This window comes from Bacillus cereus group sp. TH152-1LC (assembly GCF_027710505.1).
GTDB classification, from domain to species: Bacteria; Bacillota; Bacilli; order Bacillales; family Bacillaceae_G; genus Bacillus_A; species Bacillus_A mobilis.
Genome location: NZ_JAQFNK010000002.1, coordinates 459,698 through 517,368 on the forward strand (window position 1 = coordinate 459,698; position 57,671 = coordinate 517,368).

Below are 57,671 nucleotides of genomic sequence, written 5' to 3' on the forward strand. Positions count from 1 at the left end.
TATACGAGCAGTTAAAAGAAATCGCGCCAACAGTATATGCTGAAACGTTGCGCGGTGATTGGAAAGAAAACTTTACGCTGTATACAAAAGCTGTAAATAAAGAAAAAGAAGGGCAAAATGCTCTTAATGATTATAAAAAGCGTATTACAGCAATAAAAGAACAATTAGGTGATAAAATTAACTCTAAAGTTTCCATTATTCGCTTCGTCCCAGGTGATGTCCGTATTTATCAAAAAAATTCATTCTCAGGCGTTGTATTAAATGATATTGGATTTAAACGACCACCACTACAAGATAAAGATGAATTTGCGATAAAAGGAATTACAAAAGAGCAAATTCCAAATATGGACGGGGACTATATATTCTATTTCACATCTGATAAAGATGCGGATAAGAATAATGAAGGAAACACGTTAGCGAAAGAATGGACAGAAGATCCACTTTTTAAGCAGTTACAGGCTTCTAAAGATAATAAAGTATTCCAAGTAGATGAAGTGATTTGGAATACAGCAGGTGGTATTGTAGCTGCCAATCTTATGTTAGATGATATTGAAAAATATTTTCTGAAGTAAATGAACGGTCGAGTACATCACTTTAAATGAGTGATGTACTTTTTCATTTATAAAAATACAGAAAATTCCTTCTTTTGGATGCGGATAAGTTGTACAATTAAACCAATCATGGAATAAAGGAGTGGAAATAAATGAAAGCTACTCATAAAGATTGGATTTTGTTTAACGGAAGAATGGTAAATACGAAGGAAGAACAGCCGATGATTCCATTAGAGGAGAGAGGATTTCAATTTGGCGATGGTATATATGAGGTTTTCAGACTATATGATGGGAAGCCACATTTATTAGATTTACATTTAGAACGATTCTTTAATTCTATGGAAGAAATAAAAATAATTCCACCGTTTACTAAGGAAGAGTTGGTGGAAGAATTATATCAAATGATTGAAAAAAATCACTTTCAAGAAGATGGGAATGTATATTTGCAAATATCAAGAGGTGCTCAAGCACGTAATCATGTGTATGAATCAAATATGGAACCAACATATTTTGCAAATATAGTTTCATTTCCAAGGCCAATTGCAGCTATGGAACGAGGAATAAAAGTTACTGTAGAAGAGGATATACGTTGGAAGTTCTGTCATATAAAATCTTTAAATCTGCTACCTAATATTATGATTAAAAATAAAATAAACGAACAAGGTTATCAAGAAGCAATATTAGTACGAGATGGAATTGTAACGGAAGGGTGTCATTCAAATTTCTTTATGGTGAAAAATAATAAATTAATTACACATCCGGCTGACAATTTCATTCTCCACGGCATTACACGCCACTTCGTTATTACGTTAGCGAAAGAGTTACATATTGAAGTAGAAGAACGAGAATTTTCATTACAAGAAGTATATGAAGCTGATGAGTGTTTCTTCACAGCGACACCACTTGAAATATTCCCAGTCGTTCAAATAGGTGATGAACAGTTTGGAACCGGGGAAAGAGGACCAATTACAAAGAAACTCCAAGTTACATATGAAGAAAGTATTCGTTTGTTTAAAGTTACGAACTAATATTGAAGAAAAAAGCTGGTATTCCTCCAGCTTTTTTTCATGATATAATTCAAGCATAGGACAAGATTTGAAAACGCTGTAAAAAGGGGATTTAATGTATGAATTATGAAGATTTTAAAGAATTAATTCACGGTAGACGAAGTGTTAGGAAGTTCACAGAACAAGAAGTATCCACTAGTGATATAAAAGAAATTATTGATTGTGCTCGTTATGCGCCGAGTGATACGAACTCACAAACTTGGGAGTTCTTGGTCATTATGAACCGAGAGAAAATTAAAGAAATTGAACAAATGACATGGGATGCATTACATAAACTTGCGGCAAAAGCGGCAGAAAACGGAGAAGAGAAAGCAGGGAAATTACTTACACGTTCTTTCGGGCCATATGCGACAGCTTTCTCGGAGGCGCCAGTATTAATCGTATGTTTGGCCACACCATATGAATCAAAGTTTCGTGAAAAGATTTTTGATCCAATTGCTTTTGTTCCAGATTCAGTTTGGGAAGAAGAAGGAATTAAGAGCAGCTGTTTAGCGGCACAAAATTTAATGCTAGCTGCACATGCGAAGGGACTTGGTACTTGTCCGATGACAGGACCAGTATTGTTAGCTCAAGATGAACTACGACAATACTTACAAATTGAGCCTGAAAAACAAATAAATATGGTTATTTCACTCGGTTTTCCGAAAGATAAGCCGAAGAAACTTCCAAGAAAAGAAGTAGATGAGATTACAACATTTGTTTTTTAAAGCCCAAAATAAAAAGACATTGAATGAACAATGTCTTTTTATTTTGGGTAGGTATGTAATTCAATTGTTAGGCTAAAATGATAGATAAGAGGGAATTACTATTTATTTCATAAAAAAAATTAATGTTCTATTAAGGAAAGTATGATACATTAATCGTGAGCAATATTCTATTTGTTCATGAAAGTGTTGAAAGTAGTCTTAAAATTTAAAAGTTATTTTTGTATAATAAATTATAATGAAATGACAGGGGGGATGAATTTTGAAAAAATTCATAATCACTGGATTGTCTGTATTGTTACTAGCTGGTTGCGGTACTCCACAGGAAAAAGAGGGTACACAATCAAAGCAGGAAGAAAAAGTTGTAAACGCAAGTAATGAGAATGTAGTTGTATTTCCTGAAGGAGCAGTGTCAGTCGGAGAAGGAAAAGTGAAAGTTATTACTCCAGATGGCACCTCTGAAAATGGCAATATACCGGCTGTGTTCATCAAAAAGGATACTTTAATTCAGCAAGTTGAATTAGAGCTTTCTAATTTTCAAAACGATAAAGAAACATTTATATTTGTAGATCAAGTATATACAGATAAACATCAAGTCACTAGTACAACACAGACAACCGTACAATTAAAAGAAAAAACGCTTGAGACAGGTAATCATACGGTTACTGCAGTTCAGTATGAAAACAATGACCCGAAAGGAAAGGTTATTAGTTTTAATCAAGCAACATTTGAGACAAAGCCTGCGTCTTAATAAGAATAAAAAGTACATTACTCAAAAAGTAGTGTACTTTTTTGTTTGGACTAGCGGATGTGATAGTGAATAACTTGTTTCGTTTTCTAATACGATTAAATAGGAAGAAATCACTTGTTATTACTATGGCAGAGAAAGAGATTGAAGGTGTGAATCGATGTATTCGTATCGTATTGATTAGTATAATGATGTCAGTAATTTGGCTTACGATACAAGAAGCCATTCAAATTACATTCAATTATCAAATTCATGATTTGTTAATAGTAGCTATTTGTTTTATCACTATTTATCTTTTTTGTGATAAACTCGGATTAAGGTAAGTTTTGAGAGAAAAATATAGGTATTTCATTTGAAATGTCGAAAAGTACATACGATGTCGTAATAACAAATTTTCTATTGTTTACTGTGAAACAGAAGAAGGGGAGATAGTAGTTATGAAACGAGCGCTTATTAATATTGATTATACATATGATTTTGTAGCCGAAAAAGGTGCTTTAACATGCGGGAAACCAGGACAAGAAATTGAGAAAGAAATTGTACATATAACGAAGCAATATATTGAAAATGGAGATTACGTTGTCTTTGCGATCGATAAACATGAAGAAAACGATGTATATCATCCAGAATCAAAGTTATTCCCGCCTCACAACATAGCTAGTACAAAGGGAAGAGATTTGTTCGGTGAATTGCAAGATGTATATGAAACATATAAAAGTGCTGAGAATGTATATTACATGGATAAAACACGATATAGTGCATTTGCAGGAACAAACTTAGAGATGAAGTTAAGAGAAAGAGGAATAGAAGAAGTTCATCTTGTAGGTGTTTGTACTGATATTTGTGTTCTCCACACAGCAGTAGACGCTTATAATAAAGGATTTAAAATTGTAGTTTATGAAAAAGCGGTTGCATCTTTTAATGCGCAAGGACATGAATTTGCACTTGGACATTTTAAGTCATGCTTACATGCAGAAGTAAAGTAAAAAAAGAGGCCTTTAAAAAGGTCTCTTTTTACGTTATAGCTCATTGTTAGTAACCTCCGCGAGTCAAAATATTTTTAAATGAACAATTCGGCGTTGTGTTAATATTTCACTTTTTGTTTAGGAAAGTATTGAGGTCTTAAAATAAATTCATTTAATAAAATTTCAATTGTCAGCTCCCTTTAGGTGATGAAAAAGGGTATATTTATAGAAGAAAGTGTAACAAGTTTTAAAGAAATCAAAAGTTATGACAATAAATTAGTTTTTCGTGAAATTTTCATTAGTTAAGGGTGTGGTTGGATGAGTTTATTAACGTATACTGAAGAATTTTTTAATTATGTAAGAGAGTTTTTACTTTTAAGATTTTTACTATTTGCTTTAGTTCTAATCATTATCTCATTTGTAATTAACCGTATTATTGATTGGTTTTTTAGGAAATCAAGCTTTTTTGATGAAGAGGTAGAGCAAACGATTCAAAGTGTGATCCGATCTATTTTTAGATATATCATTATCATCAGTCTAATCATATATTTAATTAGCCAATTTGTAGATATAAAAAGTATAATTGCAGGCGCAGGGATAGCGGGGGTTGTTATCGGTTTTGCTGCACAACAGATGCTAAAAGATGTTATATTAGGCTTTGCGCGATTAGCGGACAAAGAGTTTCGTGTTGGCGATTTTGTTACTTTTAACGGAACAAATTCAGGAACAATTGAGGAAATTAGTATTCGTTTTATGCAAATTCGTGAATGGTCAGGAAAACTCCTAACTATACCACATGGAGAGATTAGGACGATACAAAATTTTAATAAAGGATGGATGCGCGTAATTGAACGGATTACGGTAAGTTATCAGGAAGATCCTACAAGAGTTAAGGAATTGTTGGAAGAAGTTTGTGTGAATTGTAATGAAAAATTGGCTCCAAGTCTTTATAAAGTAGAGGATGAAGCTGTTGAGCCATTTAAATATGTTGGTGTTACAGATTTAAATCCGAATCTTAAATATGTTGGATATGAATTTTGTATTACAGGTTTAATAAAGCCAGAAGATTATTTTGAAACTTCTAGACAAGTAAGATTTGAATTGATGTCTATGTTCCATAAGAATCAAGTGCAGATGCCAGCAGCCAATATGGTCGTTACTGCTGAAAGCTTACAGCATGCCCGTGCTGGACAATCTTTACCCCACTTTAATGGGCAGTAAGATCCCCACCTCAAAATTCAGCGAAAGCAAAGAAGTTAGGTGGGGGGGCAACTGCCCATAAAAGTCCGATTGGTTCAACTAATAATCAGTGGGGATGAAGAAAAACCCCACTGATTAAAGTTTCACTTTATCGGACAGTTAAAGTAGAACAGTTTGTTAACAAAAATTCTGCATCCAACATTGGATAGAAAAATAATAATAAAATGATTGAGATAAAGAAAGAGCCAAAGGAAATTGGCTTTTTTTAATTTGTAGAATTTAGAAATTTCTTAATGTTATAATGGTAGTTGGTGATGAAAATGAACTTTGAAGAAAAAGAGATGTATCGTTTAGAAGCATTAAAAGCAATTGCTGAATTATTAAATGAAGCAACAGACTTACAGGACATGTTAGAAAAAGTGTTACATACATTGTTACAAGTTATGAATTTACAAACAGGGTGGATATTCTTTATCGATGAAAGTGGAAAGCACCGTATGCTTGTAGATCAAAACTTACCTCCAGCTCTTACGTGGCAAGAAAAGAGGCCAATGTGTGAAGGAGACTGTTGGTGTGTAGAGCGTTTTGTAAATGGGAGATTAGAAAAAGCAACAAATATTATTGAATGTAAGCGGATAGAGGATGCGATTGAATGTAATTGGGGAGAGACAGAAGATGTTACGCATCATGCGACAATTCCTCTTAGGTCTGGGTCGGAGAAGTTTGGTCTATTAAATGTGGCCTGTGGCCTCGCCTCAAAAAACACATTTTTCAGAGGAAGAATTAGCATTATTAGAATCAATTGCATTTCAAATAGGAACGACAATACAACGTATTCAGTTAGTGGAAAAAGAACGTAAATACGTAGTGGTAGCTGAAAGAAATCGACTTGCACGTGATTTACATGATTCAGTAAAACAATTGTTATTTTCTATTATGCTAACAGCAAAAGGTACTCTAAATATGACGCAAGATAGAGACTTGCAAGAGATGTTAAGTTATATTGGAGAATTATCACAGGAAGCATTACAAGAAATGACACTTTTAATTTGGCAATTAAGACCGGAAGGATTAGAGAAAGGTCTAGCAGAAGCAATTAAAAATTACGGGAAGTTGTTAGGGATTCATGTGGAAGTTCGAATTGATGGAATGGTTTCAATTGGGGATGAAATAGAAGAAGTTTTATGGCGTATTAGTCAAGAAGCAATACATAATTGTAAAAAACATGCATCATGTGAAAAGGTAAATGTTCTTTTAAAAATAGAAAATAACCAGCTATATTTTTACATAGAGGATAACGGAATAGGATTTATACAAGATAACGTAAGAGAGACAGCGCTCGGCTTAAAAAGTATGAAGGAACGTATTCAGTTAATGAAGGGATCGTTTCAAATAAAAACGGAGCTGAAAAAGGGTACGAAAATTGAAATTCAATTGCCGGTTTGAAGGGGAGAAGAAGGTTGAAAATTAAATTACTTTTAGTTGAGGATCATCATATCGTTCGAAGAGGACTTGTATTCTTTTTGAAAACGAGAGAAGAATTTGAAATTGTTGGGGAAGCAGAAAATGGTGAAGAGGCATTAATATTCGTCCAAACAAAAAGACCAGATGTAGTATTAATGGATCTATCAATGCCGAAGATGGATGGTATTGAAGCAACAAAACGGATAAAACAATATGATGAGACAATAAAGATACTTATATTAAGCAGTTTTTCAGAGCAAGATTATGTTTTACCAGCACTAGAAGCTGGAGCAGATGGTTATCAATTAAAAGAAGTACAACCTGAGCAACTTGTTGCTTCTATCATTGCAGTACAGGAAGGTAATGCGAATTTTCACCCGAAAGTAACACCAGCACTCTTAGGACGATCAGCAGTCAAAAAAGAAAAAGAAAACCCTTTTTCCATGCTAACGAAAAGAGAGCAAGAAGTACTTCGTGAAATTGCGAAAGGGAGAAGCAATAAGGAAATTGCAGTAGAGCTTCATATTACAGAACAAACTGTAAAAACGCATGTTTCAAATGTTTTAGCTAAGCTGGAAGTAGATGATCGTACGCAAGCTGCATTATATGCGGTGAAGCATAGAGGGAATAATAAATTTGAATAATTATGTACTATGTTGCGACAGAATACATAGGAGCCTTTAAAATTTATCTCGCTATTTTCGGGATAATAATCATTGGGAGATGTACAATAAGCTCGCTAATTAAAACTTCAATTTATAGTAGTGCCAAATAAAGGTTTTTCTTCTTTCGATAATTAGGTACAATAAAGCTACGATGGAAGGGGAAGATATGCTATGCCAGGTACAAGAAATGGGCTTGGAAAGATTCAGGCTTCGTTAAACGGTTTATCACCGAAATTGCGAAGTATTGCTGAACATATATTGAAACATCCACAAGATGTTGTACATAAATCTATTACAGAATTAGCTGAAGTTACGAATAGCTCCGAAGCTACGATATTCCGCTTATGTAAGCACCTTGGTTTTCAAGGGTTTCAAGATTTAAAGATTACATTAGCTCGTGAAATTGTACATACTCCAATGCAAAATATTCATGAAGAAGTATCGGCGGAAGATAGCATGGTAACTGTTGCTAAAAAAGTTTTTCATTCGCATATTACAGGACTGCAAGATACATTACATTTGCTAAACGATACAGCACTAGAGCAAGCGGTAAAAGTATTGCAAGATACAAGCCGTATTGAGTTTTATGGAAATGGTGGTTCCGGTATTATTGCGATGGATGCATATCATAAATTTATGAGAACAGGTATTTCTTGTATTGCTCATACAGATTCACATTTTCAAATTTTGGGTGCGGGTTTACTAACTAAAGAAGCAGTGGTCATTGCAATTTCTCATTCTGGTAGCAATAAAGGGTTACTGGAAGCGTTAGAAGTAGCAAAAGCAAGGGGAGCTCGCATTATTGCAATTACGAGCTATCAGAAATCAGCATTAAGTCAACTTGCTAATATTACTTTATATACTTCAACACGTGAGACGGAATTCCGCACAGAAGCCAGTTCATCAAGATTAGCACAGTTAAGTTTATTAGATACTTTATACGTTGGGTTATCGTTACAACGCCAAGAAGAAACGTTGCAAAATTTACAAAGTATACGTGAAACAATTTCGATGAAACGAATATAAAAGGTCCTTCAGTTGAAGGGCTTTTTATATTGGTCAATAGTCGTTTGTGAAAATCTGCTGATTATAATTTTCTGTTTTAAGAATCTTTTTTAATTGAGTCTTATACTCCGCACCTAGAATTTTAATTAACGATACATGAATGAAAATTCAGTTTTCCTTTAAATATAGTAAGAAAATATTTGGTTAATAATTCAAATATTGTTCAATATTTAACAATAAGCTTTTAAAATTACATGTTATGATGAACCTGTAATGATGATTGAACATTTAAATTTGGCATAATGATTAGCCAAATCAGTGAAGACAGAAGTTTTGAGATGTACTCATTAAAATTCTAAAACACTAAAGGGGAGATCACATATGAAAGCAGTAGTAGTTAATAAAAATAGTAAAGCAAACATTGAAGTTATCGAAAAGGAATTACGTCCGTTACACTCAGGTGAAGCGTTAGTAGATGTAGAGTATTGTGGGGTTTGTCATACTGATTTACACGTTGCAAATCATGATTTTGGAAACACAGATGGTCGTATTCTTGGTCATGAGGGTGTAGGTATTGTTACGAAACTTGCTGATGATGTTACTTCACTAAAGATAGGTGATCGTGTAAGTATTGCATGGATGTTCCAATCTTGTGGACGTTGTGAATATTGTGTAACTGGTAGAGAAACATTTTGCCGTGAAGTTAAGAATGCTGGTTATTCAGTAGATGGTGGTATGGCGGAGCAATGTATTGTTACAGCTGACTATGCGGTGAAAGTACCAGAAGGATTAGATCCTGCTCAAGCATCATCAATTACATGTGCGGGCGTAACTACATATAAAGCAATAAAAGTATCAGATATTAAACCTGGTCAACCTATCGTTATCTATGGTTGTGGTGGATTAGGTAACCTAGCTATCCAATATGCTAAAAACGTATTTGGTGCAAAGGTAATTGCAGTAGATATTAATGATGATAAATTAGCCTTAGCAAAAGAGGTTGGAGCTGATATGACTATCAATCCAATTTCTCAAGGTCCTGCTGATAAGATTGTGCAAGATGAGTTTGGTGGTGCTTATGCTGCTGTAGTAACAGCTGTTTCTAAAGTAGCATTCAACTCAGCAGTTGATGCAGTACGTGCTTGTGGTAAAGTCGTTGCAGTCGGTTTACCAGTAGAAACTATGGATTTAAACATTCCGCGACTTGTATTAGATGGAATTGAAGTAGTTGGTTCTCTAGTCGGTACACGTAAGGACTTAGAGGAGGCATTCATGTTCGGTGCAGAAGGCAAGGTAGTGCCGGTTGTTCAAACGTGTTCTCTAGATAAAGTACAAAATGTATTCGAAGAAATGGAACAAGGTAGAATTCAAGGACGTATGGTAATCGATTTTAAACAGCATAATTGTGATTGTAAATAATTCACTTTAAATATAAAGAATATGAGTCTAGCAAAGGATATTAAAAAAGTTAGACGGCATAAAGAAGCTGATCCCTGCATTCAACAAGGATCAGCTTTTTTAATATCAATGCTGATTAATGAGAAATGATTAAAGGTTCACTTTATCTGCAAACGAAAAAGAATCTTTACTTTTAACAAATTTTTTATGATCTGGAACGGTTTGAATTGCTACTGCTTGTAAATCTCTTGCTTTCAGTGCATCTTGAATCCCGATTGTCATAAGTTTAATAAAAAGAATCGTAATAAAGAATGAAACGAGAGTATAAAAAATAATCCACCATGAAAGATTCATTTCATAACGATTTAATCCAATAAGTCCTGCCCAATCATTAGATAGAGAAACAGGTTTGAGCACTCCGTCATAGAGTTCCCGCATTTGTATCCCGCCAATTACAATGTCAAGCAACGCTAAATGGATAACGAGTATGAGTGCTTGGACGATATGTTCCATGAATAACACAAATAAGCGATCAACTAATAAGACTCGTAAGTGTTTTTTGATAATATGAAAACGGCTAGCCCCTAGCAATTGGGAACTTAAAATGTAATCTTTTTTCATAAATTCATCAACCTCTGAGGATATATATAAAGAAAGTGTGGGCAGAGCGACGAAAATAAGTACGAGTACTTGATAAAACGCAAATGAAATATTTGGATCTAATCTATCAGCATTTGATACGATTACAATATTAACGGGCGTGATGAGTATAAATGCGATAAATAAAGTAGGAATGTAATAAAAAACTTCTGAGCATGACTGGAAAAATCTCTTGAATTTTGGAGCATATAAACTTAAGAGGATTCCTATACATGTTCCGAATAAAATTCGAAAGAAGCTAATTGCCACGGCTAATAAAATGGTAAATTTTGCTCCTTCTATAATTTGTAAGAAAACAGATTCTCCAAAACGATCAGATCCAAAAGGCGGTATTAACGATGGTGGAAAGGGGGCCTTTCCAAGTAATTCGTTATTGTCATTGTAAAGTAACTGAGGAGTTTTTGGAATGGTATCTTTAAAGAACCAGCTATAAATAAAACTCGCTGAAACAAGTATGAATAAATAAGTAAAGCCGATTAAAAATCGTTTTGATTTCCAAATAGATTTCATAGAGCTGCTCCTTTCAATTGCTTTTGCCATTTATTCATGATGAGAGAGATTATTTGGAAAATGGCGTAAAACGGTAAAATAATCATGACAAGTATGATAAATGCAGCTGGAGGTGAAATAAACGCCTTTTTAAATAAAAATTGAATAATGCCTTGCATATTAAAAACGAATTCTAAAATGAATAAGTTAGAAAGTAAGAAAACAAAAATCGTTTTTAAATGGTGGAAGAAGTGGATAGATATATTTTTGAATAAATGAATACAAAGTATATAACTTGATGAAAGGCCTTTGCCATATGCAACCTCTACGTAATGTTTTCCATGTTCTTCTTTTATGTATAACACCATCATTCGAAACATTTGTAATGTAGGTAAAACAGATAAAGATAAAATAGGGAGTAAATAAGCTCGATTTTCATTATAGGAAATAATGGTGAAAGGAGCTTCTCCGAATTTCTGAAGTACCCATATGAAAAAGATTTGCAAACAAATCATCATCATCATATCAGGGACAGCTTCTAATATGAACACAATTCGGTTTATCCATTTTTTTATATAATCTTTTGCTAAAAAATAAAAAAATGCCATGCTAGATGAGATAAAGAGTGCAAGCAAAAAGGCTACAAATAATACAGTAAATGAATATAGATAAGGTTCTAAAACAGTTGGAAATAATGGTGTTGTTTTTAAATGACCATACTTTGGGTCTGATCCTATAACCAACAATGATTCAGGGGAGAAAACCTGTTTTAACAGAGTAACGATCTGGTCAAAAAAATAAATGGGTTGAAAGGTAAATCCTTGTTGAGTGATAAATAAATAAGGTAAATTTAATAATAGTAACAGTGATAAAAGAATGGATGAAAGCTTAATTGTGAATTGAGATATTTTATGTAACATTAAATCCCTCCGACATCTTTTTACAACATTATACAATAAAGTTTAAAATGTTGTTTTATTTTTCTGAAAAATATAAATACTATTAGATTTTATAGTATGGAACATATATTTACAAGTTAATAAAGTGATAGTAGGATCCGCGTTCTAAGATTATTAGGATAAAAGCACGAGTGTACCTAATGCAATAAAAACAAACAAGGGTAAAAATTGCCATTGCGGAGGTAGTTGCTGTACAACTCCTTTTTCATACAAATGTGTAGAATGTATGGAAGGACCATGTATGTGGTGTTAATCAGAGGGAAGGAATGTTTTGCGAAACGAATATGATGCAACTTTAGCCCACGGATAAGCTAAAGTTAGTATGTAAGTGAAATGGAATGAGGGGATTTATTTTTTGTGATGAAAAAAATTTTCTTTTTAAAACTTGATTAAAGAAAAAATATTTTATATACTAATTCATGTAAACGGTTTACTAAATCGTATTTTGCTAGAAACGAAGGGAAGATTCGCATGGAAACAAGGGGGAGAGTTATCGGGATTGATATCGGTACCACAAGTACAAAAACGGTTGTGTTCACAGAAAAAGGAAAAGTCGTTGCATCACATGCAGTTGATTATCCAATTATTCAACCGAACGTCGGATGGGCTGAGCAAGATCCTGATGTAATATGTGCTGCTGTATATAAAACTGTAAGCGTTGCCATCAAAAAAGGTAACGTGTTACCAGAAGATATTTCTTCAATCGGTATTAGTTCAGCGATGCACGCATTAATTGCAGTAGATGAAAATGGTGCGCCATTAACGCGTTCTATCATTTGGGCAGATAATCGAAGTACGAAGCAATCAGAAAAATTATTACAACATATGAATGGGCATGACATTTATAGACGAACGGGTACACCAATTCATCCGATGTCGCCGCTTTCTAAATTATTGTGGATGAAAGAGGAAGAGCCAGAATTATATGCGAGTGCTTATAAATTTATTTCCATTAAAGAGTATGTTTTGTATCAATTATTCTCACGTTACGTAGTGGATTATTCGATAGCATCTGCAACTGGGTTATTTAATTTAGAAACATTAAACTGGGATGAAGATGTTTTAACGATGTTACATATGTCACCAGAACAATTATCCACACCTGTGCCAACTACATATATTTTATCGGGTATGAAGCCTGAATTAGCACAAAAGATGGGCATTCGTGAAGATACCCCAGTTGTTATTGGTGCAAGTGATGGTGTCCTTGCGAATGTAGGCGTTGGGGCAATATCTCCTGGATCGGCTGCAATTACGATTGGAACAAGTGGTGCGGTTCGAACAATTTCATCAAGTGTTAATACAGATGAAAAAGGAAGAACGTTTTGTTATGCATTAACAGACGAGCACTGGGTGATAGGCGGACCAACGAATAACGGCGGAATATTATTGAGATGGTTACGTGATGAATTTGGTAGCCCAGAACAAGAAGTAGCAAGGAAACTTGGCATTGATCCTTATGATTTATTAATTAAATATGCGGAAAGTGTACCAGCTGGAGCAGGTGGATTGCTATTTTTACCGTTTCTTTCTGGAGAACGTGCACCTTACTGGAATGCAAATGCGCGTGGTACATTCTTTGGAATTAACCTTCAGCATAAACGAGAACATTTTATACGAGCAGTTATGGAAGGTGTTTGTATGAGCGTATATTCTGTTGCACTTGCAATTAGGGATTGTACAGGGCCACTTACTGAAATACGCGTTTCAGGAGGATTTGCGAAATCTGCATTTTGGAGACAAATGCTATCCGATATGATGGGAAAAGAATTGCTTGTTCCTGAAAGTCATGAAGCATCTGCGCTTGGGGCAGCGGCAGTTGCTTTATATGCTGTAGGAAAAATTGATTCTCTTGAAGAGGTAAAGGATTGGATTGATATTGTTCATCACCATGTACCGAATAAAGAAAATACGGCTATATATTTAGAAATGTTTTATATGTATGAACGACTTTACAATCGCTTGAAAGAAGAATTTGATTGTATAGCTGCTTTCCAACGTAAACAATAGGGGGATTGGGAGAAATGGTAGTTGGGATCGTACTAGCGGCAGTTGTCATACTACTTTTACTTATTACGGTAGTAAAGTGGCATCCATTTGTCGCGTTAATTTTAACAGCAATTGGTGTAGGGCTAGCAATGGGAATGCCATTGATTGGAACTTCACCAAAAGATCCAGGGATTATCGACTCTATTAAACTAGGGCTTGGTAATACGTTAGGGTTTTTAGCGATAGTTTTAGCATTAGGAACGATGCTTGGAAAAATGATGGCCGAATCTGGCGGTGCTGAACGAATTGCTACCACATTAATTGATCGTTTTGGGAAGAAACGTGTTCACTGGGCAATGATGTTCGTTGCATTTTTAGTAGGAATTCCAGTATTTTTCCAAGTTGGATTTGTACTATTAATTCCATTAGTATTTACAATTGCGTTAGAAACTGGGGTATCACTTATTACAATCGGTATTCCACTAGTAGCAGGACTATCTGTTGTACACGGACTCGTTCCACCGCATCCAGCAGCGATGGCAGCGGTAGGTATTTTTAAAGCAGATGTAGGGAAAACAATTTTATATGCATTAATTGTCGGACTTCCAACTGCAATCATTTCAGGTCCGCTTTACGGGAAATGGATTGGTGCTCGTATACATAAAGAAGTGCCATTAGATATAGCAGAGCAATTTATTGAAAGAGATAAGAAGAAGGAACTTCCTAGTTTCGGAAATACATTGTTTACTATTTTACTTCCAGTATTTCTAATGCTTGGTGCATCGATTGCGGAAGTCGCGCTAAGCAAAACAAGTCAACTTGCTCAAGTATTGCACTTTATTGGAGATCCAATCGTCGCACTATTAATTGCAACGATATATTCTTTCTTTAGTCTTGGTTATGCAAAAGGGTTCTCAAAAGATAAAGTATTACAATTTACAAATGATTGTTTAGGACCAATTGCGAACATACTGTTAGTTATTGGTGCAGGCGGTGCGTTTAATAAAGTACTATTAGATTCTGGAATTGGAACGACAATCGCAGAAATGGCGAAAGAATCTCATATTTCACCGATATTATTAGGCTGGGGAATTGCGGCTCTGATCCGAATTGCGACGGGATCTGCTACAGTTTCTATGATGACAGCAGCTGGAATTGTAGCACCGATTGCAGCAAGTACACCAGGAGTAAACGTTGAACTGTTAGCACTTGCAACAGGTGCAGGATCATTAATTTTATCACATGTAAATGATTCTGGATTTTGGATGATTAAAGAGTATTTTGGAATGACTGTGAAAGAAACATTATTAACATGGACTGCAATGGAGACCATATTATCTGTTGTAGCACTTGGACTAATTTCGTTATTAAATATATTTGTATAGAATGGGAGATTGATTAATATGAAACTAGGTTTAATTGGATTAGGAAAAATGGGATTCCCATTAGCAGAACATTTATATGAAGACAAGCATGAAGTAGTTGTATACGATGTAAATAAAGAGCTTGTTGAAAAGGCTGGGGCTTTAGGGATTACTGCTCGTTATACATTAAAAGAAATGATTGCTGAACTAGAGGCTCCGCGTACAATTTGGGTAATGGTACCTGCGGGAGAAGTTGTTGAATCTGTATTAAAAGATGTGTATCCATTATTAGAGGAAGGCGATATCGTTATTGAAGGTGGAAATTCATTCTATAAAGATACGCTACGCCGTGCGGAAGAAGCGAAAAGCTTTGGTTTACATTACGTAGATATTGGAACATCAGGCGGTGTAGAAGGAGCTAGAGAAGGTGCTTGCTTAATGGTTGGTGGAGAAAAAGAAATTTATGATCAATTAGAACCTTTATTTAAAGATTTAGCAGTAGAGAATGGCTATTCTTATGCTGGCCGCGTTGGAAGTGGTCATTTCTTAAAAATGGTTCATAACGGTATTGAATACGGTATGATGCAAGCAATCGCTGAAGGATTTGAAGTGTTAGATAAAAGTGATTTTGATTTCAATTATGAAGATGTTGCAAAAGTATGGGCAAATGGATCAGTTATCCGCGGTTGGTTAATGGACTTAACTGAAAAGGCATTTGCAGATGATCCAAAACTAGATGGTATTAAAGGTGTAATGAACTCTTCAGGAGAAGGGAAATGGACTGTGGAAACGGCACTTGAACTTCAAGCGGCAGCACCGGTAATCGCAATGTCATTATTTATGCGTTACCGTTCTCAAGAAGATGATACATTCCACGGAAAAGTAGTTTCAGCTCTTCGTAATCAGTTCGGTGGACATGAAGTTGTGAAAAAATAGGAAATGATTTTTGAAAAGAAACTTGTGCAAAGGCGCAAGTTTCTTTTTTTATAGTGAAAGAAATTTCTCATTTGAAAATACCAATCAATCATTGTTTATTTGTACTGATTGTATCAAATATAAAGGGAAGTATGAAAGATGTCCCAACATAAAAATAAGAATAAATAAAATGAAGTTTTCATAAATAGTAAAAGGATGGTTATGTCATCAATGTAGCTATGAAATAGTGTTACATACGAGAAGAGCGTGTTAATAAAATATGAGGTGGTTAAATGGGAAATGAGCAAGTAAAGAATACAGGAAAAGAAAAAAAGTTATGTCTTTGTATGATTGTTAAGAACGAGTCTAGAATTATGGAAAGATGTTTAAATGCCACAAAATCAATTGTGGACTTTGTTTCTATTTGTGATACGGGATCAACTGATAGTACACCTGAAATTATTGAAAATTGGTGTAAAGAAAATGAAATCCCTGGAACAGTTCATCATGAACCATTTAAAAACTTTGGTTATAACAGAAGTTTAGCAGTTTCATTGGCACAAAAAACATATCCAGAAGCAGATTATTTATTAATATTAGATGCGGATATGATATTAGAAGTTGATTCTGATTTTGATAAGACTAGTTTAACGGAAGACCATTATCTTACATTGCAATATGATATTCATATTAAGTATTGGCTTACACGCCTTCTTAAAGCTTCTTTACCATGGAAATCTGTTGGTGTTACTCATGAGTATTGGGATATAGATCGTTCCAAAGTTGGGGCGGATTACAATACGAGGGTAGCTAGGTTAGAGACGCTTGTCGTTAATGATCCTGGGGATGGTGGTAGTAAAGCTGATAAATTTGAGAGAGACGAGAGGTTGTTGTTACAAGGATTAAATGATCCAGAAACAACGCCAGATTTGCATATAAGATATTTATTTTATTTAGCCCAAACTTATTTTCATTTAAGTCAATTTGAAGATTCGATTGAATGGTATAAAAAACGAGTGGAAGCAGGGGGATGGGTTGAAGAGGTGTTCTATTCGTTATTGCGAATAGGATTTTGTTATGAACAATTAGCAAACCGTTCGGCAAATAAGCAACATGAAGTAACAGAAGCGGATGAAAAAGAAACTATGAAGAAGCAAGAAGAACAATATACAGCATTAGCAATTCTTTATTTTCAAAAAGCGTGGGAATATAGACCAACTCGGGCTGAACCATTATACCAGCTTGCAAGAATGTATCGATTAAAATCTCAAAATAATATTGCTTTGATGTATGCGTTGCAAGGGAAGGAAGTTCCTTTCCCGAAAGATGATCTTCTATTTGTAGATTATCATGTGTATGATTACTTATTTGACTATGAGATTTCTATAAGTGCTTTTTATATACCGCATAAAAAACATTTGGGTGCAGTATCACAACAATATTTGGAATCGAAAAAAGAAGAGCTACCGTTTCATATAGCAAATATGGTAGAAAGTAATGCGAAATTTTATTAAATACAATTTCGGTTAAAGGAGTAGTGGAGTAATAATGGAATTAATACGATGGGCGCTAGAACTAGGGGAATCTGTGCATGGAAATACGTATGAAGAATTGATGCCACTACTAGATTATTATTATGATCGTGATCATTTACAAGCGTATTGTATCGCAAATCTTCTTTTGGACATGGACGTAGCAGATGAGCATCGGCAAAGAATTGAATTAAGAAGGTGTATTGCTGCTTATTATGCTGGATTATATAAAGTAGCAAAAAAACATGCAAATGAACTTTTACTTAAATATCCGGATGTGGATTTATATAAAAATAATTTAAGGTTAATGGAAGCTTATTTGAATAAAGAATATGATTATTGTCTTTTTATATGCCCAAAGACGTATGGTAGTTTTATAGATGTCGCGCGAGCTTTGAAATGGCGATTGGAGCAGGAGGGAAATACAGCAATTATTTCAGAAACAATACTAGAAAATGTGAAAAATACAATTGTTTTTGGAGCACATACATATGCACATAACCCGAATCTACTTCCAAAAAATGCGATTATTTATAATTTAGAACAGCTATATGAAGGAAGCCCTTATGCGCACCCACTTTATTTAATGTTATTAAAAGATAGGGAAATTTGGGATTATAGTAAACAAAATATAGCATGGTTAAAACAAAAAGGAGTAGGAAAAGAAATAAAACATGTGGAAATGTACTATGCCCCAACTTTAGAAATAAAAAAAGATGCATTTGAAGATGAGATAGCTGAAGACATTGATATTCTATTTATAGGTGCTCTTAATTCAAGGCGGCAAGCTATTTTAGATCAATTAAAAGCAGTTGCCCCGCATTTAAATATCGTTTTTAAAAATAATGCGTGGGGAATTGTTAGAAATGAGTTGATTGCTAGGTCTAAAATTATATTAAATATTCATTTTTACTTGTCAGGCATTCTTGAAACACCTCGGGTATCTTATGCAGTGGCAAATAAAAAGTTTATTATTTCGGAAAATAGTAATCCAGAGGACGAGATAGAGTGGCCAGGAATTGTGTTTACTTCGTACGAAAAAATAATAGAAAATATTTTGAAATATATATCTTTACCAGAAGAACGTATTAAATTAGCAGAAAAAGCGTATACCCATTTTGAAGCGAATGGAAGCAGAGGTATACTGAGTCAAAATGGTGGAGAATCGTAATTGTAAAGAACTCATACTTTCGTATGAGTTCTTTTTTTTGCCTATCATACTATTTTATCAAGCTAGTTCCCTCTTTATATTGTGTTTTGTATAGAAATTTCTGATAATATATAAGTATAACTGGAAAACAAAGGGGAGAAATAATTATGAAACTAGTCGTTATTAACGGTACACCAAGAAAATTCGGTAGAACGCGTGTGGTGGCAAAATATATTGCTGATCAATTTGAAGGGGAGTTATACGATTTATCAGTAGAGGAACTGCCTTTATATAACGGGGAAGAATCACAACGTGAACTAGAAGCGGTAAAAAAATTAAAGGCGTTAGTGAAAACTGCAGACGGTGTAGTACTATGTACACCTGAATATCATAATGCAATGAGTGGTGCGTTGAAAAATTCGTTAGATTACTTAAGTAGTAGTGAATTTGTTCATAAACCTGTCGCATTACTTGCAGTTGCAGGAGGCGGTAAAGGTGGAATTAACGCATTAAACAATATGCGCACTGTTGCTAGAGGGGTATACGCAAATGCCATCCCAAAACAAGTTGTACTTGATGGACTTCATGTACAAGACGGTGAACTGGGAGAAGATGCAAAACCATTAATTCATGATTTAGTTAAAGAATTAAAAGCATATATGAGCGTATATAAAGAGGTGAAAAAACAACTAGGAGTTGAGTGATATGCCATCTCTGTATAAAGATTCACGCTTGTATTTCATTCTAGGGGCCAATAGTTTATCAGCTATTGGTTCTGGGATTGTTATGATAACGATTCCGTGGTTGTTAATTAAAGAAAGTGGTGGAGATACAACGTTTGGTTATGTTTCCATCATCGCAACTCTGATTATGTTTTTATTAACACCGTTTATTGGGCAAAGTATTGATCATTTTTCAAGAAAATCATTATTATTATGTAATGAAGGTATCGGGATAGTCGTTATAGGAATGATGGCTATATGGGGATTTACTGGGCAACCTTATCATTCAATTCACTATATTCTTATATATATAGCAGGGTCATTTTACTATTTATTATTTTATCCTACAATATTTGCGTTCAACCAAGAGATATTTCAAGCAGAACATTATAAAAATTTAAGTGGAACAATGGAAATACAAGGACAGTTAACACAAGTTATATCCGGAGCGGCTGCTAGCTTCCTTATTGAAATTATCTCTTTAAAATGGATTTTGTTAGTAGATATGTTAACTTTTGCAGGTGCTTTCATCCTTTTCTTATGTATACCGTACGTAAAGAAAAAGGAAGTAAAAAAGAAAGTAACATTTAAGAAGCAATTGTTCGAAGGGATTCACTTCATGCAAAAGCGTCCGAAGTTCTTTTGGTTTTTACTTGCGACTTATATGCCTTTTATTGGTGTGATGATGACAAATTATTTAATCCCGGTATACATTTCAGATATATTAAAATCCAGTGCCTCAGTATACGCAATAGAAGGTATGATGTACGGTGTCGGAGCGGTTCTTGCTGGAATAGGTATTCCAATTATGATGAAATATATAAAGATAGAAGTTTCAATTGTCATGACGATGCTCATATATGTAATTTCAATTACCGCAATGATTATTGAACCTTCCGTAATGCTATTATATGGACTAGCGATTTTTCATGCGATTGGAAACGCTGGAACAAGAGTGGCGAGAAATGTATTGATGATGGAGGAAATCCCAAACGAAGTAATGGGACGTGTGGACAGCTTATTTCGCTTAATTGGTACAGGAATACGAATAGTATTATTAATGCTGTTTACAGCTGGTGTATCTAAAGCTGGGGTAATGCTCCCGTTTTACGTACTTAGCTGTATATTGATTCTATCATTAGGAATTGCTCTTTATTATGTGATATCACAACGTAAATTCGGAGCGGATGTTCCGAATAAATCACTCGTTTAAAAAATACTTCTGCCTTCCTATCTTTTTCTATATAATAAAAAGAAAGGGAGTGCAAACTAATTTATGAACAAATGGATCTTGCTTATAATCTTATTATTACCACCACTATACATTCTTTATATGACGTTTCGAATGAAAAATGTTGCCCGTGAAAAATTGAGTAATCACTCTCCGTACGTTCTTATATTAGGCGCAAAGTTATTTGGAGATAGACCGTCTTTATCTCTTCAAAACCGTTTGGATGTAGCGTTGGAATATTTATATTCCCATCCTGAAGCGAAAGTAATTGTTTCAGGTGGTCAAGGGGAAGATGAAGATATACCGGAAGCTCATAGTATGAGAAACTATTTAATGGTACATGGTATAGAGGATGGTCGTATTTTAATAGAAGATCAATCTACAAATACGTATGAGAATGTAAAGTTTAGTATGGATTTATATGATGTGAAACATGCGGTAGTTGTAAGTAATACGTATCATTTATATAGAACGAAAATAATTGCAAAGCGTTTAGGCATGAAGATGGAGGCACTAGCTGCTGAAACACCAATGCGTTCTAAGAGGAAAATGTATGTACGTGAATATGCTGCAATAATGAAAACAATATTGTTCGACCGTTAGAGCTCAAATAGGGGGCTCTTTTTTTGTAGAATAATGCGTATCATTTGAAATGAATTCCATCTTCCATCAAAATAAAGGAAACAACGATAAAGGAGTTGTATTTGTGATTCAATTTAATCATGTGTCAAAAGCGTATGAAGATGGCACGAAAGCAGTGGATTCATTGCATTTAGAAATTAAAAAGGGAGAGTTTTTTGTCCTTATTGGTCCGAGTGGCTGCGGGAAAACAACGACAATGAAAATGATTAATCGTTTAATTGAAACGACTGAAGGATCGATTTTAATCGATGGAAAAGATATTCAACAATATAATATAAACGAATTACGTTGGAATATAGGATACGTGTTGCAGCAAATCGCTTTGTTCCCGCATATGACAATTGCAGAAAATATTGCAGTTGTTCCTGAAATGAGAAAATGGAGCAAAGAAAAAACAAAAGCCCGTGTCGATGAATTGCTACAGATGGTCGGGCTAGATCCAGACGTATATCGCGATCGTATGCCTGATGAATTGTCAGGAGGGCAAAAGCAGCGCGTTGGTGTTGTACGGGCATTAGCCGCAAATCCAAAAATCGTTCTTATGGACGAACCATTTAGTGCGTTAGATCCACTAAGTAGGGAGCAGATTCAGAAGGATATCGTACAATTGCAAAAAAAGATTCAAAAAACAATTGTATTTGTAACGCATGATATGCAAGAAGCGTTATCGCTTGGCGATCGTATTTGCATTATGAAAGAAGGAAAAGTTGTTCAATTAGATACACCAGAAGGAATTGTACATAATCCGAAAAATGAATTTGTAGAGGAGTTCATTGGAAATCGTGGACGACCTTGGTATGAGGGCATGAATATAGGAGATGTAATGCCGCTAGACGATCGCACACGAGTTGAAGGGATTGCTTTATCTTTGCATTCTCCTTTACAAGAAGCACTTATTCGCTTACAAGCTGAAGAATCAGTGCCAGTTGAAGAAAATGGTCAATATGTTGGAACTTTAACAAGTCGTCATATTGTCAATTACATAGTTGAACAAATGAAGGAAAGAGGCTAAACAGTGACTGATTTTATACAAACGTTCCAAGAACGAAAAATAGAATTACTTACTGCATTAAGTGAGCATTTACAAATATCGCTTATTTCATTATTTTTTGCAGTAATTATTGCAGTGCCGCTTGGCATTTTATTAACGAGAAAAGAACGAATGGCGGAGTTTATTATAGGAACTTCTGCAGTTATGCAGACGGTCCCATCACTGGCATTACTCGGACTTTTAATTCCGTTAGTAGGAATTGGGAAACTTCCAGCTATTATTGCATTAGTTGTGTATGCACTATTACCTATTTTACGAAATACATATACAGGAATAAGGGAGTTAGATGAATCTTTAATCGAAGCAGCGAGAGCTATGGGAATGAATAGCTGGAGAAGACTGTGGAAGGTAGAGCTTCCTCTTGCATTACCAATTATTATGGCCGGTATTCGTACGGCGATGGTATTAATTGTTGGAACGGCTACATTAGCAGCTCTTATAGGTGCTGGTGGGCTCGGTAAACTCATATTGCTAGGTATCGATCGAAATGATCATGCACTTATCATTTTAGGGGCCGTACCAGCCGCGTTACTCGCTTTATTCTTTGATGTAGTACTTCGAGTACTTGAGAGTCCAAAACGCTCTTCTAAGCGTGTTATATTGACGATATGTATTGTTTGTATCATGATTGCTTCTCCATTTCTTTGGAATACAGAAAAGAAAGATATTGTTATTGCTGGCAAACTTGGATCAGAACCTGAAATTTTAATTCAAATGTATAAGCAACTTATCGAACAAGATACCGATTTACATGTAGAATTAAAACCAGGTCTTGGAAAAACAGCATTTGTATTTGAAGCATTGAAATCAGGTGAAGTAGATATATACCCTGAATTTTCGGGAACAGCTTTATCTACTTTCGTGAAAGAAGAGCCAAAAAGCACAAATCGGGATGAAGTATATGAGCAGGCACGTACTGGTATGGAAAAGAAATATGATATGGTGATGTTGAAGCCGATGGAGTATAACAATACGTATGCACTAGCTATGCCAAAAAAAATAGCAGATCAAAATAATATAAATACAATTTCTGATTTAGGAAAAATGGCACAGGATGCGAAAGTAGGATTCACATTAGAATTTGCTGATCGTGAAGACGGTTATAAAGGAATGCAAAAATTATATAACTATAAGTTTGCAAATGTGAAAACGATGGAACCGAAACTACGTTATAGTGCAATTCAATCAGGGGATGTTAATGTAATCGATGCATATTCAACTGATAGTGAACTTGAGCAATACGGACTGAAAGTGCTAAAAGATGATAAAGGATTATTCCCACCATACCAAGGTGCACCATTATTAAGAAAAGAGACGTTACAGAAATATCCTGAACTTGAAAAAGTATTAAATAAATTATCTGGGAAGATTACAGATGAAGAAATGCGAAAAATGAATTATGAAGTAAATGTGAATGGAAAAAGTAGTGAAGAAGTAGCAAAACAATTTTTACAAAAAGAGAATTTACTTCGTTAATTTTACAAGAAATATACAAATTTATATGTATGAAATGACCGTTCATTACAAAATGAACGGTTTTTTTGTGCATACTTATACATTTTTTCAAAAAAGTATTCCATTTTTCTTCATTTTCTTTTAGAATAAGTAATGTTTTCCTGAAAAAATATAAGAGAAACGTCTATTAGAGAAAAAGGTGACTTTAATAGTTGAACGAACATAACACCTAGAATGACAGATGGGGTGGTACAAATAGAAAAGAAGTTAGGATTTTTTCCATTAATTGCATTAGTAGTCGGAACAATGGTTGGTGGCGGTGTTTTTAGTTTACCGCATGATTTAGCAGTAGGAGCAAATAGCGGCTCTATAATAATTGGCTGGTGTATTACAGCGATGGGAATGATTCCACTCGCGCTCGTATATCAAACGTTAGCAAGACAAAAACCAGAGCTTGAGGGCGGAATTTATAGTTATGCACGTGCTGGTTTCGGTGAATATATTGGATTTAACAGTGCTTGGGGATACTGGTTAGCAGGAATTTTAGGAAACGTTGCAACAATCATGTTACTGTTTAGTACATTAGGTTATTTCTTCCCCATTTTTAAAGGTGGAAATAATGTTGCGTCTATCGTAGGAGCATCACTTTTATTATGGACACTTCATTTTCTAATTTTATTTGGAATTCGTGAAGCATCTATTATGAATGTTATTGCAACGATAGGGAAATTAGTTCCAATCGTATTATTTATTGTTGTAATGGTAACAGCGTTTCGCTGGGCTACATTTACACATGATTTTTGGGGAGAAGGAACGATCTCAGTTTCCTCTATACTAGGCCAAGTGAAAAATACAATGCTTGTAACTCTTTGGGTTTTCATTGGGGTTGAAGGAGCGGTTGTATTATCTGGTAGAGCGAAAAATAGCCGAGATGTTGGTAAAGCGACAGTACTTGGACTTATTTTAGTAATGTCTATTTATATTTTAATTTCTGTCTTGTCAATGGGAGCGATGTCAAGAGGAGAGCTTTCCGTGTTAGAAACTCCGTCAATGGGACATGTATTAGAGCATGTTGTTGGGACATGGGGCGCAGTTGCGATTAACATCGGATTAGTTGCTTCACTTGTAGGTACATTAATAGGCTGGTTTTTACTTGTTTCTGAAATTTCCCACGTAGCAGGAAAAGATGGCGTGTTTCCAAAAGTCTTTACGAAAACAAATAAAAAACAAACGCCACATATGGCATTATGGATCTCAAATGGCGTTGCCCAAATTATATTTATAATCGTTCTGTTTTCAGAATCGACTTATCAAATTATGTATTTCATAGCGTCAACATCAATTTTAGTACCATATTTATTATCAGCGTTATTCCAATTCAAATTAGTTATTACAAACGAACTAAAAGATGCAAAAGTAAAAAACGGCTCGTTAGCTTTAATTGCTTCTATTTATTCTGTATGGCTTCTATATGCAGCAGGTTTGAAAAATTTATTACTTGTTTCAATCGTATATGGAATCGGGATTATTGTTTACGTGTATGCAAGAAAAGAAAAAGGAAATCGTTGTTTTAGAGGTATTGAGAGATATGTAATGTGGGCAATTGTTATTGCAGCTATCACATCAATCTATATGTTATTGACTGGAAATATAAAAATGTAAAAGTCCTTTTAAATAAAGGGCTTTTTTCTTTGTCTAGAGAATATTTAATACATAAGATATTCAGGAGGGATGAAAATGGAAGAAAAAGAACAGTTAACCAGAATTGTTGATTTAGCGAGTGAAGTAAGGAAAGTATTAGTGCAAGAATCCTTTTTTAATCATCATCCTGAACTACGAGGAGTGATTGAAAATTTAGCAAGTGCTGTAGAAAATTTGGCGGAATTACAGCAAAATACAGATGAAAACGCTGAAGATCGATTACGATATGTACTTGCTAAAATGAAAATTGCACATAATGCCATTTTACAAGAGAAAAAAGCATTTCCATCTCATTAATATACGTTTTCATTTTGAACCTGGCGGATAACGTCAGGTTTTTTGTTTCTAGTTTTTCGTTTCTCTCATACACTAAGAATAGTATGAAAAAAAGAAGGTGACGAAGGTGAAATTACATAAAGCTCTTCAGCCAAGTTTTATAAAAAGAATGTACTATATGAGGTTTATCGGAAAGTTTACAAAAGCAGAGAGAGAGAAGAATGGAGAGAACTTCTTTGTACAATGCCTATCGCCAATACCATTCACGTTACAAGAGCAATTAAAAAATGAACCATACGTATTTGAAGGTTTATGTAGCAATAAAAAGAATGAAAAAGTCTTTTCGGAATTAAAGAAAAGAAAATTAGAAAAGCAACTGGTTATGTTTCGTCTCTATTACGAGAGAGGACATATATATGTGGAGTTAATTTGTGCAGAAGAACCGCGAGAAATGGCTAATGGCTATAAAATGATTCCAGTACCTAAAGTTTCCGAATACAAAAAAGGAGAGTCTTTAGAAAGAAAACTTGGAAATGGCTATTTGTCATTTTTAATGCCCAAATATCCGAAAGACTTTGAGCCTCCTGAATTATTGTGGCACGATGGAAGGTTATATGGAAATATATCTTTAAAGTCCTCATCAATTAGTTCAATTGCCTATTTTGAACAGCAGAGGGAATGTAAGTATATAGACTTTAATGACTGGGGTAAGCATGTAGAAATATCGGTAGAAGATCAATTGTATTTTGTAAGTAATCACATGTATGAGCAATTAAAAAAACGAATGACTGAAGAAGGTAAGCGTGTAGAAGTAGAGGAAATAAAAGTGCACAAGGATGAATGGGAATGGGATGAGCGTGAATCCGTCTTTTTACAGTATGTAAAAAATTTCGTGCGTAATAAAGGGCTCTATTTGGATGAAACGGACATATATAACTTTCATATAAGTGCGAAAACAAATATGTTGACGATTCTAGGTGGTATACCAGGCGCCGGAAAATCCCGTTTTGTGCAAGCTTATGCAGAAGCACTTGGATTACAGCATGGGGAAGAATTGGTGTGGATTCCGATTTCACCATCGTATCAAGAACCACATGATGTACTTGGTTACCTTCATCCAAATGGTACTTTTATTGAAAGTGAAACAAAATTAGTTAGGGCGTTAATGAAGGCGAAAGAAAATCAAAATCAGCTATATATAATCGTTTTTGATGAAATGAATATGTCACATATTGAGCATTGGTTTACTCCATTTCTATCTGTTCTTCAACTTGAAAAGCAAAACCGTATTTTAAATTTGTATGAAGGTGTACAAGAAAAAGAAAATCCAATTCCACCAACAATTGAAATTGGTGAAAATATTATATTTGTAGGCACAGTAAATTTTGATGAAACAACGAAAGAACTCTCAGATCGATTATTAGATCGGACGAATTTAATAACGTTACAAAAGATTCCGTTTTGTGAGATGTATATGGAACAAGAGAAAATTGTGTTACAACCACCTCTGAAAGTAACTGCAGGAGAATTTCGTATAAGTTGGGTCAGGAATAAAGCGATGATCGAGGTGTTTTCTGAAGAAGAGTTAGAGCTATTAGATAAGTTACATGTTGTATTGTCATCACACGATACGTCAAAGGGAATTTCATTTCGATGTGCAAACGCAATCGCAACTTATTTGCAAAATATACCGTTTCAAAATAATCATTCCTATATGATCAGTAGAGAAGAAGGATTTGATCTACAAATCAAGCAGCGTGTACTGACGAAAATAAGAGGAACTGAAATGATGGTTGGGTCTTTGCTTTCTGAAGAAGCAAAAAGGGGGGCGACATTAGTACCTCTTTTACAATCGCAACTTGCAAACAGGGTATCTACATTTGAACACTCTTTAGCATATATAAGAGAAAAGCGGAGAGAACTGGAGTTGTATGGCTATGCAAAATGAAGGGCGATATGAAACAGAAATCGTTGATACGAAAGAAACGCTCCCTTTTGTATTAAAGTTAATCATTGGATCTGAGGCAAAAGGGGAATATATTTTATTAAATCGTCTTTGTACATCTACTACAGCATTAGTTCAATGTATTTATAAGGTGCAAGAATTAAAGCCAATTAGATTGCATTACCATTATGAAAGTCCGATGAATATTACTTTTATATGGAATAAAGTATATGAGGGACAGAAAAATATAAAAGAGTCAAAATATGAAATAAATGAAAAAAAACAAAAGGTATTAATATATGAACATGGAAAAACGGAATTCTTTTATCCATGGCGTTGTGGCTTATATCATTTTGAAGTGAATATAGAAGATAAAACGTATTATGGCGCTTTTCAAGTCGTTCCAAAAAATTTTTTTGATGATCAATTTGAAATGATTCAAAACTATGTAAAGTCAATTTTAAATGAGTTGATTTTAGATAGAGGTTATTATAAAAAGACTTTCTCTGCACTCAGTGATATTGAAGATTCTTCTTATTTAGTTTTACTTAGAAAGTTGCCGCAAAAAATGAAAAAGATAAAGCAAATTTTTAAGAAAATAGAATTGAGTTCAAGTTTTATACATGAATATAAATGGGAAGAAAAGGAGCGGAAAACAACGAGAAAAGGAGTCATAGTGGCGGAAAGAAAACCGTATGCAAAAAAATATAATCGTAAGTTTATAGAACAAAAAAATAGTAAGGAAAATGCTTTTCTTAAATTTAAAGCGATGCAATTTAATCTCTATTTACTTGAGGCTGAAAGTTTTTTACGTCAAACAATTGAAATATTAGAAAGAGCAAAAAAGAAGAAATCAGAAGAATTTCAAGCTGTAAAAACGATTATACAAACAATTGAGCGTAATGGATCAGTAACCGATAGAGAGAAACAAAAATATAAAAATTTACATTTACTAAAAGAGGCGGATTTGCGAAAAAGTTCTATGAAGATACAAGAATATAAAATATTAGCACATTTTGTACATGAAAGTGTACAATACTTTCAAACTTTAATGCATTCTCCATTTTGGAGGGAAGTTTCCGAAACGGGTAACATGAACTCACATAATTTACCGATACCACATCAACAACTACTACAATATTTAGATTTACTTCCACAATATACAGATCAATCTCCATCTTTATTATTTGTTTATAAACCAACATTTTTAGTGTATGAATATTACGCTTTTTTTATCGTTATTTCCATGTTAGAGCAAATTGGTTTTGAGGCTAGGAATTCCATCCGTGAACAAATACAAGAACATTTTTATGTAGATGGATTACAGGATGGAACGACAGTAGTTTTACACCGAGATGATATGAGAGTACATGTCGCATTCAATGATTTAATTGAAACACATCCTCTTATTGCATTAAGTAAAGGGAGTAATTTTTATAATGGAGAAGACACGAAGAAGCCAGATATTCGCTTAGACTGTTATGTAAAGGAAGAAGAGAAATATGTATATCAATCTTCTATTATTATTGAAGTGAAGTATAGCCCAATGTACAATATTTTTCAGCATGTTGGAAATACGAAAGCAACTGAGCAAATGTATAAGTATTGGTCTATCAAATATGTAGAAGAACAGGATGGAAAGAGAGTATATTATCGAAGGGCCATTTATGAAGTTATTTGTGTATATCCAGGAAGCCATATGCATAGTAAAAAAATTGAGTCCGGATGTGGTGTGTTTTTGCAATTATATCCATATAAAACGAAACAAGGGGAAGAGAAATTAGCCGGAAAACATGGGATGGTACAAATTTTTGAGAAGTGGTTAAAAAGCATGAAGGAGTAAAAGAAATCCTTTTTTATAAAGGATTTTTTTAGATTAAGAAGAATTATATGCAGTATGGAAGACAGCTTTATACGATTTGAATTTGTAAGTAATATAAATATGTTGTTAGAAGAAAGGTACATGAGGGATAAAAGACGATTAAGATGGAATTTAATTCATTTTGCAGAATATAATAAGTCATAAATATTTTTAGTTGCATACGAAGATTTGTTCTTATATGATAGATAGTGAAAGCGTTATCAAAAACAGAGCGGCGATGGGAAAGGCGGGTAAATATGTTCCAGCGTGTTCAAACAAAGGAAGAACATTTTTGGTTCGAGCAACTATGGGGAGATTTTTGTGAAGAAAGAAACTTAATGTTTGTAGAACGTAATTTAAATCCATCACGATTTTTATTAATAGAAGATGAACATCATATCGGTACAGTAGAATGTATTAAGTATACGGTACCAGAGCAATCAAATTCTGAGTTTTTCTATCCGTTTTCTAAAAATGATTTAGTAAAAGATTTGAAAAATGTATATGAAATAGGCAAGTTAAGTATTGCGAAAACGTCTCGTGGGAGAGGACACTTCAAAAGACTAACAGCTATTTTATTTATGCATGCATTAGAAACGAAAGCAGAATGGTATATTGCAGCAGTTACAAAAAGAATGTATATGTATTTAGTAACACTTGGTTTCCCAATTGAACCGATTGATAAGCCATTTCAGTTTCATGATACTTTACAAGGTGTACCAGTGCGAATTCATGCCCGAAAAGGGGCTACGCATTTATATTCTTTAAAAGAATTTCGAGATGTAATTCAAGGGAATGCTCATGCACAGGCATTAATCGCAGAATACAGTAAGAATATTATGTTAACCAAATAAAGCGAAATGAATATGTATAATAAAGAGAATGCTATTTTAATATGAAATCATTCTTCATGAAAAAAGACCCTTATTATTGTAATAAGGGTCTAAAATTTATAATCCAAATATACTAAAAATCATTTTGCGGCGCTTCGGTTTCTGTTCACGTTCATATGTTGGTTTCGTATCGGGAGTTATATATATTGGTTCTTCTTTCTTGAGGGCAGCTTCAAGCTTTTGAATTCGCTCTAACATTTCCTCCATTTCACGGCGATGTTGTAAAAGTTGGTATGTAACAACATCATTTGCCTTATCTTGCATCTGTTCTTCCATTCGATCTAGCCTTCTTGTGATTGTGTTTAATTGAGCTGCTAATTGCTCAAAATCATGCGATGATATGTTTTGAACAATTGTATTTACTTGCGTTTTTAATTCTACAACATCGTTTGATGATGTTTTTGGAGACTGCTCTATTTGTGAAAGATGGTATTCTAACATTTGATCTAAATCATCTTGTGTGAAAATAAAATGACCATTTTTATTTTTTTCTATCGTAAGGTTTAATTGTTGTGCAATCCGAGCAACCGCCTTAGGGCTAACACCTAATTTCTTTGCGATAAATGGTGTTTTATATTCCAAAATAATCCCTCCTATATATATCCTGTTGAATGATTTCGATCTATGAAGTAAGTTCCCTTCTAGTGTGACAAAAGAAGTGTGGAATCGGCAAAGAAAGTGTTTTTTCACGAAATGAAGCTGTGAAGAATATATCGTGTATATAAAAATATTTTATCGTAAGATTTAGAATCATTTGACTAAGAGAAATGAATTAGATTATCATAATGATAAATATCTTTTTTATGTATGCATATAATATATAAAAAGGTGGTTGCTAATGTAGAATTTTGTTAGAGTATTAGAATGCTTACTTCACTTGAATAAAATTAAGTAGGAGGTGGCTTCCTTGCTTACAATGTAAGTAAGGAGAAGTATTTGGACATATATAGTATAAGTATAGTGATTGTTTTAATTGCGTTAACGGCATTTTTCGTTGCAGCAGAATTTGCAATTGTTAAAGTGCGAAGTTCACGAATTGACTATTTAATTGCAGAAGGAAATAATCGCGCAACACCTGTCAAAACAGTCATTACAAACTTAGACGAATATTTATCTGCTTGTCAGCTAGGAATTACAGTTACAGCTCTGGGGATTGGGTGGTTTGGTAAACCTGCGTTAAAGCAAATGTTTGACACGCTTTTTGTGAATTTGAACATTTCTACTCAACTGGCAGACATTTTTGCTGTAATTTTAGTGTTTTTGTTTATTACATTTTTACATGTTGTAATAGGGGAATTGGCCCCAAAAACATTTGCGATTCAAAAAGCTGAACAAGTGAGTTTATTTGTTGCTAAACCGTTAATTTTCTTTTATCGTATGGCGTTTCCGTTTATTTGGATCCTAAATGGATCAGCTCGAATTATTACGAAATTGTTAGGGCTGAAACCACCGAAAGGGCACGATGAGGTTCATTCAGAAGAAGAATTACGGTTGTTAGTTTCAGAAAGTTACAAAAATGGAGAAATTAATCAATCTGAATATAAATATGTAAATAAAATCTTTGAATTTGATGATCGTATCGCAAAAGAAATAATGGTACCCCGAACTGAGATGCATATTATTAGTAAAGAAATGCCTGCTGAAGAAGCTTTGCAAAAAATGTCTCGGGAAAAATATACAAGATATCCAGTTGTTGATGGCGACAAAGATCACGTAATAGGCTTTGTAAATTTTAAAGATATTTTCACAGATTTTGTGCAGCATAATGCAGTAAGTAATAAGAAAGTAGAGCAATATATTAGGCCGATCATTTTAGTTATCGACTCTATCCCAATACACGACTTATTTTTAAAAATGCAAAAAGAAAGAACACATATTGCTATATTGATAGATGAATATGGTGGTACATCTGGACTTGTTACAGTTGAAGACATTTTAGAAGAAATAGTTGGAGATATTCAAGATGAGTTTGATACAGATGAACAGCCAGAAATTCAACAAGTTAGTGAAACGAAAACAATTCTAGAAGGGAAAGTGCTTGTTAGTGAAGTGAATACGTTATTAGGTTTAACGATTGATGATAATGGTGTTGATACAATAGGTGGCTGGATTTTAACGAAAAATATAGAAATTGCTGAAGAGGATTTCATCGAAATTGAAAATTATAAGTTTTGTGTGAAAGAATTAGATGGACACTATATAAAGAGACTAGAAGTTACAAAAACTGTAGAATCAATTGTTATCTTAGAAGATGAAAAACAAATTCCATTTCAAGAACAAATTAGTTCGTAGACTCTGCTATATGGCAGAGTTTTTTTGAGCATAATGTTTTTGGCAGAATAAGGGCTATGATACAATGGCATAAGTCAGACCTTTCACTAGGTGAAGTATTGTTTTATACATATATTTGGAAGGAGAAGAATTATGAAAAAGCATTTATATATAAATGGAGATTGGAAGTCTGTAAACACGTATAAACCATTATACGAACCATACTCTGAAGAAACGTTAGCGGAAATTGCACAAGGAACGGAAGAAGATGTACAAGAGGCTGTTACTGCTGCAAAAAATGCAATGAAAAAAATGAATACATTATCAGCATATGATCGTGCGACTATTTTAGAGAAGGTTGCACAAAAAATGGATGAAAGAAGAGAAGAATTTGCAGAGATTATTGCAAAAGAGGCTGCAAAACCAATTCGTGCTGCAAGGGGAGAAGTAGATCGTACCGTTCAGACATACAAATTTGCGGCGGAAGAAGCGAAGCGTATATACGGCGAGACACTGCCACTTGATGCAGCACCTGGTGCAGATGGACGTATTGCATACACAATACGAAAACCGATTGGGGTTATAGGAGCTATTACACCCTTTAATTTCCCATTAAATTTAGTGGCACATAAAGTCGGCCCTGCAATTGCTGCTGGAAATACAGTTGTGTTAAAACCAGCCGATCAAACGCCATTATCGTCTTACGCATTAGTTGAACTGTTTGAAGAGGCAGGATTGCCAAAAGGAGCATTAAATATTATTTCTGGTCCTGGTTCAACTGTAGGTGAGGCGCTAGTTACAAATGATGATGTCGCTTCTATTACTTTTACGGGAAGTCCGAAAGTTGGAATTGGAATTAAGGCGAAGGCGGGGTTAAAGCGAGTTACGTTAGAACTAGGATCAAACGCTGCTGTTATTATTGATGAAGATGTAGAATTAACAGATGAATTAATTGAACGTGTAAAATGGGGAGCATTTGTTAATAATGGACAAGTTTGTATTTCAGTACAACGTGTCTTTGTACATGAAAAGAGAACAGATGAATTTCTTTCAAAGCTAAAGAAAGCAATGGAAATAGTTGTTGTTGGGGATCCATTGCATGAAGAAACGGATGTATCGGCTTTAATTTCGAAAAAAGATGTAGAGCGAATTGAAATGTGGGTGCAAGAAGCTATTAAGGAAGGGGCAGCTGTTTTATATGGTGGTAAGAAACATGATGCAAGGATTTTTGAACCAACTGTATTAACAAATGTTCCAGAGTATGTATCGGTACAGTGCCAAGAAGTATTTGGTCCACTTATGACAGTAAATACATTTAAAGAATTTGATGAAGCGATAGAGAAAGTAAATCATTCACGTTACGGTCTACAAGCAGGTGTATTTACAAATAATTTGTTTAAAGCAATGCGTGCAATTGATGAGTTAGAAGTTGGTGGTGTCATGATTAATGACATTCCAACGTTTAGGGTAGATCATATGCCATACGGTGGTGTGAAAGAAAGCGGCACGGGGCGTGAAGGAATTAAATATGCAATAGAGGAAATGACAGAAATGAAATTAGTATGTATTAAAAAATAAAGTAGATCGAGTTTAAACATCACAATAAAAAACGAGCGGGAAATGTTTACGATTCCATACTCGTTTTTTATTGTTTGTTTTACGTTTTTCAGAACGATTTCATTTAATCAAGTGTACCTTTTACTTCATTTCTTGTTTGAAAATAGCATCCTCTACATAAATTTGATCTTTATCAACAGCAGTGCTATGAGATAATACTAAACCGATTGGTGTTTCTATACCTTTATTTTGAACAATTGTAAAAGGAATATTTTTTTCATTTGCTAATTTAATGTATTTTGATAAATGTGGGTAAGCAATGCCACCATTTAGGAATATTTGTAATGATTGAGAAGAGCGCATGCTACTAGCTACTTCAGAATATACATTACTTTGCATTACTTGACCGATAGTTAAAGCGATTTCTACACGCTCACGTAATGTAGTTAAATACATATTACGTTCTTCTGGTTTGTTCTGCTTTTGGCCGTAAATGCCTTCTTGGAGATAATCTTCCACATTTTTATTTACCATATTTTTCACACCTTTCATTTTCTATTGTACGAAAGAATGAAGCAGGATGCAAAAAAAGTCTCATCAAATGTAAAAAACTTTGAATGAAAGGAAGGAGAATGGAATGAATCAATCTAAACAATTAATAAGGAAATTAAAAATTTTATCAACACATATTAACAAAATGTGACAATAATCTATTAACGAATCGCATTTTTTGTGTTAATATTCAAAATATAAAGGGTGTTCGTCGTATGGAAATGGAGGGAATGGGGGTTTTTCCAATCGATAAGGATATTAAAGAAGTATTTTGTTCGCACTTGAAAAACAACAGGCACCAATTCGTTGAGAACTGGAAAAACAAAATGATAATTTCCGATAAAGATCCATTTAAACTAGAAGCAGTTCAAAATGGAGAGGATTTATTAGAGTTAATTATCGAACTTACTATGGAAGAAAAAGATATAGATTATCTTCAGCCATTATGCGAGAAAATAGCTATTGAACGTGCAGGAGCAGATGCGAATATTGGAGATTTTGTTTATAATGCAAATGTGGGAAGAAATGAGCTTTTTGAAGCGATGTGTGAATTAGATGTTAGCGCACGTGAATTGAAACCAATTATGGCTCAAATACATACTTGTTTTGATAAATTAATTTATTATACTGTTTTAAAATACTCGGAAATTATATCAAGAAATTTAGAGGAAAAACAGCAATATATTAACGAGACACATAAAGAAAGGCTGACGATTTTAGGCCAAATGTCAGCTAGTTTTGTACATGAATTCCGTAATCCACTTACTTCCATTATGGGATTTGTCAAATTATTAAAGGCGGATCATCCTAGTTTATCGTATTTAGATATTATTTCGCATGAATTAGACCAATTAAATTTTCGTATTTCACAATTTTTACTCGTATCGAAAAAAGAAATGTGGACTGAATCAGAAGAATTTTGGCTTAATGATCTGTTTCAAGATATTATACAGTTCTTATATCCGAGTTTGGTCAATGCAAATGTTTCAATTGAAAAGAATTTGCCGTATCCAATTCCGCTTGTTGGTTATCGGAGTGAAGTGAGACAAGTATTTTTAAATATATTAATGAACTCAATTGACGCTCTTGAATCGATAAAAGAAGAACGAAAAATTATCGTTGATGTATTTGAAGAAGATCAAGCAATTCGAATTGTAATAAAAAATAATGGACCAATAATTCCAGCTGAAAATGTAGAAACGATTTTCGAACCATTTGTAACTACTAAAAAATTAGGAACTGGTATTGGGTTATTTGTATGTAAACAAATTGTAGAAAAACATAATGGGTCTATCATGTGTCGTTCAGATAACGATTGGACAGAATTTCAAATTGTGTTTCAAAAATAAACAGTCTACACCAAATGAATGGTGTAGACTGTTTTAATTTGTAAGGATAACGGCTTCTAATTTAGGATCTTTCGTTGAATAACCTAAAATTGAAATGGTATAAATGATGTTCGGTTCGACTTTGAAATTCGGTATAGTTAGCAAGACGCTTGCATTATCTGCGAGTGAAACTTCAATATCTGCTGTACCAGGGCTAACTTCTAAAAAATCTGTAATTTGTTTAAAGAGTACATTTTCAAATAAATGATCTCCACCTTTTAAAGTTACATTTACAACAGGGGTATCCGGAGAAAAATGTACAAAGCGTATTTTTGCTTGACCGGCTGGTAAATGTGTATTATCAAGCATAGGTTGTAATTGTAGATGATTGTCACTATTTATTGCAGCAAAAGTATAAGAGTGATTTCCCATTATTGGTACTAAAGCTGAAAAGATGGGAGTTTCATTGCCGACAGGAACAATATCTATACGGTATTTACCTTGTACTAATGTTAAATAGGGACTAAATTGTTTAAAGGAAATATTTTTAATTACCTTTTGCCCGTTTACTAAAATGTCAACCGCAGGTGTATTGGAAGCTGAGTGAAAAAACCTTATGTGTGACGGTAAAGCAGCTTCTTGTGAATCTCTTTTTTCATATGCCTGTACAAGTTTCGTAAGCGCATCATAATATTTCATATATAGCTCTACATATTTTTTAGGGTTATGAAATTGATAGTAACGAGCGAGCTGTTCGTAACGTGCAGCTTCTTGTCCATATTTTTCGATTTCAGATTGGGACATGAACATTCCTCCTTTGTCATCATTAAAACTATATGCGAAGTAAGAAAGAGGTTATGCGGAAAAATTATTTTTTAAAGGAGAAAAATTGAAAACTTATAATAAGAATTTTTTATGGATCAGTGTAGTTTAGGTGAAAGAGAGTAATAAATTTCCAGAGGGTATATTATCACCCCTATTGGATGATGCAATGTGTATTTCGAAATAAAAACCTTAATAGCGTATCAATTGACATATCGAAAACATGTCTTAAAAACCTTAGAAAACTAGGGATTTTTTTAATTATGGGCGAATACACATACAAAGTGATAATTGTCCTACATAAATTATAAAGGAAAGGTAGTTTGAAATTGAGGAAAGGAATGAAATCTTGGAATGGGGATATCCCGTAAGAAATTGTGAGTGGAGTTATGGACGATTTTGTGCTTTAGGCTGTAGGATGAATTTTGAATTTGTAATGCTATTGTTACTATTTACGTTAGCAAGTGAAGGTATTAACTGATAAAAGAGCGTCGTGCCGAACTGATTAATGTGGTTAATCGGTTCTTTTTTTATTGTATAAAACGGATGGGGATGTATGTGAAATCTTGGTTTCTTTAAAATAATTGCTATGCATTTAGTGGGAATAATTGTCGAGATTTGTTTGAAAATATGCAATATAAAGTAGGAGAATAGGAAGGAGTTTAAAGGGAGTTTCGTCGAAGTTTACACAATGTCGGCATTTGAGGGAAGCTGGCATTATGTTAGGAAAGTATTTAGTGAAGCGTTAATCTTATATAAGAGAGGGGTAGTTGAGCGTATAGATAAGGGTTAGTCTTCGAATTAAGTTCTGAATTTTCTGTTTTCTGAATTAATATTAAGCACTCATTTGTATATTTTATAATAGTTTTTTGATAAAATCACTGCTTTCGCAGAGGGTTCTTTTTTATGAAAGAAACGTCAATTTTCTTCATATATATATACAAATTGGAGAAATGGGGGAGCGCTATGCGCGATTACTTAATTAAACCACTTGTTGGTCAGCCGTATCCAATGATTTCACATGGAAAAGGTGTGTATTTGTATGATCAAAACGGAAATAAATATTTTGATGGTTCTTCAGGGGCAATTACGGCAGGTATTGGGCATGGCGTAAAGGAGATTGCGGATGTTATCAAAAAGCAAGCAGAGGAGATTGCTTTCGTTTATAGATCACAGTTTACGAGTGAACCAGCTGAAAAATTAGCGAAGAAATTAAGCGATTTAAGTGTAGGAGATTTGAACTGGAGCTTTTTTGTGAATAGTGGTACGGAAGCAAATGAAACAGCTATGAAAATTGCAATCCAGCATTTTCAGGAGCGAGGTATTCAAGGGAAACATAAAATTTTGTCACGATGGATGAGTTATCACGGTATTACGATGGGAGCCTTATCAATGTCTGGGCATCCACTGCGCAGACAACGTTTCGTGTCAATTCTAGAAGATTATCCAACTATTCCAGCTCCATATTGTTTTAGATGTCCGGTGCAAAAAGTATATCCAACTTGTCAGCTTGCTTGTGCGACTGAACTAGAAAGATCAATTGAAAGAATTGGTGCAGAACATATCGCAGCTTTTATCGCTGAACCGATTATCGGAGCTGCTGGAGGTGCAGTCGTTCCGCCGAAAGAATATTATAAAGTTATTAAAGATATTTGTAGTCATTACGATATTTTATTTATTGCCGATGAAGTAATGACTGGCCTTGGTCGCACTGGTGCATGGTTTGCAATGGAGCATTGGGGTGTAGAACCGGATATTATGACTCTTGGTAAAGGTTTAGGAGCTGGATATACACCGATGGCAGCGACCATTGTAAGTGACCGTGTTATGGAGCCAATATTACGAGGATCACGTTCAGTTATGAGTGGGCATACGTTAAGTGCAAATCCATTATCAGCAGCAACAGCTCTAGCTGTTATTGAATATATGGAAAAACATAACCTACCTGAAAAAACAGCAGAAAAGGGAGAGTATTTAATAAAAGGACTACAAAAAGTTCAGCAACAATCGACAATCATTGCTGATGTGCGCGGAAAAGGTTTGCTGATTGGAGTAGAATTGCAACCGTTTACAAAGGCTTCGGAACTTATTTCGGTTGCAGCTAAAAATGGTCTTCTTTTATACCAAGCTGTTTCAGGGCAAGCAGGAAAGGAAGATAGTGCACTGCTTGTAGCACCGCCGATGACAACTACATATTCCGAGTTAGATGAATTACTTTCAATTTTTGCAAAAAGTGTAGAAGAAATGATGCAAAAAGGAGGGCATAGTATCGCATGACAACTATTACGAATACATTCGATAAATTAAAAGAGATAGAGGAAGTAACTTCTTTGTTCCACGATGATATGACATTAATGTTTGGAGGATTTGGGGGGATTGGATCCCCTCCATCTTTAATACAGGCGATTTTAGAAAAAGGAGTTACAAATTTAAATTTAATAGGAAATGACACGGGATTTCCTGATGTAGGAATCGGTCGACTTGTTACGAATGAAAGAGTAAAATCATTAGTTACTTCACATATTGGTTCAAATCCAAATGCAGGAAGACAGCTAAACGAAGGAAGGTTACAAATCGAGTTTTCCCCTCAAGGAACATTAGCAGAGCGTATTCGCGCTGGTGGTGTAGGACTTGGAGGCGTATTAGTTGATGTAGGTGTTGATACGATTGTAGAAGAGGGAAAACGTACAGTTGAAATGAATGGTAAGACATATTTAGTTGAAACAGCATTAACTGCTGAGGTTGCAATTGTATATGCGAAAAAAGCGGATCCGTTTGGTAATCTTGTGTTTGATAAAAGCGCACGTAACATGAACCCTCACGTAGCAATGGCAGGGGATATAACGATTGTAGAAGCAGAGGAGATCGTTCCACTTGGAAGTTTAGATCCAGAAGAAATTGTTGTCCCAGGAGTATTTGTAAATTATATCGTACCGTCGGAAGGAGTGAATTGGAAATGGGTATGGGCGTAGAAGTGAGAGATAAGATTGCTAGGCGTGCGGCGAAAGAAATACAGAATGGCATGATTGTAAATTTAGGTATTGGCATACCATCGCTTGTACCGAATCATCTTCCTGACGATATAAACGTTATGTTTCATGCTGAAAATGGAATTGTAGGTATGGGACCTACGCCAAGCAAAGGGAATGAAGACGAAAATTTATGTAATGCAGCAGGTTTACCGACTTCTCTTATTACAGGAGCGAGTTATTTTGATAGTTGTACAGCGTTTGGGATGATTCGAAAAGGTTTATTAGACATAACGATTCTTGGTTCATTACAAGTAAGTGAGAATGGTGATTTAGCAAACTGGATTGTACCAGGAAAACGCGTTCCAGGTATTGGGGGAGCGATGGATTTGGCACAAAAAGCGAAGCGGGTCGTTGTTGTGATGAATCATGTTGATAAATACGGAAATGCAAAAATAGTTTCGGAATGTACATTACCATTAACTTCAAAGAAATGTGTAGATTTAATTATTACGGATATGGCAGTTATGGAAGTGACGCAGGATGGACTCATTTTACAAGAATTAATGAGCCCATACACAGTGGAAGATATAAAACAACATACAGAAGCTGATTTCAAAATTGGCTCTAACTTACTAGTAATTGAATGAGGGGAGATGTAATATATGGAGCAATTAAAAAAGAAAATTTGTGATTATATCGAGAGTCATGAAGAGGAAAGCGTAAAATTTTTAAAACGATTAATTCAAGAAAAAAGCGTATCTGGTGATGAAAGTGGTGCGCAGGCAATTGTGATTGAAAAATTACGTGAGCTAGGTTTAGATCTTGATATTTGGGAACCTTCCTTTTCTAAAATGAAAGATCATCCTTATTTTGTATCACCGCGTACAAGTTTTTCAGATAGCCCGAATATAGTGGCAACGTTAAAAGGAAGTGGCGACGGAAAATCTATGATATTAAATGGACATATTGATGTCGTACCAGAGGGAGATGTGAATCAGTGGGATCATCATCCTTATAGTGGTGAGCAAATAGGGAATCGTATATATGGTCGAGGAACAACAGATATGAAAGGCGGAAATGTCGCACTAATGCTTGCGATGGAAGCCATTATTGAATCTGGTATTGAATTAAAAGGAGATATTTATTTTCAAAGTGTAATAGAAGAAGAAAGTGGCGGGGCAGGAACATTAGCGACTATATTACGAGGATATAAAGCAGATGGTGTCATTATTCCAGAACCGACAAATATGAAGTTTTTTCCGAAACAACAAGGGTCCATGTGGTTTCGTCTACATGTGAAAGGTAAAGCCGCACACGGTGGAACGCGTTATGAAGGAGTAAGTGCAATTGAAAAAAGTATGTTTGTTGTAGATCATTTGAGAAAATTGGAAGAGAAGAGAAATGATCGAATTACAGATCCATTATTTAAAGGAATCCCGATTCCAATTCCAATTAATATTGGAAAAATTGAAGGCGGGAGCTGGCCAAGTTCTGTTCCGGATTCGTTAATTTTAGAAGGAAGATGTGGTATTGCGCCGAATGAGACTATAGAGGCAGCGAAAGAAGAGTTCGAGAATTGGATCGCTGAATTAAATGATGTGGACAATTGGTTTGTTGAAAATCCTGTAGAAGTAGAATGGTTTGGAGCGAGATGGGTTCCTGGTGAACTAGAAGAAAATCATGAGTTAATTACGACACTCGAGCATAACTTTGTTGAAATCGAAGGGAACAAACCAATTATTGAAGCGTCTCCTTGGGGGACTGATGGTGGTTTATTTACACAAATCGCAGGTGTACCAACGATAGTATTTGGTCCAGGAGAGACGAAAGTAGCACACTATCCAAACGAATATATAGAAGTTGATAAAATGATAGCTGCCGCAAAAGTTATTGCATGTACATTACTAGATTGGTGTGAGGTGAAAAAATGAAATACTATGAATCTTTTAGAGAACAGACGAATGGCTATACAGTAGAAGGCGTTTTAGACTATTTTAATAAACGTATTCGAGTAGACCACTACACAGGAAATATTGAGAGGATTATACAAACAATTGACGAATTAGCAGAGAAGCATTCTTTCACTAAATGTATTATTAAAGGAAAGGGAGAGCATGTTTCTACATGGCTCTCTTTCGGTTTTTTATTGGAAGCAACAATACCGCATTATTTTCAAGGTCATGATGCATACTTCTTCGTGAAATTTATTAATGATGAAAGACGAAATAGTATTCATTGGGCTGAGGAAGATATCATTTTAAGCGGTGTTAAAGCAAAAGAAGTAAAGGAAAAAATAGTCCCAGAGAAATTTCTATTAAGAAAAGCGACAGAAGAGGATGCGGAAGAATTAGCTGGTGTCTTTGGAAAAGTATTTGAAGTTTATCCGACTCCTTTAAACGAAGCAAGTTATGTAAAACAAACGATGAAAGAAGACGATACAATATACTATGTGTATGAATTCGAGGGGAAAATAATTAGTACAGCATCTGCAGAAATGAATATAAAAGAAGCGAATGCAGAATTAACGAATTGTGCTACGTTACCTGAATATCGTAAGCATGGGTTTATGAAAAGTTTACTAATTAAGTTAGAAGAAGAACTGCAAGAAAAATCGATTTTCTGCTCTTATACAATTGCTCGATCACTTTCTTTCGGAATGAATGCGGCCTTTCATCAGTTAGGTTATACGTATACAGGAAGACTGGCGAACAATTGCTACATTTTTGATAAGCTGGAAGATATGAATATATGGGTGAAAGATTTGTCTAAATAGTACGGTATAAAAATAGAACGGAATCGTCATGCTTATAATCGCATATAGGTATGCTGGAAATTCGGCACGTGATTGCTGAATTTTCGGCAAAAGGGGGGATGACATTGCTAGCAGTTTCGACACAAGAAGTCATTGAAGCGATTTTGGGCAGTATTGATGAGGCTATACACGCAGTAGATGAAAATGGTATTACAATTTTTTATAATTCTGTAGCTGCAAAACACGATGGGTCAAAAATTGAAAAAGTGTTAGGTAAACATTTATTAGAAGCGTTTCCTTCTTTATCTAGGGAAACAAGTACGTTGATGAAAGTGTTAGATACAAAAAAGCCAATCGTTCATCAAGTGCAACATTATCAAAATTTAAATGGAGAAGACATTTGTACAGTAAATACGACGTTACCTATTTTTATAGATGGAAATATTGCTGGGGCTGTTGAAATTGCTAAGGATTATTCCACAGTTCAAAAACTTACGGATACAATTGTCGATTTGCAGTCGAAAATAAAGCGGTCATCTAGAAAAAAAGCAATTAAAAAGCATGTTGCATTTGAGACGATTGTGACGAATGATGCTCGGTTTAAACAGACGAAAGAATTAGCACAAAAAGTAGCCCCAACGGATGCAAATGTTTTAATATATGGGGAAACAGGAACAGGGAAAGAGTTATTTGTACAAGCGATTCATGAAGCTTCTAAACGGAAGAACAAGCCGTTTATTGCACAAAACTGCGCAGCTTTGCCAGAGTCGCTATTAGAAAGTTTATTGTTTGGAACGACGAAAGGTAGCTATACAGGGGCAATTGAACGAGCGGGATTATTTGAACTGGTAGATGGAGGGACATTGTTTTTAGATGAACTGAATTCAATGCCACTCGATTTACAAGCGAAAATGCTACGTGTATTAGAAGATGGCGTTATTCGTCGTATTGGTGATAATAAGACGAGAAAAGTAGACGTTCGCGTTATTACCGCAATGAATCAGCCACCAGAAATATGTTTAAAAGAGAATAAAATTCGCACTGATTTATATTATCGATTAAATGTCTTTTCATTATATATTCCGCCGCTCCGTGAAAGAACTGAGGATGTATCATTATTAGCGTCTTATTTTTTGAAAGAATATAATAAAAGTTATAAAAAAGGTGTACTTCAAATGGATAAGGAAGCGAAAGAAAGACTAGAAGCTTACCAATGGCCTGGAAATGTTCGTGAGCTAAAACATACGATTGAACATGCTGTCATAATTGCAGAAGGTAATACATTAACAGCTAATTGTTTACCGCGTACATTTCGGAAAGAGAGTCTTCCGAAGAAGAAGAGCATATTGCCTCTTAGAGAAGCACTTCATCAAACGGAAAAAGAATTAATAGATCAAGCGTTAATTGAAACGGAAGGGAATATACTGCAAGCTGCAAAAATGTTAGGTATCCCTCGCCAAACGCTGCAATATAAACTGAGTAAGTACGACAAAACCGCCGAATAATTGGCGGTTTTTGTGTGTTTGCACCAATAAAAGAGCGTTTACATATATAAAAAGTAATGAATATGATAGTATGTATGGATTTCATACAGTGCTTAAAAATATTTTTTTGCTTATGTAATAGCGTTCTCCGTACATTTACTTATCAATAATGTAAAGTTGGCATAACTATTGCTTATATAAAGGATGAGCGTATAAAAAGGGGGAATAGCAATGTTACATGATGTATACAAACCAAATCGTCACTGGAAAGATATCGAGTTGTGGAAGGATGTTACTGAAGAACAATGGAATGACTGGGTTTGGCAATTAACGAATACGATCAAAACTTTGGATGACTTAAAGAAAGTGATTAATTTAACACCTGACGAAGAAGAAGGCGTTAAAATTTCAACAAAAACGATCCCGTTAAATATTACACCGTACTATGCTTGGCTAATGAATCCTGATGACCCACGCTGTCCGATTCGGATGCAATCTGTACCGATCTCGGAAGAGTTATATAAAACAAAATATGATTTAGAAGATCCGCTTCATGAAGATGAAGATTCACCAGTTCCAGGGTTAACACATCGTTATCCTGACCGCGTATTATTCTTAGTAACGAATCAATGTTCTATGTATTGTCGTTACTGTACACGCCGTCGTTTTAGTGGACAAATTGGAATGGGTGTGCCAAAGAAACAATTAGATGATGCAATTGGTTACATTCGTGATACACCACAAGTACGAGATGTATTAATTTCTGGTGGTGACGGTCTTCTTATTAACGATAAAATTTTAGAATATGTATTAAAAAATTTACGAGAGATTCCGCATGTCGAGATTATTCGTATCGGAACGAGAGCGCCGGTAGTATTCCCGCAGCGTATTACAGAAAACTTATGTAACATTATTAAAAAATATCATCCAGTATGGTTAAATACACATTTCAATACTTCTATTGAAATTACAGAAGAGTCGAAAAAAGCATGTGAAATGCTAGCGAATGCTGGTGTTCCAATCGGAAACCAAGCAGTAATTTTAGCTGGTATTAACGACAGCGTTCCAATTATGAAAAAACTTATGCATGACTTAGTAAAAATCCGTGTACGCCCATACTACATTTATCAATGTGATTTATCTGAAGGTATTGGTCATTTCCGTGCACCGGTATCTAAAGGTCTGGAAATTATTGAAGGTTTACGCGGTCATACGTCTGGTTATGCAGTTCCAACATTCGTTGTTGATGCACCAGGAGGAGGCGGAAAAATTGCGCTTCAACCAAACTATTTAATTTCGCAAAGTGCGGATAAAGTTGTACTTCGCAACTTTGAAGGCGTTATTACAACGTACCCAGAACCAGAGAGCTATATCCCAGGAAGAGCAGAAGGGTACTTTAAAGAAATCTATCCAAACTACGAAGAAAAACGTTCAGATGTTGGTATCGCAGGTCTTATGAGTGACAAGAAATTTAACCTTGTTCCAGACGACTTACAGCGTATGAACCGTCGTAAAGACTATGAAGATAATGACACTCATGCATCACTAAAAGATAAACGTGATAAGCGCGATCAACTGAAAGATAAAAAGTACCAATCGCAAATGGCTAAATTAGAAGAAAACGACAAAAAAAATGAGGGTGATGCAGTATGAATTGTATGTGGTGTGACAGTACAGAAGCGAAAGAAAGCTTGAATACTGTATATTGGGAATTGCCAGATGGTACGAAAGCCATTGAAATCCAAGAGACACCATGCATTTCTTGTTCCTCATGTGGTATGGACTATCAAGCTGATCAAACAGTGAAAGAAATAGAAGATCAATTGTTTCTAATTTATACGAAAGATTTACCAAAACAACTAACATATGAAGAATTAATGGGAAGACCACGTCTATTAAAAAGAAATTATTTCGACTTTTAACCAGCTTTTATGCTGGTTTTTTTCTTTTTTGCCTTGTATAATGTATCCAAGTTAGAAAGGTAGGGAATATTTTTGAAAAAGACATTTTACCACTATATGATGAAGCATCGTGCCGCTCTATTTAGTAATGAAATTTCGAATTTAGCAGAGGCAATGTACGATGATTTAAGCTTTCCGAAGCAATCTGAAGATTACGATGAAATTAGTTCATACTTAGAATTAAGTGGAATGCTAGAAAGTATGTCTATATTTGATGAAGCTTGGGATTTATACATACAAGAGAGATAATGTAAAGCTAGTCTATTTACTAGCTTTTTTTACGTTGTAAAAAAAATTCATATGGTTATATTTTTTATTGAAAAAATTTATGAATATACGCTTCTGTGATAAGCGTTTTTATGTAGGTTGCATATACTGTTATCAAAATCACGACGTCAAAAAAAGGAGAGATATAGATGGCAAGGAAAAAGCAACCTAAATATAACGTAGGGGACATAGTCGTGATTACGCTATATGGAACCGTTGGTAAAATCACAAATATGAAGGTGTTAGATGGAGTTTACGTTTACGAAGTCAATAATCACGATGGCTTTTACGTAGAGCAAACGTTGCAGCACGTTTCAGAGCAAGATATGAAAAAAGGTGAAACTGAGTGGATTGAATTAAATTATAATTTCACATTTGGTGATCTCGTGCAAGTAACAGGATACGATAAAGATGTGTTTCGAATTGTTGGTTTTCGTACAGAAGTATGGAGATATAAAAATGACGCATGGGAAGATACAATATACGAATTGTCACGAATTACGGATGGTGAATGGTTAGAAGCAGATGAATCAGATTTAACGCTACTTGCCAATGCTCAAACGGCAAATGCAATTTTGAAGAAAATGAAACAAGATAAAGCTGGTATGAATAAATTAGATTTAGGAAAATTAAAGTCAATTAACAACTCAAAAAAAGTGAGTGTTAAGACAAATCGTCAAGAAATCATTGATGGATTACTTGATATTTATAACGATTATCAATTGTTATTTGATACATTTAAAGATGAAGAATACAAAATTGTTATGGATGTTGTTCATAATTATTTAGTTAAATTGACAGAGAAAAAATAGTTAACTAGAAAGAGAGAATGAATTGAACAACAACATATGCAGTATAAGGTATGCCTACAATTATTAAAAAAATAAAAAGCCATTTAATAAGAGAGTCTGCCCATTGATCTTCATGCATGAACTCTTCTTTTGTTTGCCCTACTTCTTGTTCTACCTCATATTGATATTCCATAATTAAATCCCCCTTTTTGATAGCTTGTACTACCATCGTATGCATCTCGTCCAAAGGATATGACCTATAAAAAAAGAAAAACTATTTTTCTAATCTCATATACATATTTTTGAGATTTTTTCATAAAACAGAAATAAAGGAGTGATGCTCATGAAGGAAATTGAAGTCGTAATTGATACGGAAGAGATTGCGGAGTTTTTTTATGAGCAACTAATTGAAAGAGGATACGTCCCAAAACGAGAAGAAATTGAAGATCTCGCAGACATTACATTCGAGTACTTATTAGAGAAATGTATGATTGATGAAGTGTTTGATGAAGAGGATGAGTGAAAGTAACGACGGGCTTAACTCGTCGTTTTTTACTCTTTACAAACTTGTCACAAATAAAGTCGGTAATAGTTGGTATAATTAAAAGAAAATTTTACTCAAGAGGTGAAGGGATGTTCAAAAAAATTATTGATTCTTTATTAGGTAGGAAAAAATATCGTTCGTATTCTAGTAGTGATTATCGCCATAGAGGTCGCTCTTATTCAAGTAGCGATTATAAACGACGTTCATCTGGTTATGGGCATCAGCATTATAAAAGAAAGCGTAAAAGCCGTAGCTTCTTTTCAAGTAGCTGATGAAATGGCGTCGTATACTAGCTTTATTTGATAGACCACTGCGAAAAAATACAATCGTTGCAGAACGTTATAAAATTGAATCAGTAATTGGAATGGGCAGTTATGGGGTTACATATGTCGTTAATGACTTACAAATAAATAGATATAAAGTCTTAAAACAATTAAGGCAAAGTAAACAAAGATATGAGTCTGGGAGAAAATCATTTGAACAAGAGAAAATGATTTTACAAACATTAAATCATCATGCAATTCCTAGTTTATATGATCATTTCGTATGGGAGAAAAAAAGCTTTTTTGTGATGGAGTATATGCCTGGTAAAAATTTCGAAGATTATATTTTCTTGGATGGGCATGTATATACAGAACGTGAAGTTTTTAAAATTTTATATGAAATATTAGAAATTGTATCGGTGTTTCATAGTGAAGGTATTATTCACCGAGATTTACGCATTCCAAATATATTAATGAAAGAAAATAAAATTAGTATTATTGATTTTGGATTAGCTAAATTGAAGGGTGAGGGTGATGAACGAGCTACAACTTATGAAGGTGAACAAGCTTTGATGCGAGAAGTTCACTTTCGTAGTGATTTTTATGCGCTTGGTCATTTCTCATTATTTTTATTATATGCAGGCTATGAATCTAATGAAAAACATGAAAAACCATGGTATGACGAATTAACTTTAGAAAATTATAACCGTGAAATGCTTATGCGAATGTTACAAATAAAAACGCCGTACTATGAGAATGTACAAGATTTAAAAAAAGATGTAGCTTTTGCTTTAGAAAGGATGGAGGATCCATGTTTCAAAAGTTTTTAGCAAGCGTTGGTATTGGTAATGCAAAAGTAGATACAGTTCTTGAAAAAGATGAGTATATTGTTGGAGAAGAGATACTAGGTAAGGTTCATATAACTGGTGGTTCAGTTAGCCAACAAATTGAAAGCATTTACTTAACGTTATCAACATCGTATGCACGAGAAGTGGATGATAAAAAAGTAACAGCAACATATGATTTAGAGCGAGTTCGTTTAACAGAACCTTTTTCTGTTGAGCCGAATGAAAAAAAAGAAATTCCATTTTCATTTGTAATGCCAGTGGAAACGCCGCTTACGCTTGGAATGAAAACAGTTTGGGTGCATACAGGACTTGATATTAAACGCAGTATAGATCCAAGTGATCGTGATTACATTCAAGTGTTGCCAAATGCACTATTAAATAGTGTGTTAGAGAGTGTACAACAATTAGGTTTTAAAGCGCGTCATATAGAATGTGAAGAATTACCGTATCGATTACGTAAGCAAGTTCCATTTGCGCAAGAATTTGAGTTTGTTCCGGTTTCCGGAGAGTATTATGGGAAATTAGATGAACTAGAATTATTAATCTTGCCAAGCGCCTACAATCGACTAGAGATTATTATGGAAGTAGACAGAAAATCTCGCGGATTAGCAGGTTTATTTGCAGAAGCGCTTGATCTTGACGAGAAAGTGATTCGCTTTACAGTAACGAATGAAGATATTCCAGCAATGAAAGAAAAAATTAACAATTATATTTTTTAATAAACTATGCATAAAAAAGAAATGGAGAGGAAAACTAAAACAACCGCTCCATTTTTTTGCATAGTGAGGTTATGTATGTGAAACGATATCGACATTTATACTTGTTAAGTTTTACGCTACTCATTTGTTTTGTCGTATTATCACTTTCGTATCATACCGCTTGTATTGAGAAATTTGACAATATAGTCGCGCATTTTATTCAAAGTTTTCGAAACGATTATTTGACAGCCTATTTTACGTGGGTGTCTTTTATCGGTTCCAAAAGAATATATTTTCCGTTGCTCATTATTCTTGTAATGTATTTTCTCGTTAGAAAAAAATTGCTTAGTGCATTACTTCTAACAATTAATTATTATGGATCTCGTTATTTAAACAGTATGCTTAAACTATGGTACGAACGAGCAAGACCTGATGTAACGCAGCTTGTTACGGCAACTGGATATAGTTTTCCGAGCGGTCATACGATGAATGCTACTGCTTTTTTAGGATTTATTGCATACGTCACCATTACTGAAGAACGAATTACATTGCATAAAAAATTGTTGATTATTTTTATAGCGAGCTTTGTTGTATTATCTATTTCAGTTAGCCGAATATACCTTGGCGTGCACTATCCATCTGACATATTAGCAGGATGGGCAGCTGGCGGTAGCTGGCTCGTTTTATGTGTTATATTTCATAAAACGTTCATGAAAAAAGAACCTATGTCATAATAGGTTCTTTTTTCATTGGTTCAACATGAATGTGTGCATGGTAAATGCCAAACTTTTTCCGAAGCATAGCCTCGATGTTGTCAGTAATACAATGACTTTCACCAACATCCATACGAGCATCTACCTCGATTGTAATATCAACGTACGTTTGATTCCCGTACATACGCGCGCGTATGTCTACGATGTTTTCCACGCCGCCAATATGTTCAATAGCACCAGCGTACTCTTCCATCTTATCTGGATCGATTCCATCCGTTAACATATGAGAAGCTTCTACGAAAATTTCCCATGCAGTTTTACAAATAATAAGGCCGACAAGTAAAGCGGCAATAGGATCTAAAATAGGCATTTGGAACTGCGAACCGACAATACCTACTACTGTACCGATACTTACGAGAGCATCTGATAAATTATCCTTCGCAGCGGCTTCTAATGATTTACTTTTTGTGCGCGCTGCAATCTTTTTCGTATACAAATACACAAAGTACATAACGACGGCAGAAAATAAGGCTACCCATGCAGCAAGTACGTTAGGCGCTGCTTGTTTCGGATTGAAAAAAGATTGAATGGCACTAATAACAACCTCTAATCCGACCGTTGCCATAATAAAAGAAGCAACAAGTGATGCAATTTGTTCTGCGCGCGAATGCCCATAAGGATGATCTGGGTCACGAGGCTTACGAGAGATTTTTAGACCAATTAATATCGCTAAAGAAGCACCGATATCCGTTAAGTTATTTAAACCGTCAGCACGTAATGCGCTAGAGAGGGTAATATAACTGATGATGATTTTCATAGAGGATAAAAATATGTAGGCCATAATGCTGACAATCGCACCTTTATCAGCTTCTTTATGAGAAAGAGTATCCATTTTAATCACTCACCTTTCTACAAGGAATTTCTTTCTATAAATAGAGTACCAAACGAAACTCGTGTGGGTCTATACAAACATTGTTGACGTTTTTTAGCTTTTTAAGAAGGGGATAACAAAGTTTCGTGAAGGAAAAATATGTTGTAAAGTGCAAAGTTAGGGTGTAAACGCGATTTTAATCGAGGGGATAGGTGAAAGGATACATGTATTATGATGAATCAGTATACTGCACTGCTGAAAGGTGATTGGGCAAAATAAAGACCCTCTAGAAAATATTTTTCAGAGGGTCTTTATCTTAGTATGCTTCTAAAAACTCAGTAACTTGCTCTTCAGTTTTTGCGTTAGCGCTATGTAAGTGACCTAGCTTCTCGCCATTTTGATATACAAGTAAACTTGGAATACCCATTACTTGATACTCTTCAGCGATACTTGGGAACTCATCTTTATTAATAGAATACCATTCAAACTTATTGAACTCTTCCATTACATCTCCGATAAAATTGTCCATACGTACGCAATCTGGGCACCATGTAGTAAAGAACTTAACAACTACTGGCTCCTCACTTGCGATGATGACTTTGAATTCCTGTTCTGATTTGATTTCTTTCATGATTTGTTTCTCCTTTTTCACTATTAATATTTTAGGTTGATTAGTTGGTGTATTTGCTGTGAAACGAAAACTTCTAACGAGAGTTTTCTTTCTGAATAATTCGTTTGCAAATTGATCCACCGTAGTTTCTTAAATTCCTGGTACAATATCTCAATTAGTGTCCAGTGTGATACCTACTAAACGTTTACTTGTAATCTTTTAGATCATAGAAACGAATATTAGGAACCTTACTTTTCTTTATAAGCTTTTTCATGAGCTGTGTCAAACTTCTGAATTATAAGGTATAAGTAGGGTGGATCAAATTGTATTCATGATAGCCATTGCTATAACGTTCTTTTCCTCAGATGTTTATGAAGCGCCTGTAATGTAATGACGGATAAAACAAGTAATCTCTTTCAAGTACTTAAGAAAGGGAAACGGTGGATGATCATTACTCATAAATTTTATGAGTGAATGAAACAACAAGCAGGAAATTCAAAAATAGATGTAGGGGATGCATGTATGAATTTAGAGGAATCGTTATAAGAACTTATTCGTGAAGTTGTGAGAGAAGAGATTAGGGCGGAGTTAGCTGAGTCCCAGCAATAATCACAACCAAATAAAGTAATGTGTGTGAAAGAAACGTGACTAACAAGAGGGGGAATTGCTGTACTGTATATAGTGGAAGAAAAAACATGATGTGGAGCGCAAAAGGGATTGTAAGAACAACTTAGGAATTATCTAGTGGTTAAGGAGTCAGGGGGAATGTAGATCTGGTAAAAAAATATTATATTATTCTTTCAGAAGGGGGAATTAGGATGTTGAAATGGGTAAAGAAACTGTGTTAAAAAAACGCCCACCTTACATTGTTTGTGAGAAACAAGAAGGTGAGCGACACTTAAAAAAACGAATTGGATTTGTGAAAGTTGTGCCCAAATTACGCATGAATAAGGTATTAAAATAGATACCTGTACCCCTTTACACCTTATTCCATAAATAAGAAAGCTGGTGGGCTTCTGATTCAAGAGCTATTAAATGATCATTATTAATAGAGTTATTCGTATACATTCTGTTCTTTTGGATGTTAAGGACCGTATAATTCACATCGTTATATTTATTTGAAAATGTTGATTCATTTAATAATGTCAGTGTTGAGTTGATGTTATATTTATCAATTCGCTCTTTCTTTCCTTTGAAAAACAGTTTAATAAGATATGGCTCATCATTAATGAGCAAACCGAGTTCAGGTGATGAGCGGACGATTAAATTATCTGATAACCAATGTGATTTACCTGGATCAAACCAAGAGACTTCTTTGTTTTTAATAAATTTTTTGTACTGCTTTATAACATCAATGTAGTTTTGCTTTTTCTTCTGGTCAACAGTTTGTACTAATGTTTCAAAACAGTCAAAAGGTAGTTCGTTTTTATGAAATTTAATAATAGTTTCTCGTAATTGTTTCCAGTAATCAAAAACCGGGTGATATTCAGGTTGAGATTTTAGATTCTTTACAAAATTTGTTTTAGCTGCACTGCTTTTCAGTGTGAAGTCTAAAAATTGTGTAAGTCCCACTTTAATTTCCGCCATGTTACACCCCCTTTCTAAACATTACCAATTCGATATTGGAAAGGGAAATCCTGCATTTTTAAGGAGGTGTACTAGATGCTAGAAAAACCGATGTTCATACACAATGGCTATTGTAAAGCTGATCCGCAAAAATGACGAAAATACCAATTCATTTTATATATTCAGTAACGGTGCTTGAGTGCCATGGATTTTGTGGTTCCTATTGAGTTTGGTAATCATGGAATACTTTCTAAGAGGAGGTAACTGCAATGGATCTACACCCACTAAATGATAATAATACGAAAAAAGGTCCTGTTGTTTCCAACAGGACCTTTCCTAAAATGGCAAAGAGTAACTCTTACCTTACCCTTCTCGTACATAATACATGAAAAAGATAGATGTGTATACAACAAGAAATTCCAATATAAATATTCGGATATAGTGTTTAAGGGTAATTGATTGGATTTTTGAATAAGGAATTAATTTACAAAAGCTTATTTATCAAGGGGTTTAAATGGATTCTTATTAAATTGCAGTTAATAAAGTGATATCGAGATAATAAGATATGCAATTTTGCATACCGGGTTTTAAAAGCGAATAAGAGCATGGAATATCTAAATAATACGAAATTTGAGGGAGAGTAATATTAAAATTTCATTTGTTTTTACTGTAATAAATAAATTCATTTGAACAGAATCGAAAAATGGAGATTTGCCTTAGACATTTATGAAAGTAAAGAATATTTATAACAAAAGGAGTAAATACACAGGTCTAATTTTTGTAATGATGGAGGGAATTGTTGTGGACATAACTCAAAGTATGGCGCGAATAGTGGTTAATGGGAAAGATCTTCCGTTTAATTCAGTTAGAACTTCTGTATGGAATCAAGGGCCTGTAAATGATCTAATTGTTTCAACTAACCAGAGAGTCGAGGAGTTTTATCAATTCATGTGGTCACAAGTACCAGTGACGCTTGCAATGTATTTTCTTCAGGGTGCGGACTTAATGAGGTTTGCTAGAATTATTGGAATTAATCAAAGTGTAACGGGAGAATATATATATCATTTCTCTTGGGGATAAAACGAATGTAAAGTAGCTTAACAGCTGCTTTTTTATTTTGTAAAGGAATTTTAGAAGGTTAGAAAATAAGATTAGAGCTTGATATGTATAATTTCTGACTGTTTTTCAAGTTCGTAAAGTTAATCAGTTACTTCATTTCATACAAGAGGGGCTACTATGAATATGAAGTTTTTAAGGAACGCAAAAAACAGAGAGACATATTTTTGACTCTCTGTTTTTTTATTTTATTCACAAATAGTTCCGGTTGCTATACCAGTTGGAGCAACACCTACTGGAACCGTATCTATAACCGTATTAGTAGCAGTATTGATAACAGAAACAGTATTACTAGCTTGGTTTGTAACATAGGCACGAGTGCCATTTGGTATGATGGTTACTTGATCTGGCGATAAAGCAACAGGAATTGTATCAATTACAGTATTTGTCGCCACGCTTATTACTGATACATTATTACTAACTTTATTTACAACGTAAATACGAGTGCCATCGGGTGTAATATCTATACCAACCGGTTCAATCCCTACGTTAATTGTATTAATTACGGAATTAGTAGCAGTGTCAATAACAGAAACCGTATTGCTATTTTGATTTGTGACATACGCGCGAGTACCATCTAGTGTAAATACGATTATCCTAGGGCGAATGCCAACAGGAATGGTAGCGCTAACTGTATTAGTAGCAGTATTAATAACAGAGATTGTGTTGCTTAATTCGTTTGCAACATATGCAAAGGCTCCATTTGGAGAAACAGTGATTCCTTGCGGAGCATTGCCAACAGGAATGGTATCAATGACAGTGTTAGTACCAGCATTAATAACAGAAACTGTATTATTACCGTGATTTCCAACATAAACAGTTGTGTTATTTGGAGAAACAGCTACACCGATTGGATTAGATCCAACAGGGATGGTAGCGACAACTATATTAGTGGCAGTATTAATAACAGAAACGGTATTAGAAAAAATATTAGTAACATAAGCGCGAGTACCATTTGGTGAGACTGTTACTTCGAGCGGTGCATTATCTACAGTAATTGTAGCAACAACTGTATTTGTTCCGGTGTTGATTACAGATACTGTATCATCTGTTGGATCATCTATAACACCTGCGTTTGTAACATAAACAAGGAAATTACATGCAGGTCCAGTAGGTCCGGTTGGTCCAGTCGGCCCAGTAGGACCCGGTGGACACTCACAATCGCCAGTCGGCCCTGGTGGTCCTTCTGGCCCCTGAATACCTTGCACACCTTGAGGTCCAGTCGGCCCTTCTGGTCCTTCAAGTCCTTGCATGCCTTGCACACCTTGAGGTCCAGTGGGCCCTTCGATTCCTTCTGGCCCTTGAAGCCCTTGCACACCTTGAGGCCCAGTTACTCCTTTAGGCCCTTCGATTCCTTCTGGCCCTTGAAGCCCTTGCACACCTTGAGGCCCAGTTACTCCTTTAGGCCCTTGAATTCCTTTAGGCCCAGTCGCACCCGTAGGTCCAGTATTATTTAAGAGTGAACTGTTCAATATGCCTTGCAAAATTAAGTTGAATGTTTGTTGCAGAAATGGATCGGATAGATTTGAACAACTAATGAGCGAAGATAAATTTTGGAATAGAAATTGGAATAACGCAGAGATTTGAGTAAGAGATGCAGTAGGCAAAGAATTGATTAGTTGAGTGATAGTTCGTATAACTAAATTTTTATTTGGAGTATTTGGTTGTACTGCAATGATTAAATCATTTAACGCTTGTAAAGATGATTGGAGTATTTGTATAGTTGTCGGATTTGGCGTGGTAAAGAAAGAAAGGATAGCTTGATTTAATTGGTTAATTAGGGACAATAATTCTTGTTGCTGAGAAGATGAGAAGAAAACAGGTGTACAACAATTAGTTTGATCGCAAGAGGCTATAGAAATAAAACAGGGGAATTGGAATTTTTCGCACGGATCGTTTGAACTTGGATTATGTTTCATAATTACCTCCTTTTTAAAAATTTTAATAGTAAGTACAGTTTGATAACTAATAGTTGTTTCTAGATTTAAAGTGTTTATGAGTATATGTTTTATGTGAAATATCCAGGAATGTTTTTTTTAAGTATATGTCAACAAAATGGAGTTGTTCTTATGAGACGAGTATTATTGTAATGGTTAGATTTGGTGATCACGATAAGTTTAATTAAGTTAGGATCTAATACAGTTCCATATAGAATTTTATTTAAGATTATTCATTTTGTTTTTTTATATAATCTTCTTTGAAATATGAAATTGAAGATATGAAAAGAAATAATTAAAATGAAAAAGTTTCTAAAAGCAAGTGTACTAGATTTCAGCACTCACTGAAATAAAGAATCATAACATAATTTGTAATAACTTATATGGAAGTGAGTTGACAATAATGTTTTATTCGTATTTTTATTCTCAAGCAGGTATACGCCCAGCGTATGGTACATCCATAACGTTTAGCGGAGCACAAAGTACAGTTCAAGCTGTTCAACAAGCGTTACAAATGCAACAACAAATGCAGATGCAGCAACAAGGTATCCAGCCGTATTATTCATCTACGGAGTATTTTTACCCAGTGCATCAAATCACACCGTATGGAAGTTCTTTTCTTACTATCCCATATGGAACTGTATTTAATCTATAAATGGAAAGTTTAATCAGTAGGGGGCAGGTATCTCAAACCGATGACTAGTTCTCATCAATTGGACATATACGGACGACCCGGCTCCTACCTAACTTTCCCGCATGTTCCAAATTTTTTTGAGGAGTCTTATTACCTCCACGTAAATGGAGAGGTGTAAATGTAGGTGTCAAGTAGTTCCAAACTACAATTTGTAAATAACCGATTAGATAATCTCTGTACATAATACAAGTGTTCTTTTGATGAGAAGATACCGACTAAAGAAACAATGATAATTATCTTATCATGACAAATAATGGTTAATGGTGCTATAAAGGATACAAGTATATTTACTTACACGAACCTAGTCGGGATGCAACAACGAAGTCCTATCTGTGGTTATATCGTACAGGACGATTGTCCTATAACTATTAACCTACAAAGAGTAGGAGAACATCTGAATCGTTTTTTCTAGGTTTGAAAGATATTTACAGCCATAATATCTCATTCTTTGT

General features: G+C 34.6%; 56 protein-coding genes and 1 pseudogene (1 of these 57 cut by a window edge). 47 read left to right on the forward strand and 10 right to left on the reverse strand.

Features of this window, described 5'->3' with window-relative positions; translation table 11 throughout:
- The 11 genes and pseudogenes from PDL00_RS08870 to adhP form a co-directional block, all read left to right on the forward strand.
- Positions 1-572, forward strand: partial view of an ABC transporter substrate-binding protein gene (locus PDL00_RS08870; RefSeq protein ID WP_242252046.1) — the 3' portion only. It extends 391 nt beyond the left edge of the window; 572 of the gene's 963 nt are visible here — the last part of the coding sequence; its start codon lies off the left edge, out of view; its stop codon occupies positions 570-572.
- Between the two features lie 131 nt (positions 573-703).
- The gene (gene dat, locus PDL00_RS08875; protein WP_270728602.1) at positions 704-1,579 is read left to right on the forward strand and encodes a D-amino-acid transaminase; all 876 of its coding nucleotides are present in this window, start codon (positions 704-706) and stop codon (positions 1,577-1,579) included.
- A gap of 98 nt (positions 1,580-1,677) precedes the next feature.
- Positions 1,678-2,325: a nitroreductase family protein gene (locus PDL00_RS08880; RefSeq protein WP_242252061.1), complete on the forward strand. Its 648-nt coding sequence runs from the start codon at positions 1,678-1,680 to the stop codon at positions 2,323-2,325.
- A 259-nt stretch (positions 2,326-2,584) separates the two neighbouring features.
- Positions 2,585-3,073: a hypothetical protein gene (locus PDL00_RS08885; protein ID WP_270728607.1), complete on the forward strand. Its 489-nt coding sequence runs from the start codon at positions 2,585-2,587 to the stop codon at positions 3,071-3,073.
- 65 nt (positions 3,074-3,138) lie between these two features.
- Positions 3,139-3,393, forward strand: coding sequence for a hypothetical protein (locus PDL00_RS08890; protein WP_242252065.1), 255 nt, complete (start codon positions 3,139-3,141; stop codon positions 3,391-3,393).
- Positions 3,394-3,507: 114 nt separating this feature from the next.
- A complete protein-coding gene (locus PDL00_RS08895) occupies positions 3,508-4,056 on the forward strand; it encodes a cysteine hydrolase family protein (RefSeq protein ID WP_242252067.1) in 549 nt (182 codons plus the stop codon).
- 297 nt (positions 4,057-4,353) lie between these two features.
- A complete protein-coding gene (locus PDL00_RS08900) occupies positions 4,354-5,256 on the forward strand; it encodes a mechanosensitive ion channel family protein (protein ID WP_242252068.1) in 903 nt (300 codons plus the stop codon).
- Positions 5,257-5,576: 320 nt separating this feature from the next.
- A pseudogene (locus PDL00_RS08905) lies at positions 5,577-6,681 on the forward strand (sensor histidine kinase).
- Between the two features lie 14 nt (positions 6,682-6,695).
- Positions 6,696-7,343 (forward strand): response regulator, encoded by a 648-nt coding sequence (locus PDL00_RS08910; RefSeq protein WP_270728613.1) that lies wholly within the window; start codon positions 6,696-6,698, stop codon positions 7,341-7,343.
- A gap of 192 nt (positions 7,344-7,535) precedes the next feature.
- Complete coding sequence (locus tag PDL00_RS08915; RefSeq protein ID WP_270728616.1) at positions 7,536-8,390, forward strand: MurR/RpiR family transcriptional regulator; 855 nt, start codon at positions 7,536-7,538, stop codon at positions 8,388-8,390.
- A 360-nt stretch (positions 8,391-8,750) separates the two neighbouring features.
- Positions 8,751-9,788 carry an alcohol dehydrogenase AdhP gene (gene adhP / locus PDL00_RS08920; RefSeq protein WP_063262781.1) on the forward strand — a complete coding sequence of 346 codons (1,038 nt, stop codon included), beginning with the start codon at positions 8,751-8,753 and terminating at the stop codon, positions 9,786-9,788.
- A gap of 129 nt (positions 9,789-9,917) precedes the next feature.
- Here the strand turns inward: adhP and PDL00_RS08925 are convergent, their stop codons facing one another.
- Together PDL00_RS08925 and PDL00_RS08930 are read right to left on the reverse strand one after the other, a co-directional pair.
- Entirely contained in the window at positions 9,918-10,937 is a 1,020-nt protein-coding gene (locus PDL00_RS08925) for an ABC transporter permease (RefSeq protein ID WP_071724082.1), read from the reverse strand.
- On the reverse strand, positions 10,934-11,836 hold the full coding sequence (locus PDL00_RS08930) for an ABC transporter permease subunit (protein ID WP_063262783.1): 903 nt from the start codon (positions 11,834-11,836) through the stop codon (positions 10,934-10,936). The genes PDL00_RS08925 and PDL00_RS08930 overlap by 4 nt, the downstream gene beginning before the upstream one ends.
- Positions 11,837-12,346: 510 nt before the next feature.
- Here PDL00_RS08930 and gntK point away from each other — a divergent pair.
- From gntK to PDL00_RS09005, 15 genes are all read left to right on the forward strand, one after another.
- Complete coding sequence (gene gntK, locus PDL00_RS08935) at positions 12,347-13,885, forward strand: gluconokinase (protein WP_061678447.1); 1,539 nt, start codon at positions 12,347-12,349, stop codon at positions 13,883-13,885.
- 14 nt (positions 13,886-13,899) lie between these two features.
- On the forward strand, positions 13,900-15,249 hold the full coding sequence (locus PDL00_RS08940; protein ID WP_061678446.1) for a GntP family permease: 1,350 nt from the start codon (positions 13,900-13,902) through the stop codon (positions 15,247-15,249).
- 18 nt (positions 15,250-15,267) lie between these two features.
- A complete protein-coding gene (gnd, locus tag PDL00_RS08945) occupies positions 15,268-16,164 on the forward strand; it encodes a phosphogluconate dehydrogenase (NAD(+)-dependent, decarboxylating) (protein ID WP_061678445.1) in 897 nt (298 codons plus the stop codon).
- Positions 16,165-16,436: 272 nt separating this feature from the next.
- On the forward strand, positions 16,437-17,657 hold the full coding sequence (locus PDL00_RS08950; protein ID WP_270728622.1) for a tetratricopeptide repeat-containing glycosyltransferase: 1,221 nt from the start codon (positions 16,437-16,439) through the stop codon (positions 17,655-17,657).
- A 34-nt stretch (positions 17,658-17,691) separates the two neighbouring features.
- Positions 17,692-18,846, forward strand: coding sequence for a glycosyltransferase family 1 protein (locus PDL00_RS08955; RefSeq protein ID WP_270728625.1), 1,155 nt, complete (start codon positions 17,692-17,694; stop codon positions 18,844-18,846).
- 146 nt (positions 18,847-18,992) lie between these two features.
- Entirely contained in the window at positions 18,993-19,529 is a 537-nt protein-coding gene (locus PDL00_RS08960) for an NADPH-dependent FMN reductase (RefSeq protein WP_242252114.1), read from the forward strand.
- Between the two features lies 1 nt (position 19,530).
- The gene (locus tag PDL00_RS08965; protein ID WP_270728629.1) at positions 19,531-20,760 is read left to right on the forward strand and encodes an MFS transporter; all 1,230 of its coding nucleotides are present in this window, start codon (positions 19,531-19,533) and stop codon (positions 20,758-20,760) included.
- A gap of 63 nt (positions 20,761-20,823) precedes the next feature.
- Positions 20,824-21,381: a YdcF family protein gene (locus PDL00_RS08970; protein WP_242252118.1), complete on the forward strand. Its 558-nt coding sequence runs from the start codon at positions 20,824-20,826 to the stop codon at positions 21,379-21,381.
- A 103-nt stretch (positions 21,382-21,484) separates the two neighbouring features.
- On the forward strand, positions 21,485-22,432 hold the full coding sequence (locus tag PDL00_RS08975) for an ABC transporter ATP-binding protein (protein ID WP_270728632.1): 948 nt from the start codon (positions 21,485-21,487) through the stop codon (positions 22,430-22,432).
- Between the two features lie 3 nt (positions 22,433-22,435).
- Positions 22,436-23,947, forward strand: coding sequence for an ABC transporter permease/substrate-binding protein (locus PDL00_RS08980; RefSeq protein ID WP_270728635.1), 1,512 nt, complete (start codon positions 22,436-22,438; stop codon positions 23,945-23,947).
- Positions 23,948-24,160: 213 nt separating this feature from the next.
- A complete protein-coding gene (locus tag PDL00_RS08985) occupies positions 24,161-25,588 on the forward strand; it encodes a basic amino acid/polyamine antiporter (RefSeq protein ID WP_270728636.1) in 1,428 nt (475 codons plus the stop codon).
- A 75-nt stretch (positions 25,589-25,663) separates the two neighbouring features.
- Complete coding sequence (locus PDL00_RS08990) at positions 25,664-25,924, forward strand: hypothetical protein (RefSeq protein WP_000391452.1); 261 nt, start codon at positions 25,664-25,666, stop codon at positions 25,922-25,924.
- A 106-nt stretch (positions 25,925-26,030) separates the two neighbouring features.
- Positions 26,031-27,851 carry an AAA family ATPase gene (locus PDL00_RS08995; RefSeq protein WP_242252140.1) on the forward strand — a complete coding sequence of 607 codons (1,821 nt, stop codon included), beginning with the start codon at positions 26,031-26,033 and terminating at the stop codon, positions 27,849-27,851.
- A complete protein-coding gene (locus PDL00_RS09000) occupies positions 27,841-29,691 on the forward strand; it encodes a hypothetical protein (protein ID WP_242252142.1) in 1,851 nt (616 codons plus the stop codon). Before PDL00_RS08995 ends, PDL00_RS09000 begins: the two co-directional genes overlap by 11 nt.
- Positions 29,692-29,966: 275 nt before the next feature.
- Complete coding sequence (locus PDL00_RS09005; RefSeq protein ID WP_061678435.1) at positions 29,967-30,563, forward strand: hypothetical protein; 597 nt, start codon at positions 29,967-29,969, stop codon at positions 30,561-30,563.
- Between the two features lie 96 nt (positions 30,564-30,659).
- Here PDL00_RS09005 and racA read toward each other — a convergent pair whose 3' ends face one another.
- A complete protein-coding gene (gene racA, locus PDL00_RS09010; protein WP_242252144.1) occupies positions 30,660-31,184 on the reverse strand; it encodes a chromosome-anchoring protein RacA in 525 nt (174 codons plus the stop codon).
- A 354-nt stretch (positions 31,185-31,538) separates the two neighbouring features.
- Here racA and PDL00_RS09015 point away from each other — a divergent pair, with 354 nt between their 5' ends.
- Positions 31,539-32,894, forward strand: coding sequence for a hemolysin family protein (locus PDL00_RS09015; protein ID WP_242252146.1), 1,356 nt, complete (start codon positions 31,539-31,541; stop codon positions 32,892-32,894).
- 132 nt (positions 32,895-33,026) lie between these two features.
- The gene (locus tag PDL00_RS09020; RefSeq protein WP_270728642.1) at positions 33,027-34,451 is read left to right on the forward strand and encodes an aldehyde dehydrogenase family protein; all 1,425 of its coding nucleotides are present in this window, start codon (positions 33,027-33,029) and stop codon (positions 34,449-34,451) included.
- Positions 34,452-34,571: 120 nt separating this feature from the next.
- Here PDL00_RS09020 and PDL00_RS09025 read toward each other — a convergent pair whose 3' ends face one another.
- The gene (locus PDL00_RS09025) at positions 34,572-34,964 is read right to left on the reverse strand and encodes a YueI family protein (RefSeq protein ID WP_242252150.1); all 393 of its coding nucleotides are present in this window, start codon (positions 34,962-34,964) and stop codon (positions 34,572-34,574) included.
- A gap of 233 nt (positions 34,965-35,197) precedes the next feature.
- On the opposite strand from PDL00_RS09025, the gene PDL00_RS09030 reads away from it, so the two are divergent.
- Complete coding sequence (locus tag PDL00_RS09030) at positions 35,198-36,331, forward strand: BA2291 family sporulation histidine kinase (protein WP_333563530.1); 1,134 nt, start codon at positions 35,198-35,200, stop codon at positions 36,329-36,331.
- A 33-nt stretch (positions 36,332-36,364) separates the two neighbouring features.
- Here PDL00_RS09030 and PDL00_RS09035 read toward each other — a convergent pair whose 3' ends face one another.
- Complete coding sequence (locus PDL00_RS09035; protein ID WP_242252152.1) at positions 36,365-37,114, reverse strand: DUF4397 domain-containing protein; 750 nt, start codon at positions 37,112-37,114, stop codon at positions 36,365-36,367.
- A gap of 984 nt (positions 37,115-38,098) precedes the next feature.
- On the opposite strand from PDL00_RS09035, the gene PDL00_RS09040 reads away from it, so the two are divergent.
- The 10 genes from PDL00_RS09040 to PDL00_RS09085 all read left to right on the forward strand — a co-directional run bounded on the left by PDL00_RS09040 (position 38,099) and on the right by PDL00_RS09085 (position 47,380).
- The gene (locus PDL00_RS09040; RefSeq protein ID WP_001205889.1) at positions 38,099-39,409 is read left to right on the forward strand and encodes an aspartate aminotransferase family protein; all 1,311 of its coding nucleotides are present in this window, start codon (positions 38,099-38,101) and stop codon (positions 39,407-39,409) included.
- A complete protein-coding gene (atoD, locus tag PDL00_RS09045) occupies positions 39,406-40,104 on the forward strand; it encodes an acetate CoA-transferase subunit alpha (protein ID WP_270728645.1) in 699 nt (232 codons plus the stop codon). The genes PDL00_RS09040 and atoD overlap by 4 nt, the downstream gene beginning before the upstream one ends.
- Entirely contained in the window at positions 40,089-40,751 is a 663-nt protein-coding gene (locus tag PDL00_RS09050; RefSeq protein WP_000525280.1) for a CoA transferase subunit B, read from the forward strand. Before atoD ends, PDL00_RS09050 begins: the two co-directional genes overlap by 16 nt.
- Positions 40,752-40,766: 15 nt before the next feature.
- On the forward strand, positions 40,767-42,035 hold the full coding sequence (locus PDL00_RS09055) for a peptidase (protein ID WP_000436668.1): 1,269 nt from the start codon (positions 40,767-40,769) through the stop codon (positions 42,033-42,035).
- Positions 42,032-42,877, forward strand: coding sequence for a putative beta-lysine N-acetyltransferase (gene ablB, locus PDL00_RS09060; protein ID WP_242252166.1), 846 nt, complete (start codon positions 42,032-42,034; stop codon positions 42,875-42,877). Before PDL00_RS09055 ends, ablB begins: the two co-directional genes overlap by 4 nt.
- A gap of 98 nt (positions 42,878-42,975) precedes the next feature.
- A complete protein-coding gene (rocR, locus tag PDL00_RS09065) occupies positions 42,976-44,361 on the forward strand; it encodes an arginine utilization transcriptional regulator RocR (RefSeq protein ID WP_270728812.1) in 1,386 nt (461 codons plus the stop codon).
- A gap of 210 nt (positions 44,362-44,571) precedes the next feature.
- Positions 44,572-45,993: a lysine 2,3-aminomutase gene (gene ablA, locus PDL00_RS09070; RefSeq protein WP_097844565.1), complete on the forward strand. Its 1,422-nt coding sequence runs from the start codon at positions 44,572-44,574 to the stop codon at positions 45,991-45,993.
- Complete coding sequence (locus PDL00_RS09075) at positions 45,990-46,262, forward strand: YokU family protein (RefSeq protein ID WP_000995761.1); 273 nt, start codon at positions 45,990-45,992, stop codon at positions 46,260-46,262. Before ablA ends, PDL00_RS09075 begins: the two co-directional genes overlap by 4 nt.
- 72 nt (positions 46,263-46,334) lie before the next feature.
- Positions 46,335-46,550, forward strand: a complete 216-nt coding sequence (locus tag PDL00_RS09080; RefSeq protein WP_000750725.1) for a YozE family protein — start codon at positions 46,335-46,337, stop codon at positions 46,548-46,550.
- A 167-nt stretch (positions 46,551-46,717) separates the two neighbouring features.
- A complete protein-coding gene (locus PDL00_RS09085; RefSeq protein WP_000101496.1) occupies positions 46,718-47,380 on the forward strand; it encodes a hypothetical protein in 663 nt (220 codons plus the stop codon).
- A 4-nt stretch (positions 47,381-47,384) separates the two neighbouring features.
- On the opposite strand, the gene PDL00_RS09090 is transcribed toward PDL00_RS09085, so the two are convergent.
- Entirely contained in the window at positions 47,385-47,552 is a 168-nt protein-coding gene (locus PDL00_RS09090) for a DUF3930 family protein (protein ID WP_000456535.1), read from the reverse strand.
- Between the two features lie 150 nt (positions 47,553-47,702).
- Here PDL00_RS09090 and PDL00_RS09095 point away from each other — a divergent pair, with 150 nt between their 5' ends.
- The 5 genes from PDL00_RS09095 to PDL00_RS09115 all read left to right on the forward strand — a co-directional run bounded on the left by PDL00_RS09095 (position 47,703) and on the right by PDL00_RS09115 (position 50,446).
- Positions 47,703-47,882, forward strand: a complete 180-nt coding sequence (locus PDL00_RS09095; RefSeq protein WP_000658451.1) for a YozD family protein — start codon at positions 47,703-47,705, stop codon at positions 47,880-47,882.
- 110 nt (positions 47,883-47,992) lie between these two features.
- On the forward strand, positions 47,993-48,175 hold the full coding sequence (locus PDL00_RS09100) for a hypothetical protein (protein ID WP_000473374.1): 183 nt from the start codon (positions 47,993-47,995) through the stop codon (positions 48,173-48,175).
- On the forward strand, positions 48,175-48,996 hold the full coding sequence (locus PDL00_RS09105) for a serine/threonine protein kinase (protein ID WP_242252180.1): 822 nt from the start codon (positions 48,175-48,177) through the stop codon (positions 48,994-48,996). Before PDL00_RS09100 ends, PDL00_RS09105 begins: the two co-directional genes overlap by 1 nt.
- Positions 48,978-49,733 (forward strand): sporulation protein, encoded by a 756-nt coding sequence (locus PDL00_RS09110; protein WP_270728654.1) that lies wholly within the window; start codon positions 48,978-48,980, stop codon positions 49,731-49,733. The genes PDL00_RS09105 and PDL00_RS09110 overlap by 19 nt, the downstream gene beginning before the upstream one ends.
- Positions 49,734-49,810: 77 nt before the next feature.
- Positions 49,811-50,446 (forward strand): phosphatase PAP2 family protein, encoded by a 636-nt coding sequence (locus PDL00_RS09115; protein ID WP_033656043.1) that lies wholly within the window; start codon positions 49,811-49,813, stop codon positions 50,444-50,446.
- Here the strand turns inward: PDL00_RS09115 and PDL00_RS09120 are convergent.
- Together PDL00_RS09120 and PDL00_RS09125 are read right to left on the reverse strand one after the other, a co-directional pair.
- On the reverse strand, positions 50,436-51,317 hold the full coding sequence (locus PDL00_RS09120) for a cation diffusion facilitator family transporter (RefSeq protein WP_242252184.1): 882 nt from the start codon (positions 51,315-51,317) through the stop codon (positions 50,436-50,438). The genes PDL00_RS09115 and PDL00_RS09120 overlap by 11 nt on opposite strands.
- A 295-nt stretch (positions 51,318-51,612) precedes the next feature.
- Positions 51,613-51,927, reverse strand: coding sequence for a thioredoxin family protein (locus PDL00_RS09125; protein ID WP_270728656.1), 315 nt, complete (start codon positions 51,925-51,927; stop codon positions 51,613-51,615).
- Between the two features lie 805 nt (positions 51,928-52,732).
- Here PDL00_RS09125 and PDL00_RS09130 point away from each other — a divergent pair.
- Complete coding sequence (locus PDL00_RS09130; protein WP_242252185.1) at positions 52,733-52,870, forward strand: hypothetical protein; 138 nt, start codon at positions 52,733-52,735, stop codon at positions 52,868-52,870.
- A gap of 14 nt (positions 52,871-52,884) precedes the next feature.
- On the opposite strand, the gene PDL00_RS09135 is transcribed toward PDL00_RS09130, so the two are convergent.
- Positions 52,885-53,493, reverse strand: coding sequence for a hypothetical protein (locus tag PDL00_RS09135; protein WP_242252186.1), 609 nt, complete (start codon positions 53,491-53,493; stop codon positions 52,885-52,887).
- A 705-nt stretch (positions 53,494-54,198) separates the two neighbouring features.
- On the opposite strand from PDL00_RS09135, the gene PDL00_RS09140 reads away from it, so the two are divergent.
- The gene (locus PDL00_RS09140) at positions 54,199-54,552 is read left to right on the forward strand and encodes a hypothetical protein (RefSeq protein WP_242252188.1); all 354 of its coding nucleotides are present in this window, start codon (positions 54,199-54,201) and stop codon (positions 54,550-54,552) included.
- A 224-nt stretch (positions 54,553-54,776) separates the two neighbouring features.
- Here the strand turns inward: PDL00_RS09140 and PDL00_RS09145 are convergent, their stop codons facing one another.
- Positions 54,777-56,507, reverse strand: coding sequence for a collagen-like repeat preface domain-containing protein (locus PDL00_RS09145; protein ID WP_270728659.1), 1,731 nt, complete (start codon positions 56,505-56,507; stop codon positions 54,777-54,779).
- A gap of 421 nt (positions 56,508-56,928) precedes the next feature.
- Here PDL00_RS09145 and PDL00_RS09150 point away from each other — a divergent pair, with 421 nt between their 5' ends.
- Entirely contained in the window at positions 56,929-57,180 is a 252-nt protein-coding gene (locus PDL00_RS09150) for a DUF3947 family protein (protein ID WP_270728662.1), read from the forward strand.
- Positions 57,181-57,671 lie beyond the last annotated feature (491 nt).

Coding starts and splice junctions, on each gene's coding strand:
- gntK (WP_061678447.1), top strand. CDS start 12,347: ATGGAAACAAGGGGGAGAGTTATCGGGATTGATATCGGTACCACAAGT.
- atoD (WP_270728645.1), top strand. CDS start 39,406: ATGACAACTATTACGAATACATTCGATAAATTAAAAGAGATAGAGGAA.
- PDL00_RS09005 (WP_061678435.1), top strand. CDS start 29,967: ATGTTCCAGCGTGTTCAAACAAAGGAAGAACATTTTTGGTTCGAGCAA.
- PDL00_RS09105 (WP_242252180.1), top strand. CDS start 48,175: ATGAAATGGCGTCGTATACTAGCTTTATTTGATAGACCACTGCGAAAA.
- PDL00_RS09020 (WP_270728642.1), top strand. CDS start 33,027: ATGAAAAAGCATTTATATATAAATGGAGATTGGAAGTCTGTAAACACG.
- PDL00_RS08900 (WP_242252068.1), top strand. CDS start 4,354: ATGAGTTTATTAACGTATACTGAAGAATTTTTTAATTATGTAAGAGAG.
- rocR (WP_270728812.1), top strand. CDS start 42,976: ATGACATTGCTAGCAGTTTCGACACAAGAAGTCATTGAAGCGATTTTG.
- PDL00_RS09145 (WP_270728659.1), bottom strand. CDS start 56,507: ATGAAACATAATCCAAGTTCAAACGATCCGTGCGAAAAATTCCAATTC.
- adhP (WP_063262781.1), top strand. CDS start 8,751: ATGAAAGCAGTAGTAGTTAATAAAAATAGTAAAGCAAACATTGAAGTT.
- PDL00_RS09140 (WP_242252188.1), top strand. CDS start 54,199: ATGAAAGTAAAGAATATTTATAACAAAAGGAGTAAATACACAGGTCTA.
- PDL00_RS09040 (WP_001205889.1), top strand. CDS start 38,099: ATGCGCGATTACTTAATTAAACCACTTGTTGGTCAGCCGTATCCAATG.
- PDL00_RS08960 (WP_242252114.1), top strand. CDS start 18,993: ATGAAACTAGTCGTTATTAACGGTACACCAAGAAAATTCGGTAGAACG.
- PDL00_RS09090 (WP_000456535.1), bottom strand. CDS start 47,552: ATGGAATATCAATATGAGGTAGAACAAGAAGTAGGGCAAACAAAAGAA.
- PDL00_RS08965 (WP_270728629.1), top strand. CDS start 19,531: ATGCCATCTCTGTATAAAGATTCACGCTTGTATTTCATTCTAGGGGCC.
- PDL00_RS09085 (WP_000101496.1), top strand. CDS start 46,718: ATGGCAAGGAAAAAGCAACCTAAATATAACGTAGGGGACATAGTCGTG.
- PDL00_RS08930 (WP_063262783.1), bottom strand. CDS start 11,836: ATGTTACATAAAATATCTCAATTCACAATTAAGCTTTCATCCATTCTT.
- dat (WP_270728602.1), top strand. CDS start 704: ATGAAAGCTACTCATAAAGATTGGATTTTGTTTAACGGAAGAATGGTA.
- PDL00_RS09000 (WP_242252142.1), top strand. CDS start 27,841: ATGCAAAATGAAGGGCGATATGAAACAGAAATCGTTGATACGAAAGAA.
- PDL00_RS09150 (WP_270728662.1), top strand. CDS start 56,929: ATGTTTTATTCGTATTTTTATTCTCAAGCAGGTATACGCCCAGCGTAT.
- PDL00_RS08895 (WP_242252067.1), top strand. CDS start 3,508: ATGAAACGAGCGCTTATTAATATTGATTATACATATGATTTTGTAGCC.
- PDL00_RS09035 (WP_242252152.1), bottom strand. CDS start 37,114: ATGTCCCAATCTGAAATCGAAAAATATGGACAAGAAGCTGCACGTTAC.
- PDL00_RS08990 (WP_000391452.1), top strand. CDS start 25,664: ATGGAAGAAAAAGAACAGTTAACCAGAATTGTTGATTTAGCGAGTGAA.
- ablA (WP_097844565.1), top strand. CDS start 44,572: ATGTTACATGATGTATACAAACCAAATCGTCACTGGAAAGATATCGAG.
- PDL00_RS09120 (WP_242252184.1), bottom strand. CDS start 51,317: ATGGATACTCTTTCTCATAAAGAAGCTGATAAAGGTGCGATTGTCAGC.
- PDL00_RS09030 (WP_333563530.1), top strand. CDS start 35,198: ATGGAAATGGAGGGAATGGGGGTTTTTCCAATCGATAAGGATATTAAA.
- PDL00_RS09095 (WP_000658451.1), top strand. CDS start 47,703: ATGAAGGAAATTGAAGTCGTAATTGATACGGAAGAGATTGCGGAGTTT.
- PDL00_RS08880 (WP_242252061.1), top strand. CDS start 1,678: ATGAATTATGAAGATTTTAAAGAATTAATTCACGGTAGACGAAGTGTT.
- PDL00_RS09100 (WP_000473374.1), top strand. CDS start 47,993: ATGTTCAAAAAAATTATTGATTCTTTATTAGGTAGGAAAAAATATCGT.
- PDL00_RS08950 (WP_270728622.1), top strand. CDS start 16,437: ATGGGAAATGAGCAAGTAAAGAATACAGGAAAAGAAAAAAAGTTATGT.
- PDL00_RS09050 (WP_000525280.1), top strand. CDS start 40,089: ATGGGTATGGGCGTAGAAGTGAGAGATAAGATTGCTAGGCGTGCGGCG.
- gnd (WP_061678445.1), top strand. CDS start 15,268: ATGAAACTAGGTTTAATTGGATTAGGAAAAATGGGATTCCCATTAGCA.
- ablB (WP_242252166.1), top strand. CDS start 42,032: ATGAAATACTATGAATCTTTTAGAGAACAGACGAATGGCTATACAGTA.
- PDL00_RS09125 (WP_270728656.1), bottom strand. CDS start 51,927: ATGAAAGAAATCAAATCAGAACAGGAATTCAAAGTCATCATCGCAAGT.
- PDL00_RS08925 (WP_071724082.1), bottom strand. CDS start 10,937: ATGAAATCTATTTGGAAATCAAAACGATTTTTAATCGGCTTTACTTAT.
- PDL00_RS09075 (WP_000995761.1), top strand. CDS start 45,990: ATGAATTGTATGTGGTGTGACAGTACAGAAGCGAAAGAAAGCTTGAAT.
- PDL00_RS08915 (WP_270728616.1), top strand. CDS start 7,536: ATGCCAGGTACAAGAAATGGGCTTGGAAAGATTCAGGCTTCGTTAAAC.
- PDL00_RS08970 (WP_242252118.1), top strand. CDS start 20,824: ATGAACAAATGGATCTTGCTTATAATCTTATTATTACCACCACTATAC.
- PDL00_RS09135 (WP_242252186.1), bottom strand. CDS start 53,493: ATGGCGGAAATTAAAGTGGGACTTACACAATTTTTAGACTTCACACTG.
- PDL00_RS09055 (WP_000436668.1), top strand. CDS start 40,767: ATGGAGCAATTAAAAAAGAAAATTTGTGATTATATCGAGAGTCATGAA.
- PDL00_RS08940 (WP_061678446.1), top strand. CDS start 13,900: ATGGTAGTTGGGATCGTACTAGCGGCAGTTGTCATACTACTTTTACTT.
- PDL00_RS09025 (WP_242252150.1), bottom strand. CDS start 34,964: ATGGTAAATAAAAATGTGGAAGATTATCTCCAAGAAGGCATTTACGGC.
- PDL00_RS09110 (WP_270728654.1), top strand. CDS start 48,978: ATGTTTCAAAAGTTTTTAGCAAGCGTTGGTATTGGTAATGCAAAAGTA.
- PDL00_RS08985 (WP_270728636.1), top strand. CDS start 24,161: ATGACAGATGGGGTGGTACAAATAGAAAAGAAGTTAGGATTTTTTCCA.
- PDL00_RS09130 (WP_242252185.1), top strand. CDS start 52,733: ATGGGTAAAGAAACTGTGTTAAAAAAACGCCCACCTTACATTGTTTGT.
- PDL00_RS08955 (WP_270728625.1), top strand. CDS start 17,692: ATGGAATTAATACGATGGGCGCTAGAACTAGGGGAATCTGTGCATGGA.